The following is a 56095-nucleotide window of genomic DNA, read 5'->3' on the forward strand; positions in this document are numbered from 1 at the left end:
CAGGGCTGGCAATTGCGGGGCCTGAGGCTGGATCAGGGCCTTGCCCAGGTAGAAGGCCAGGCCCGTGCCGAACAGCATCAGGGCGATGCCGGTGGCCACGTCGTTGACGCCGGGCAGGCTGCACAGGCCCGCGTGCAGGCTGGCCAGGGCGGCGCCTGCCAGGGCTCCGCACAGCACGCCCACCCAGGGCGAGCCGCTGAGGTAGGCGCCACCGAAAGAGGCCATGGCCGACAGCACCAGCACCCCTTCCAGGCCCAGGTTGATGCGACCTGATTTCTCGGTCAGGCACTCCCCCAGGCTGACGAACAGAAAAGGCGCGCCCACGCGCAAGGCCCCGCCTGCGATGGCCGCCAGCAGGGTGATCCATTGGTCGCTGCTCATGGTCTGGACTCCTTCAGCGCCGGGCTGGTCGGCCACAGGCGGCGCCACAGCGCCGCAGGGTCGCCCTGGCGCAAGGCCTCGCTGGCCAGGATGAACACAAAGGTCAGGCCCTGCAGCACCAGCACCGAGGCGTCCGGCAGGCCGAGCCGACGTTGCAGCAGGCTTCCGGCGGCGCCAAAGCCGCCGAACAGGATGGCCACCGGCACGATGGCCAGGGGCTGGTGACGGGCAATGAACGAGACCAGGATGCCCGCATAGCCGTAGGCCGCGATCAGCGAGGCGTTGGCGTTGGTGTGCACGGCGGCCACCTCGACCGCGCCGGCCAGGCCGGCACAGGCTCCGCCCAGGGCACAGGCCAGCAGCACCAGGCGGGTGGCGGGCAGGCCCATGAGCTGGGCCGTGCGCCGGTTGCCGCCGACCACCCGCAGGGCAAAGCCCGAAGCGGTCAGGTGCAGCCAGCCGCCCAGCAGCCCGCAGGCCAGCACACCCAGCACCAGGCCCCAGTGAACATCGGAGCCGGCGATGCCGCCGATGCGCAGGCCCTCGGACAGCGTGAGGGTGGATGGCTTGTTCAGGCTGCCTGGGTCGCGCAGCGGCCCTTCGACCAGGTGCTTGAACAGGCCGATCGCCACATAGGCCAGCAACAGGCTGCTGATGGTTTCATTGATGCCTCGGTACTGGCGCAGCGCCCCCGCCAACATCACCCACAGTGCGCCGGCCAAGGCGCCCGCCGCGCAGGCCAGCACGCTGCCGGCCAGGTTGGCCGGCAGGGGCCACTGGGTGGCCACCGTGGCACAGGCCAGACCGCCCAGCACCAGGGCCCCTTCGCCTCCGATCACCACCAGGCCGGCCTGGGCCGGCAGGGCCACGCACAGCGCGGTCAGCATCAGCGGGGCGGCGCGTTGCAGGGTGTTCTGCCACGAGAAGGCATCACCGAAGGCCCCTTTGAAAAGCAGCCAGGCCATGTCGAATGGATCCACACCGGCCAGCCAGACCAGTGCACCAAACACCAGCAGCGCCGCCGCAAGGGCGCCGATGGGCAGAGCGATTTCCCGCAGGGCGTTGCGCATGACGATGGGCCGTGCGGGTGTCAGATCGAACCGACCACGCCTTCGACAAGGTAGTTCATCTTCTCAAGCTCCAGGTCGGTCTGCTTGAGCACCTTGCCAGCGGCCAGGATGGTGTTGCCCTTGTTGTCCTTGAGCGGGCCCTTGAAGATGTCGAAGCTGCCCGCCAGCATCTTGGCCTTGACCTCGTCGGCGTTCTTCTTGGCCGCGTCGCTCACGCTGGCGCCGTAGGGCGACATCTTCACGTAGCCCTCTTTCAGGCCGCCCCGCAGGAAGTTGGGGTGGGGTTTGCCGGCCTGGGCGGCTTCGATGATGGTCTTGTAGGCGGTGAGCCAATTCCACTCGGCGCCCGTCAGGTAGGCGGCCGGGGCCAGCTTGGCCTGGCTGGCGTGGTAGCCACAGACCATCTTGCCGCGCTTGGCCGCGGTTTCGACCACCACCTTGGGGCCATCGACGTGCATGGTGAACACGTCCACGCCCTGGTCGGCCAGGCTGTTGGTGGCCTCGGCCTCCTTGACGGCCATGGACCAGTCGCCCGTGAAGATCACGCTGCAGGTGATGTCCGGGTGCACCGAGCGTGCGCCCATCAAAAAGGCGTTGATGTTGCGCAGCACCTGTGGAATCGGCTTGGCAGCCACGAAGCCGATCTTGCGGCTTTTGCTCATGTGGCCAGCCACCACGCCATTGAGGTACTGGCACTCGTCGATGTAGCCGAAGAAGCTGCCCACGTTCTTGGGGTGCTTGCCTTCGGTCCACAGGCCGCCGCAGTGCGAGAAGCGCACATCGGGGTATTTGGGGGCCAGGGCCAGGATGTGCGGGTCGAAGTAGCCGAACGAGGTGGGGAACAGCAGGCTGGCGCCGTCCTGGGCGATCATGCCGGTCATGGTCTTTTGCACGGCCGCCGTCTCGGGCACGTTCTCCTCTTCGACCACCTTGATGCCGGGCAGCTTCTTGAGCTCGGCGGCGGCCTGGGCATGGGCCTGGTTGTAGCCGTAGTCATCGCGGGGGCCGACGTAGACCACCCCCACGGTGAGTGGTTTCTGGGCATGGGCCAGCAGGCTCAGCGGGCCGAACGAGGCCACGGCGCCAGTGCTGGCGAGGGTTTGCAGGGCGAGACGGCGATTCAGCTTGCGGTTCATGTTTCAGGCTCCATGGGTTCAGGTCGGGGGCACTTGCAAAAGGTGACAGCGGGAACCCCGGTCCACGCTGCCCAAGAGAAAAAGCGGGGTCAGCCGAGCAGGCTCACATGGGCGGCCACCACGCGCCAGCCTTCGGGCGTGCGCATCCAGGTCTGGCTCTGCCGGCCCAGGCGCGGGCTGCCGGTGCGGCGGAACTCGGTGTTGGCGGTGGCGAAGTTCTGGCCGTAGGTGGTGATCACGGTGTTGTGCAGGCTGCGCGCCAGGCCCTGTGGCGATCGCCCGGCGCGAAAGGCCTGGATCGCCTCGTAGCCCAGCAGGTTTTCGGTGGCGCCATAGCGCAGGGTGTGCGGGCTGTTCCAGAACAGCTCGTCGAGCACCTCGACGCGGTTGTTGACCAGGGCGTCTTCGTAGCGCGCAAAGACGGCCTGTACTTCGCTGAGCACGTCGGGAAGATTGATGGGCATGGGCATGGGCATGGGCATGGGCATGGGCATGGGCTTTCAATGGGGCTGGAATGCCGACGCGATCGGGGCCCGGGTCACGCCCAGGGCCTCCAGTGCGGCGGCGGCGCGCAAGGCCAGGTCTTCCCGCCAGGGGGCGGCGATCAGTTGCACACCGATCGGCAGGTGGGGCAGGGCCGGGTCGCATGCCCACACCGGCACGCTGCACACCGGCAGGCCGATGCACGAGATGGGTTGGGTGAGCAGGCCCATGCTGGGGCGCAGGGGCCACTGGCGCTCGTCGATCTGGAGGGTTTCGGCACCGATCGGCGTGGCGGCACAGGGGGTGGCTGGCGCCAGCAGCAGGTCCACCTGCTGGAACACCGCCGCCACGGCCTGGGCATAGCGCAGGCGCACGCGTTGGGCGCGGCTCACCCAGGCGGCCGGGATCAGCGCGCCGGCCAGAAAGCGGTCGCGTGACAGGGGTTCGAAGTCGTCGGCGCGCTGGCGCAGGTCGTTCAGGTGGCCGCTGGCGGCCTCGGCATTGGTGATCACAAAGGCGGCGGCACGCCCGGCCTCGACCAGGGGCAGCTCGTGGCGGGTGCTGGCCCCCAGGGCCTGGGCCACCTGCTGCACCGCGCGGCGGGCCGGGGCACTGGCCTGCTCTTCGAACCACCCCCCCAGGATGCCGATGCGCAGGCCGCCCACGCCTTGGGCCAGCCAGGGGCTGCAGGCCTGCACCGGTCGCTGGGCGCAGCCCGGGTCGCGGGCCTGACGGTCGTCCTCGGGGCCTTGCATCAGGTCGTAGCTCAGGGCCAGGTCGCGCACCGAGCGGGCAAACGGGCCCAGGTGGTCCAGGCTGGAGACAAAGGGGTAGCTGCCCGTGCGCGGCAGGCGGCCAAAGGTGGGCTTGAGGCCGAACACACCGCACAGCGAGGCCGGCACGCGGATCGAGCCGTTGGTGTCGGAGCCCAGGCTCAGCGGCACCTGCCCACCGGCCACGGCGGCCCCAGAGCCGCCCGACGAGCCGCCCGCGATGCGTGCCGGGTCGTGCGGATTGCGGCAGGGGCCCTCGTGGCTGTTCTCGGTGGTGAAGCCGTAAGCGTATTCGTCCATGTTGAGCGCGCCCACCAGCACCGCGCCCGCGGCCTCCAGGCGGCGCACCAGCAACGCATCGGCCGTGGCGCCCGGGCTGTCACGCTCGATGCGCGATCCGGCCAGGGTGGGCAGTCCGGCGATGTCGAACAGATTTTTCACGGCAAAGGGCACGCCGGCCAGGGGGCCGTGGCGCAGCAGCGGGTCGGCGTCGAGCTGGCGGGCGCGTTGGCGGGCCCGTTCGGCCAGCACCGAGGTAAAGGCGTTCAGCTGTGGGTTGTGCCGTTCGATGTGCTGCAGGCTGGCCTCGATCAGGCTGCTGGCACTGAGCTGGCCGGTGCGCACGGCCTGGGCCATGGCGCAGGCGTCCTGGCCCAGCCAGGGGCTGGCTTCATGGGGCATGGTCGTCTCCGGTGGGCGTGGCCAGTGGGTCGACTGGAGCGGGGGGCGGGGGGGGTGCGGGTACCGGCTCGAAGCGCAGGGCCGATTCGTCGTGTGGCAGCAGTTCGGTGGCTTCGAGCACGGCGGCAAAGCGCGCCGCCATGCCGAAGTAGGCCAGCACGCCCGGTCGTTGCTCGGCTGTCAGCGGCAGGCCCAGGACCAGGGCTGCGGCATCCACGTAGCGCGCCAGGGCTTCAGGAGAGGTGTCTCGGCTCATCGGCGCACCTCGCGTTGGAAGATCTCCAGGCTGCGGCGCCGGGTGCTCACAAAATCGGGCTCGCTGAGGGTGTCGACGGTGCGCGGGCGAGGGGCGTCATAGCGCAGGATCTCGGCCACCCGGGTGGGGCGCTTGGTCAGCAGCAGCACCTCGTCGGCCAGGTACACCGCCTCTTCGAGGTCGTGCGAGACCAGCAGCATGGTGGTGCCGGTCTGCATGAACACCTCTTGCAGCTTCTCGCGGATGAACAAGGTCATCTCGAAGTCGAGCGCCGAGAAAGGCTCGTCCAGAAACAGCACTTCGGGGCGGGGTGCCAGCGCCCGCATGATGGAGGCGGTCTGCTGTTGGCCACCCGACAGCTCGTAGGGGTAGCGCCGCAGGTCGAACTTGACATCGAACGAGGCCACCAGCTCCTCCATGCGGCGATCCACCTCGGCCTTGCTGCAGCCTTGCAGCTTGAGCGGGTAGGCGATGTTGTCCAGGGTGCGCATCCAGGGGAACAGCGCCTCGCGGTAGTTCTGGAACACGTAGCCGATCTGGGTGTCCTTGAGCGACTTGCCGTCGAACAGCACCTCGCCCGAATCGATGGGCACCAGGCCGGCGATCATGTTGATCAGGGTGCTCTTGCCGCAGCCGTTGGGCCCGAACACCGAAACGATCTTGCCTTTGGGGATGTCGAGGTCGAAGTTCTCATACAGCGGCCAGCCGGCAAAGTACTTGGTCAGGCCGCGGAGGGTGATATGGGTTCCGGCCGGGCCGGGGCGAAAGGCCGGCGTGGGCAGGTCGGCGAAGACGGGGGCGTTGGCGACCACACTCATGGCTTATCTCCCGCTCCAGTGGACGATGCGGCGTTCGGCCAGCAGAAAACTGATGTTCAGCACATAGCCCAGGGCCCCGGCGGCCAGGATCGAGGCGTACATGTCGCGCACGTTCATCACCTGTTGTGAATTGATGATGCGGTGACCCAGGCCGCTGTCGGCGCCGATGAACATCTCGGCCACGATGACGATGACCAAGGCCATGGACACGGCCGAGCGAAGGCCGACGAAGCTGGGCTGCAGGCTCTCCCAGATCAACACGTCGCGGAAGGTCTGCCAGCGGCTGGCCCCCATGACCTGGGCCGCCATCACCCGTTGCTTGCGCGCGTTGATCACGCCATAGGCGCTGTTGAAGACCACGATCAGCCAGGCGCCGAAGGCCGCGATGGCGATCTTGTTGACGTCGGACACGCCAAAGATCATCAGAAACAGCGGGATCAGGGCCGACGAGGGCGTGGAGCGGAAGAAGTCGATCAGAAACTCGACGCTGCGGTAGGCGCGCTCCTGGCTGCCCAGCAGCACGCCCAGGGGCACGCCGAGCACGGCGGCCAGCACAAAGGCCTGCACGGTGCGCCAGACAGTGGTCAGAAAGTCGCCCAGCAGGGCGCCCCCGGCCAGCCCGGTGATCAGGGTGGCCAGGGTGTCGGCCGGCGCCGGCAGCAGGATGGGTTTGACCCAGCCAACGCGCACAACCAGATCCCAGGCGATGAAAAGCAGCAGGGGGCCGGCCAGGGGCAAGGCGGCCGAAGCCGACGCCGAGAAGCGGCGCGGGGCGGGCATCTGCTGGGCCGAGGGGGCCTGCCAGGGCTGCGGGGTGTCGGGCGTGAGGGCAGGCGTCTGGCCTGGCGCTGCGATGGGGGAGGGAAGGGGGCTGCCCATGGCGCTCAAGCCTTGTAGAGCATGCTGTCCACCAGCAGGCGAGAAGCAAAGATGCCCTTGTCCGAGAACAGGTCGAAGAACTTCTGGAAATGCGCGATGTCAGCGGCCGTGAACTCGTTGTACAGCGTATAGGCCGCCAGAGGCACCTCGCCGGTGAGGGGGCCTTCAATCGCGGTGTAGCCCTTGAGGTATTGACGTGCATCGGCCGGTTTGCTGCGCACATGGGCCACGCCCTTGGCGTAGGCGGCAATGAACTTGTGGGCCTCAGCCGGGTACTTCTTGATGAAGGCCGCGGTCAGTGAGGCCGAGCCACCGAACCAGGGCGCCATGGGATCGCCCAGCACGTAGCGGGAGATCACGCCGGCCTCCAGCACGCGGGTGCTGCTGTTCAGGCGCCCGATGGTGCCCGTGGGCTCCAGGGTGTAGCAGCCATCGACCTGGCCGGCCGCGAGAGCCGCCACATGCTGGCCGATGGGCAGCTCGACGACGGTGGCGCCGGTGGCCCCGCCGCGCTCCAGCACGGTCTTGGCCAGGGTCACGTTCTGGATGCCAGGGCCCGACGCGACACGCTTGCCCTTCAGGTCGGCCATCACCTTGGCCGGGCTGGCACTGGGCACCAGCACTTCGTCGAGCACGTATTTGGCGTTGCTGGGGTTGGAGCAGAAGATCTTGAAGGTGCCCGGGGCCGCCAGCTCGCCGATGGCGATGTTGGCCGAACCGGTGCCATTGGCACTGCCGTCGCAGCGGTCGGACAGCATGGCCTCCATGATCTGCTGGGCGCCAGCGTGGCGCTGCACCTCCACATTGAGGCCGGCCTCCTTGAAGAAGCCCATCTCCACCGCCGCGTAGAAGGGCAGGCCGGCGGCGATGGGCCAGTAACCGATGCGGATCTTGGGACCCGTCTGGGCGTGGAGAACGGTCGGGGCGGCCAGGCTGGCCAGGGCGACGGCGCTGCCGGCTTGCAGCACCTGGCGCCGGTTCAGGGCTTGGCGGGAACGGGAGGCTGGGCTCATGGGTGGGCTCCTGGTCTGGGGTGGTCGGTGGGTGGGGGTCAGCGGCGGGCCTGGCTGGCGGCCATGTAGGCCCGCCAGCCACCGTGTGATGTGATGTCGGTGGCGCCGTCCAGGGCATGGCCTTCGCAGATGAAGCCATGCACCCAGCGCCCGTCGACAAGTTCGAGGCTGCCCAGGCCCAGCGGCGCCGGCACCCCGGCCAGAAAGCTGCCAACCTGGGGCATGGGCAGGCTCCAGACCTCGACCGCGATGGGCGCGCCTTGGCCGGGCCGGCGTTGCAGGCCAGGTTTGGGCGGGGTGGTGCCCGGCAGCGCCAACAGCCGGTAGTGGGCCGACGTGGTGGTGGCTTCCAGCAGGGTCGCGCCCCGCTCGGTGAGCTGGTGGTTGAGCGGCATGCCTGACAGGTGGGCGCCGACCACGGCCAGTTTCAGGTGGGCGGGGGCGCTGGCTCGGTGCAGGCCGGGCAGGGGTTTGGGGGCGGGCAAGGCCTGGCCGGTGGCGCCCAGAGGCAGACCGGCGGCCTGCTGGTAGCGCTGGCCCAGCTCGGCCAGTTGCAGATCGCTGCCGCAGGGGCCGATCAAGGTGATCCCGAAGGGCAGGCCGTCGGGGCGCAGGCTGCTGGGCACCGACAAGGCGGCGTAGTCGAGCAGATTGACGAAGTTGGTGTACTGGCCCAGGTTGCGGTTCAGTGTCACCGGGTCGGCCAGCATGGCCTGGATGCTGTAGTGGGTTGGCGCGGTGGGCACCAGCAGCACGTCGATCTGCTGCCACAGGTCGACCACGCGTTGGGCGCAGGCCTTGAGGCGGACCTGGGCCTGCACCAGATCGGCGGCGCTGTAGCGGCGGCCAGCCCCCAGGATGCTGCGCACGGGCTCGATGACCTCGGTCTCGTGGGCGTCAAAGAAGTCGCGCACGGCGGCATATCGCTCAGCCACCAGGGCACTTTCGTAAAGCAGGGCTGCGGCTTCGGCCAGTGGGGCGTAGTCGATGGTGCGCGCTGTGCCGCCCAACGAGGCCAGGCGCGCCTGGGCCTGGTCAAAGGCGCTGCGGGCCAGGTCATCACCGAAGAACTCGAGGCGGTCGGGCACGCCGAACACAAAGCTGGCAGGCAGCGGCTGGTCGAGCAGGGGCAGATGGCGCGAGAAAGGGTCGGCCGGGTCATGGGCGGCCAGGGTGTGCAGCACCTGCACGGCCACTTCGACGGTGCGGGCGAAGATGGACACGCAGTCCACGCTTTGGGCCGCGGGCAGCACACCGTGGGCGCTGATCAGGCCCTTGGAGGGCTTCAGCCCGACGATGTTGTTCAGTCCGGCCGGCACCCGGCCCGAGCCGGCCGTGTCGGTGCCCAGCGCGAAATCCACTTGGCCGGTGGCCACCACCCAGGCCGAACCCGAGCTGGAGCCGCCGCTGACCAGGTTGGGATCGAACGCGTTCGGTACCGGCCCGTAGGGCGAACGGGTGCCGTTCAGGCCGCAGGCAAACTGGTCCATATTGGTTTTGCCGTGCAGGCTGGCGCCCGCGGCCAGCAGCCGCTGCACCACGGTCGCATGGGACGCGGCGGTCAGGCTGAAGGCGGGGCAGGCCGCCGTGGTGGGCAGGCCTGCCACGTCGATGTTGTCCTTGACCGCAAACGTCAAGCCCGCCAGGGGGCCGTCGAGGCTGGTTTGAAGGGGCGAATGCAGCCGATGAAGCCATGCCGGTTCGGTGGCGGGCTGGGCCTGGGGCTGGGCGGTCGGCTGGGAAATCGGGTGGTGCACCATGTCAATGCATTCAAGCTTGGATACAAGAAGGAATGCAAAGGCTGTGCCAACCCCACCGGTCGCAGGGTCGATCACAGGGCCGTGTGTGGCCCACGCCATCGTTCAAGGGCCTGCGTACAGAGGGAAAAGTGTGGAAAGCACTGGGTGCCCAGGCCTGGGCATGAACCGAACCTGCGGCTTCAGGCAGGTTGGAAAATGGTGCGTCACCCGCTTGGGCCAGGCCTCAGACTGGGGCGTGACAGGGGCAGAAAGGGTGCCGGCACCTGCATGAGGCCCTTGGCAGGCAGGGACCGAGGTCGGCACAGGGAGGCTGGCGCCGGCAGAGCCGGGCGCCCGCCGGCGGGCAGGGGGCCGGCGCTTCGGCGCCCGGGAGCGAGGTCAGTGCAGCACCAGCACCGGCAGCTTGCTGCGGGCGATGATCTTCTTGGTGTGCGAACCGAAGACAAACTCGCCCAGCGGGCCGCGTCCGTGGGTGATCATGACAATCATGTCGCAACCGGCCTTTTCGGCTTCTTCAAGGATGGCGTGGTCGACGGCATAGGCGGTCACGGTCAGGCCGGCAAAGGTCACGCCAGCGGCCTGGGCGCGCTCTTCAAACTGCGTCAACAAGGCATTGGCGTGGCTCAGGTTGCGGTCTTCATGCTCTTTCATGCGGGCGGTGGCCACCGTGGCGTCGCTGCTGATGGTGGACAGCGGCATGTCGGGTTCGACCACGAAGCCCGTGATCTTGGCGCCGAGCTGCAGCGCGAGTTCGATGCTGCCATCCATGGCACGGTGGGACAGTTCAGAGCCGTCGACGGGGACGAAAAGGTGTTTGTACATGCTGTCTTTCTCCTCAGATGGATTCATCAAGGCGCCAGGTGGCGCTCATAGGATGATGAGTTGGCTTGAATTTGTTTTTTGGGTGCGTAAGCGCCCAGCAAAGTGTCACCCAGGCCCGCCAGGGTGGGCGTGTGGATGCTACGTAGTGCCCGGGGGTGCTGAGCCCCGGCACACCGGGGCAGCGCCTGCAACCGGGGACGGGGGGACAGCGGTAAGGGCATGTCTGAATTGTTTCAGAAGCTTGATTCCGCCGCGTGGGGACGCTAGCGTAGAAATTTGACCATGGTCAAACAGCTGCAGGATTGGCCGACGCGCCGGGCGAGGTCGGCTGCTGGATCCTGAAGCCAACAGGGCGGCCACAGAGTTCGTACCCATTCTGTAACCAGGGCTGGGCCCAAAGCCCGGTCTTCGGCGTTACCATAGCGTTGTAATTTAGTTACATAAACCATGAAACTCCATCCCACCGTTGAAGCTGTCACGCGCCGCATCGTCGAGCGCAGTGCCCCGGGCCGCGAAGCCTACCTGGCCCGCATCGAGGCGGCCGCGCGCCAGCCCCGAGGCGCCGACCGCATGGGCTGCGCCAATGTGGCCCACGCCTTTGCCGGTGTGCCCGGTCACGACCGCTTTCGCATCGTGGCCGAAAAGGCCCCCAACATCGGCATCGTCACGGCCTACAACGACATGCTGTCGGCGCATTCGCCGTTGCAGCATTACCCGGACCTGATCAAGTCCGAAGCCCGGCTGCATGGGGCCACGGCCCAGGTGGCCGGCGGCGTGCCAGCCATGTGCGATGGCGTGACGCAGGGCACGGCGGGCATGGAACTCAGCCTGTTCAGCCGCGACGTGATCGCCATGAGCACGGCAGTGGCCCTGAGCCATGACGTGTTCGATGCCGCCTTGATGCTGGGTGTGTGCGACAAGATCGTGCCAGGGTTGCTGATCGGCGCCCTGCAGTTCGGCCACCTGCCCACGGTGTTTGTGCCGGCGGGGCCCATGACCTCAGGTCTGTCGAACAATGACAAGGCCAAGGTGCGCGAGCAGGCCGCCCAGGGCCTGGTCGGGCGCGAAGCCCTGCTGGAGGCCGAGATCAAGGCCTACCACGGCGAAGGCACCTGCACGTTCTACGGCACGGCCAACAGCAACCAGATGCTGCTGGAGGCCATGGGCCTGCACGTGCCGGGCACGGCCTTTGTGAACCCTGGCCAGGCGCTGCGCGCCGAGCTCACCCGCGAGGCGGCCCGCACCGTGCTGGGCATCACCCGGGCGCGCCGGTTTGCCCCGATCGGGCAGGTGGTGGACGAACGCTGCATCGTCAACGCCATGGTGGCCTTGCTGGCCACGGGCGGTTCGACCAACCACCTGATCCACTGGGTGGCCGTGGCCCGTGCGGCGGGCATCCTGATTGACTGGAACGATTTCTCCGAACTTTCCGAGGTGGTGCCGCTGCTGACGCGTGTCTACCCGAATGGCAGCGCGGATGTGAACCAGTTCCAGGCGGCGGGCGGCCCGGGCTTTGTGATCCGCGAACTGCTGGACGCCGGCCTGATGCATGAGGATGTGCTGACCGTGCGCTCCGGGGGGCTGCGTGAATACACCCGCATCCCTGAAGCAGGGGGGGCGGGCCAGGCCTTGCAATGGCGCGACATCGGTGCCAGCGGCGACGACAGCGTGGTGCGGCCGGCCAGCCAGCCGTTCAGCGCCACCGGGGGCTTGCGCTTGTTGCGGGGACGCCTGGGTCGCAGCGTGATCAAGGTGTCGGCGGTGCCCGAAGACCGCCATGTGATCGAGGCGCCGGCCCGGGTGTTCAACTCGCAGGACGAACTCCATGCCGCCTTCAAGGCCGGCGAACTCGACCGTGACCTGGTCTGCGTGGTGCGCTGGCAAGGGCCGCGGGCCAACGGCATGCCTGAACTGCACAAGCTGACGCCGCCGCTGGCCGTGTTGCAGGGCCGCGGCTTCAAGGTGGCGCTGGTGACCGATGGCCGCATGAGTGGTGCCTCGGGCAAGGTGCCGGCGGCCATCCACGTCTCTCCCGAGGCTTTGGCCGGCGGTCCGCTGGCCAAGGTTCAAGACGGCGATCTGATCCGACTGGATGCTGTGGCCGGTACCCTCGACGTTCTGGTCGATGAAACCACCTGGGCCGGCCGAGCGCTGGCCCAGATGCCTGCCGAGTTGCAGGCTGCGAATGCGCTCGGTTGCGGGCGCGAACTGTTCACGGGCATGCGCAGGCATGCCCTCACCGCTGAAGAAGGAGCCTGCACATGGCTGTGAAACCCCTTGCCCCCCCTCTCGCCACACCATTGACCGCCCTGGCGGTGATGCGCGATGCGCCGGTCATCCCGGTGATCGTGCTCAACGACGTGGCCCATGCCGTCCCGCTGGCCCGCGCCCTGGTGGCGGGCGGCATCCGCATGCTGGAGGTGACACTGCGCACCCCGCAGGCCCTGGCCTGCATCGAGGCGATTGCCCGCGAGGTGCCCGAGGCCGTGGCCGGTGCCGGCACGCTGCGCAGCGCGGCCGATGCCCAGGCTGCGGTCAACGCAGGCGCACGCTTCGGGGTCAGCCCGGGCTACAGCTCGGCGCTGGGCCAGGCCTGCCGTGACCTGGCGCTGCCCCTGCTGCCCGGCGTGGCCACCGGCAGCGAGATCATGGCCGCCATGGAAGACGGCTTGACTGAGTTGAAGTTTTTCCCGGCCATGCAAGCCGGCGGCCCGGCCATGCTGAAAGCCTGGCATGGCCCCTTTGGCGACATCCGCTTCTGCCCCACGGGTGGCGTCAGCCCCACCAATGCGAATGAGTTTCTGGCCTTGCCGAATGTGGCTTGCGTGGGGGGCTCGTGGCTCACCCCGGCCGATGCGGTGGCCCAGGGCGATTGGGCCCGCATTGAATCGCTGGCCCGCCAGGCCAGCCAGTTGCCGCGGGCTGGATGACCGCTGGCCTTGGCGTGTGGCCTGCGCGGGCCACACGCCAGGCAGGCTGCCGGGCCCCTGCGTGAAGGGCCCGTCACGCCGAACCTGAAGCCGCCACCCCACGGGTGGGCGGCTCTCGCGCTCAAGCCTGCGGTTTGTAGGCGGTGACGTCGATTTCCACCTTGGCGTCGATCATCAGCCTTGATTCAACCGTCGACCGGGCGGGACGGTGCTCACCAAAGCACTCCATATAGACCCTGTTGAAGCTGCCGAAGTCACGGGCATCGGCCAGCCAGACGCTGACCTTGGCGACGTCCTGCAGCGTGGCACCGGCGAGTGCCAGGGCCTCCTCAACCCGCTTGAAGACCTGGCGGGTCTGGTCTTCAATGCCGCCCACGATCACCTGGCCCTTGTCATCGGTAGGCACCTGGCCCGATACAAAAACAAAGTCACCGGCGCGGGTGGCGGGTGAAAGAGGGCGGGCCAGACGATCTGACGCCAAGGGTGCCTGACCCAACATTTCGACACGTGAAGAGGTAATCATCCGTTAGCCTTTGTAAGAAATTTACATGAACAAAGCGAAGTAGGTGGAAATACTGGGTGTTATTTTCGCTTGGTTCGTTAATATTGTAATAACTTTACTTGGAGGCGCCATGACTCAGTGTCCAGACTCAGCCAGCATTCATGTTTCTCACGGGCTCCCGGGTCCGTTGCTCGACCGGCGAACCTGCCTGGGCCTGGCAGGCGCTGCCGTGCTCGGGGGGCTGTCCTCCACGATGGGCGTGGCGCAGGCCCAGGGCATCAGTGCGGTCAACCTGGCCATGGTGGCCGAGCCTCAGAGCCTGGATCCGATGCTCAGCTCGTCGGACCTGGTGGCGACCCTCATGCAGCACGTGTATGAGCCGCTTTACACCTTCGATTCGCGCTGGAACGTGGCGCCCATGCTGGCGCAAGCCTTGCCCAAGGTCTCGCGCGATGGGCTGACCTACACCATCGCCTTGCGCAAAGGCGTTCGCTTTCACAACGACCGCGAGATGAACTCGGGCGATGTGGTGGCGTCGCTGCAGCGCTGGATGGAGCTGGCCGCCCGGGGCAAGGCGGTGGCCAAAGAGGTGGCGTCGCTCACGGCCACCGGGCCTTTGACGGTGGAGATTCGACTGAAGGCCCCCTATGCCCCCTTGCTGGCCCAATTGGCCTTGCCTGGGGCCATGGCAGCCGTCATGCCCAAGGAGAGCCTGGCCCCTCAACTCAAGGAGTTCATTGGCACCGGCCCCTACCGCTTCAAGGAGCGCCGACCCGATCAGTTCACGGTGCTGGTGAAGTTCGCGGCCTATGCCGCGCGCAGTGAGGCGGCCGACGGCTATGCCGGCCGTCGTCAGGCCCTGATCGATGAGCTGCGCTTTGTGCCTGTGCCCAACGCCAACACGCGCGTCGAGGGGGCCTTGTCCGGGCAATTCCATTTTTCCGATCTGTTGCCGGTCGAGGCCATGGGGCGCCTGGAGAAGGGGGCGCCCGCCGTGCAGGCCATTCTCACGCCCAACTTCGGCTTTCCGTACGTGGTGTTCAACACCCGCGAGGGTGTGCTGGCCTCGCAGGCCTTGCGCCGGGCGGTGCAAACGGCCTCTGGCAGCGGCGAGATGCTGGCGGCGGGCTTTGGTGATGGGCGATTTTTTGCGGTTGAGCCCAATTTCTTTCCCAAGGGCACACCGTATTTCTCGACCGCAGGCGCGACGCTGTACAACGAACGCAATCCGCAACTGGCGCGCGATCAGGCGGCCAAGGCCGGCTACAGCGGGCAGCCGATCCGCATCATGGCCAGCCGGCAGTACGAGTTTCACTACAACATGGCGCTGGTGCTGGCCGAACAGCTCAAGAAGGCGGGTTTCAAGACCGAGCTGCAGGTGGTGGACTGGGCGACGCTGGTGCAGCGTCGCAACGATCCCAAACTCTGGGACGTGTATTTCACGCACTCGGGGCTGTTCCCGGAGCCCATGGTCTCGCCGCCGCAGATGGGCGACGATGCCCCAGGCTGGTGGGACAGCCCGGCCAAAAAACAACACCTGGCGGCCTTCAACCAGGAAGCCGACCTGGGCAAGCGCGCGGCGCTCTGGGGGCGCGTGCAGCAGCTGGTCTATGACGAGGTGCCGTTCATGGAGTTGGGCAAGTTCAATGCCCTGTCGGCGCGGTCGAGCAAGCTGCAAGGCTATGTGCCACTGGTCTGGCCGTTCTTCTGCAACGTGCGACTGGGCTGAACAGGGGCCGCAAGATGCTTCGCTTTCTGATCCGGCGTCTGGCCGGTGCCTTGATGGTGCTCGCCCTGGTGGCGGTGCTGGTCTTCCTGCTGACCCGGCTCGCCTCGGGCGACCCGGTGGCCCTGTTGCTCGGTGATCAGGCCACGGCGGCCGACATCGCCCGCGTGCGCACCGAGTATGGGCTGGATCGCCCCTTGGGCACCCAGTTTCTGCTGTGGCTGGCCCAGGTCGCCCAGGGCAACCTGGGTGAGTCGCTGTTTCTGCAACGCCCGGTGACCCAGGCCTTGCTGGAACGTGCCGAGCCCACCTTGTTCCTGGCCGGTTTTGCCGTGCTGGTGGCGGCCCTGATCGGCATCCCCTGCGGCACGGTGGCCGCCGTCTGGCGCGGGCATTGGGCCGACCAGCTGCTCAGTGGTGTGGCCATGTTGGGGGCGAGCGTGCCCAGCTTCTGGCTGGGGCTGTTGTTCATGCAGTTCTTTGCCGTCAAGCTCGGGTGGTTTCCGGCCTCGGGCTATGGCGACCCCGACACGCCCCTGCTGGAGCGACTGCACCACCTGGTGCTGCCAGCCCTGGTGCTGGGGCTGTTGAACTCGGCCTTGATCATCCGCTTCACGCGGGCCTCGGTGCTCGACATCCTCGGCGAGGACTATGTGCGCACGGCGCGGGCCAAGGGCCTGCCCGAACACCACATTCTGTGGCACCACGTGCTGCGAAACGCCCTGGTGCCCATCGTCACCGTGCTGGGTTTGACGCTGGCGCTGATGATTGGCGGGGCGGTGGTGACCGAGACGGTTTTCAACCTGCCGGGCGTGGGCAATCTGGTGGTGCGTGCGGTGCTGCGTCGCGATTACCCCGTGATTCAGGGCACCTTGCTGGTGATCGCTGCGGTGTATGTCTTGATCAACCTGGGGGTCGACCTGTTGTACACCGTGGTCGACCCGCGCATTCGCCTGGAGGCCAAATGACGACCTTGCAAGCCATGGGGAGCCCGGCCTCGGCCTGGCGTCAGGTGTTGGGGCGCCTGTTTCGCAGGCGCGTGGTGCTGCTGGCGGCCGTGTTGCTGGGCGTGGTGGTGGCGGTGGCCTCGGTTTGGCCGGTCCTGTCGAGCGCCGACCCCGGTGCCATTGAGATCAGCGCGCGCCTTCAAGCCCCGTCAGCCGTGCATTGGGCAGGCACCGACGAACTGGGCCGTGATGTGTGGCTGCGCATCGTGCATGGGGCCCGGTTCTCGCTGTTGATCGGCTCGGTGACGGCGGCAGGGGCGGTGGTGCTGGGCACCTTGCTGGGCCTGTTGGCCGGCTACTTCAAGCGGCTTGATGCGCCTCTGATGCGACTGGTGGACGCGATGATGTCGTTCCCGGACATCCTGCTGGGCATTGCGCTGGTGGCGATTCTGGGGCCTTCGCTGTGGAACGTGGTGTTGGCCCTGGTCATCGTCTACACCCCGCGGGTCGCCCGCGTGGTGCGGGCCGCCACCCTGGTGCTGCGGGAGCTGCTGTTCATCGACGCGGCCCGGGCCCTGGGGGTGCGCACACCCTGGATTCTGTGGCGCCACATCCTGCCCAATCTGGCCTCGCCGATCCTGGTGCAACTGACTTTCATCTTTGCCTATGCCATTTTGTGCGAGGCCGGGTTGTCGTTTCTGGGGGTGGGTGTGCCGCCCGAGATCCCGACCTGGGGCACGATGATCGCCGGCAGCATCGACTATGCCGACCGTGCCCTCTGGGTGATTCTTTATCCGGGTCTGGCCATTGTCTTCACGGCCTTGTCGCTGCAGGTGCTGGGTGACGGCGTGCGCGATCTGCTGGACCCCAAACTGAGGAAGGCCGCATGAACAAGCCGCTTGAGAGTTGCCAGCCACGTCTGGAGGTGCTGGGTCTGTCCACCTCGTTCGGGACGCCCGAGGGGCGCATCCAGAGCGTGGCCGACGTGTCTTTTCAGATTCCGGCCGGCCAGACCCTGGCCCTGGTGGGCGAGTCGGGCTCTGGCAAATCGGTGACCAGTCTGTCGCTGATGGGGCTGCATGCACGCAGCGCTCGTCCCGAAGTGGCCGGCGAAGCCTGGTTTGTGCGTCGTGATGGACAGCGTGTCAATCTGCTGGCCCTGCCCGAGGCCGAGATGCGGCGCTTGCGGGGCAACGAGGTGGCCATGGTCTTTCAGGAGCCCATGACCAGCCTGAACCCGGTGCTGACGGTGGGTGAGCAGATCGCCGAATCGGTGCGCCTGCACAAGGGGCTGGATCGGCGGGCCGCTTTGGCCAGAGCGCGTGAAATGCTGGATTGGGTCGAGATCCCAGCCGCTGCGCAACGTTTGGGCGAGTACCCGCATCAACTGTCTGGCGGCATGCGTCAGCGCGTGATGATCGCTTTGGCCATGGCCTGTGAACCCAGCCTGCTGATTGCCGATGAGCCGACAACAGCACTGGACGTGACCATTCAGGCCCAGATCCTGGCCTTGATGGGGCGACTGCAACAGCAGACCGGCATGACGATGCTGTTCGTGACGCACAACCTGGGCGTGGTGGCGCAGTACGCCGATCACGTGGCCGTGATGTATGCCGGGCGCATTGTGGAGTCGGCCCCCGTGCAGGCCCTGTTTGGTGCCCCGACCCACCCCTACACCCAGGGGCTGCTGGCCTGCCTGCCCGGCATGGCGCGGCGCCAGGCCGAACGGGCGGGCACGGCGTTGGCGGGCCAGGCAGGCGGGCGGCAACGCCTGGTGGCCATCCCGGGCCAGGTGTCCAGCCCCTTGGCGCCGCCGCCGGGCTGTGCCTTCGGGCCGCGCTGCAGCCAGCGCGAGGCCGCGTGCGAGTTGCAGGTGCCCGAGTTGCGGGCCTTGAGCGGGCAGCGGCAGTCCCGGTGCATCCTTTCCAACCGCGAGGTCACGGCATGAGCACGATCTTGAATCCCCACGCAGCGCCGCCCTTGCTTGACATCCGGGGCCTGAGCAAGCATTTTGGCGCCGGGCCGCATCCGGTCCGGGCCGTCAGCGATGTGAGCTTTTCAATCGCTCGGGGCGAGACCCTGGGCCTGGTCGGCGAGTCGGGCTCGGGCAAGAGCACGATCGGGCGCCTGATCACGCGCCTGCTCGACCCGAACGCCGGACAAATGCTTTACCAGGACAGCCAGCAGGGTCCAACCGACCTGGCCGCCTTGAGTGCGGCGGCCTATCGCCCCCTGCGCGCCCGGCTGCAGATCATCTTCCAGGATCCCTATGCCAGCCTGAACCCGCGCATGCGCATTCGCCAGGTGCTGGGCGAGGCCCTGGACACCCATGGGCTGGCCCGCGGTGCGGCCCGCGAGCCGCGCATCCAGGAGCTGCTGCAGCAGGTGGGCTTGCGCCCCGAACATGCCGATCGCCTGCCCCACGAGTTTTCGGGGGGCCAGCGTCAGCGCATCGGGATTGCCCGTGCGCTGGCGGTGCAGCCGGAGTTCATCGTGGCCGACGAGCCCCTGTCGGCCCTGGATGTGTCCATCCAGGCCCAGGTGGTCAACCTGCTGGGCGACCTGAAAGAGCAGCTGGGCCTGACGCTGCTGTTCATTTCACACGACCTGGATGTGGTCGAATATCTCTGCGACCGGGTGGTGGTGCTGTACCTGGGGCGGGTGATGGAGATGGCCCCCACGGCCACGCTGTACAGTCGCCCCCGGCACCCGTACACGCAGGCCTTGTTGGCGGCGGCCCCGGTGCTGGATCCGACGCAGCGCCGCACGATCACCCCCTTGAAGGGTGATCTGCCCAGCCCCGCCCATCCCCCCTCGGGTTGCGTGTTCCGTACCCGGTGTCCGCAGGCTGAGGCCCGTTGTGCCGAATCTGCAACCCCCTTGCGCGAAGTGTCCGCAGGCCATTGGACGGCTTGCTGGAGAGATGAATGAGCTCTTTGATTCCCGACACCCTGTTGGCTGGCTTCACCCTGACAGGGGGCTACAAAAACTTTCCCCAGGCCGCACCGGCCACACCGGCTGCAGCGCTGGGCCAGCTGAACTGGCAATTGCTGAACGACGACCTGCCTTACCCGATGGCCGTGTTGAGCGAGGCCGCCTTGCGCCACAACCTGGCCTGGATGCAGCGCTACGCCAACGACCGCGGGGTGCATCTGGCGCCGCATGGCAAGACCAGTTTGTCACCCGAACTGTTCGCCCTGCAACTGCAGGCGGGTGCCTGGGGCCTGACCTTTGCCACCGTCTATCAGGCGGCCGTGGGCGTGGCGGCAGGGGCCCGACGGGTGATCATTGCCAACCAGGTTCTGGCCGATGCCGATCTCGATGGCTTGCAGGCCCTGCGGGGGCAGCACCCCGATCTGCGGGTCTGGTTTCTGGTCGACTCGATCGCCCAACTTGCCTTGATCGAAGACTGGGCTGCCCGCCGCAGCGCGGTGCAGCCTTTCGATGTGCTGCTGGAGGTGGGCATTGCCGGTAAACGCACCGGCTGCCGTAGCCTGGAAGAAGCGCTGACCCTGGCGCGCGCCCTGGCGGCTTCGAAGGCCGTGCACCTGGGGGGCATCGAGTGCTACGAGGGCGGCGCGGCCATCGGTGACAACGCCCACGACAGCCGTGAGGTCACCGATCTGGTGCGCCGGGTGCTGGCCATCGCACGGGCCTGCGATTCGGAGGGGCTGCTGGCGGGCGACCAGATCCTGCTGACGGCAGGGGGCTCGGCGGTGTTTGATCTGGTCTTGCCTCTGTTGCAGGCGCAAGGGCTGTCGCGCCCGGTGTGGGGTGTTCTGCGCTCGGGCTGTTACATCACCCATGACCATGGCAACTACCAGCGCTTTTTGAAGCTGCTGGAGCAGCGTGAGGGCCTGGCGGATTCGCTGCAGCCCGCCCTGACCGTGTGGGCCTTGGTGCAGTCGGTGCCTGAGCCAGGCCTGGCCTTGCTGTCGTGTGGCCGCCGGGATCTGTCCTACGACCTGGAGATGCCCGTGCCCTTGCGCATCGCCGCTCGTGGTGTGCGCAACCTGCTGCAGGCACAGGCGGTACCGGCCGATTGGCGCATCGACTCCCTCAACGACCACCACGCCTACCTGCGTTTCGATCCCGCTGGCCCTTGCCCGGTGGTGGGTGATCGGGTGGCCCTGGGGATCTCACATCCCTGCACCACGTTCGACAAATGGCGCTGGATGCCCGTGCTCGACGAGCAGGGGCGCGTTGTTTCTGCCATCAGCACCCATTTTTGAGGCCACCGGCGAATGTCTGAATTTACCCACCCCAGCCTGCTGCGGCAGATGCGTGATCGGCAGGCTGACCTGCCTGAGGCCCAACGCCGTGTGGTGCAACTGGTTTTGTCTGACCCCCGCGCTGCGGTGGCCGCCACGGTCGAGCAGCTGGCCCAGCAGGCGGGTGTGTCCATGCCCACCATCGTGCGCACGGCGCGCAGTTTTGGGCACGACTCGGTGCGCGAGTTCATGGTCAGCCTGGCTCAAGACCTGGCGGTCACGGGGTCGCACCTGCATCGCTCGGTGTTGAACGAGGACTCGGGCTCGGACGTGGCCAGCAAGATCATCCATGCGGCGGTGTCGTCGTTGACCGATCTGGGGCGCCGCATCAACCCCGACCGGATGGACCAGGTGGTGGAAAAACTGGCTGCGGCCTCACGCATCGATTGCTACTCGGTGGGGGCAGCTTCGACCTTCATGGCCAGCGAGTTGCAAAGCCGGCTGTTCCGCCTGGGGCGGCCGGCCCATGCCATTTTCGATGCGCATCAGCAACTGGTGTCGGCGCACACCCTGGGGCCGCAAGGCGTGGCCTTTGTCGTGTCCCATGTGGGGCGCATGCCCTACACCCTGGAGGCCGCCCGCTTTGCCCAGTCGCGCGGTGCCACCGTGGTGGCACTGACCCAGCCCGGAACTCCTTTGGCGGACATGGCCGACCTGCTGCTCGATGTGTCGGTACCGCCGGACGCTGTCATGCGGGTGGGCACGGAGGCCTACCTGGCTCACCTCGTCATGATCGAAATCCTGACCGTGCGCCTGGCCCAGAAAATGGGCCCTGTGGCCACCCAGGGCCTGCAGCAGTTCCGGCAACTGCTGGAGCAGCATGGCTTTGACAGTGCCGAATTCGTCGGCATGAACCCCGATGAGCGCCGCCATGCCGACTGATCGAGCCGATGCCACCTTGTTGCGCCAGGGCCTGATCGTCGACGGCACGGGCCGCGCGGGCTATGTGGGCGACCTGTTGATCGTGGGCGATCGGCTGGTGGCTGTGGGCCAGGTCCCGCCCGCCCTGCTGGCCGACCATCCGGCTTGCCGCGAGGTGGATTGCCGGGGCAGGGTGCTCGCCCCCGGGTTCATCGATGTCCACACCCATGACGATGCGGCGGTGCTGGATCACCCGGCCATGCTGCCCAAATTGTCCCAGGGCGTGAGCACGGTGATCGTGGGCAACTGCGGGATTTCACTGGTGCCGGTGCTCAGCCAGGAGCCGCCGGGCCTGCTCAAGCTGCTCGGCCCGCATCAGTTTCGGCATCCGCGCATGAGCGACTATGCGGCGGCCGTGGGGCAGGCGCAGCCCGCCGTCAATGTGGCCGCCCTGGTGGGGCACAGCGCGCTGCGCATTCGCCACATGGATGATCTGAGCCGGCCCGCCAATGCGTCAGAACGCGCTGCCATGCAGGCCGATCTGCAAGACGCCATGGCCGCGGGGGCACTGGGGCTTTCGTCCGGGGTGTTCTACCAGGAAGCCTATGCCGCTGATCAGGACGAACTGGTGGCCTTGGCCAGCGTGGCGGCCCGGGCTGGTGGCGTGTATGCCACCCACATCCGGGATGAGCTCGACGCCATCCTGCCCGCCCTGCTGGAGGCCGCGGGCACGGCACGTCAGGCCGGTTTGCCCCTGGTGATCTCGCACCACAAATGCGCCGGCCCGGCCAATTGGGGCCGCACCCGTGAAACCCTGCCCCTGCTGGAGTCCTTGGCCCGCGAGCAGGAACTGGGTCTGGACGTCTACCCTTACACCGCCGGTTCGACCGTGCTGCGCAGCGATCTGGTGGATGGTGTCATTGACATTCTCATCACCGGCAGCGTCCCGCACCCCGAGATGGCGGGCCGGCACCTGGCAGACATTGCCCGCGAATGGGGCCTGAGCCAAGTGCAGGCCTGCGAGCGCCTCATGCCCGGCGGCGCCTGCTATTTTCAAATGCATCAGGACGACGTGGATCGGGTGGTGACCCACCCGCTGTCCATGATCGGTTCAGACGGCTTGCCCCACGACGAACGTCCGCACCCGCGGCTATGGGGGGCTTTTCCCCGCGTGCTGAGCCGCTATTGGCGCGACACCGGGATGCTGAGCCTGGAGTTGGCGATCCACAAGATGACTGGCCTGTCGGCACGCCGTTTCCGCATGGCCGATCGGGGAGAACTGCGCCCAGGTGCCCATGCCGATGTGGTGCTGCTTGACCCGGCCCGGGTGCGTGACCGGGCCACCTTCGAGCAGCCCCAGCAGTTCAGCGAGGGCATTGAGCAGGTGTGGGTCAATGGCGTGCTGAGTTTTGTGGGTGGAGAGGCTCAGGAACGGGCCCGTGCCGGCCGCTTTTTGCCGCGCAGGGCTGAATGAGGGGCAATTGATCGGCCTCGGAGGGCTGCGTCGGGAAAAGGGGCTTCCCTTGGAGCTGGCAAGCCCGATCGGCCGCCGGCCTGTTGGTGCTGCTCCCATCCCTTGGATGTGTAAATATTTTGGCGATTTTTGAGCCATTACGGCAAAATAACTTCACCATGGCTAAAAAGACTGCCCCGCTCCTCCCGTCTGTTGACGAGCTGCTTCGGCAGTTTGGGGAGCGCCTGCGGCTTGCACGGCTGAGAAGGCAGCTTTCGGCAAAGCAAGTGGCTGAGCGTGCCGGGATGTCTCCGATGACTTTGCGCAGCCTTGAACGCGGTGGCGCCGGCGTGACCATGGGGGCCTACCTTGCGGTCATGCAGGTGCTTGGGATTGAAGGCGATTTCGATCTTTTGGCAAGGGCCGATCCCCTTGGGCGAGCGCTGCAGGACGCACGGCTACACCCCGCAGTCAGTGCCACACGGCGGATTGCCGGACCGCTGACGAGGCGATTGTCCAACTCCTCAGCAAGCGATGGAGGTCGGTCCCAGTTGGGCCCGCCGATTCCCTCAGCTCAGACAGAACCCGGTCAGCCTGCTGGGCCCACGCCGGCTGTCGAGGCAGACCTTGAGGTCTGGATCGAGCACGGCGACTTCGCCAGTGCCGATGCGCTGTCCAGCCTCATCGCCAAGGCTGTCACGCCTGCTAAGGCAGGCTGCTGATCCCATGAGCACCCCCATGGCCGTCTACGCGGATTGGGTGGGGCTCGATGGGCCGACGCGGCTTGGATGGCTGTACGCCCGACGTGGCGCGGGGCGTGAAGTGTTCGAGTACGCCTTTGAGCCGTCCGCATTGGCTGACCGCGGTTTTCAGGGCTTGCACCTGGATCCACGGCTGGGGCTGTTCGAAGGACCTCAGCACCCACCGCAAGGGCATGAGATTTTTGGTGTCTTCGCCGATTCGAGCCCCGATCGATGGGGGCGGGTGCTGATGCGGCGGCGTCTTGAGAGAGCTCAGCGCGCCGGCACCGTCGACAAGACAGTGCGTTTGTACGAGTCGGACTACCTGCTGGGCGTGCACGACACCTACCGCTCAGGGGCGCTGCGTTTCAAGCTGGACGGTGAAGGCGAATTTCTGGACAACCAGCACGGAAGCGCCGCACCACCCTTCGTCAAACTGCGCGAATTGGAGGCGGCCAGCCTGGCATTGGAGCGTGACGAGGACAACACAGCCGCTGCGGCTGACGACTGGCTGCGCCTGTTGATCGCACCCGGCGGTTCTCTGGGCGGTGCGCGTCCCAAGGCCAGTGTGGTCGATCCGCAAGGCCAGCTATGGATTGCGAAATTTCCCAGCGTTCGAGACGAGCACGACGTCGGGGCCTGGGAATTGGTGCTTCAGACCCTGGCCAAGGCGTGCGGCCTGCGCGTTGCCACCAGCCTGGGGCGCAGGTTTGCGAGTGCGCATCACACCTTTTTGGTGAAGCGCTTTGATCGCACGCCACAAGGGAGGCTGCACTTTGCCTCTGCGATGACGCTGACAGGGCACCTCGATGGTGAAGACGCGTCGACGGGGGTGAGCTATTTGGAGATCGCACGGGTGCTGATCGAGCAGGGTTGCCAGCCAGCCGCTGACTTGCGCGAGTTGTGGAGCCGGATCGTGTTCAACATGCTGGTGTCCAACACCGACGATCACCTGCGCAACCACGGATTCATCTGGGTTCCAGGCAAGGGCTGGCGGCTGTCCGAGGTCTACGACATGAACCCTGTCCCGGACTCGTTGGGCTTGAAGCTCAATGTGGGGCCAACCGACAACTCGCTTGATCTTGAGCTGGCCCGATCGGTTGCTGGCTACTTTCGAGTCTCACTGAAACAGGCGGACGAGATCATCTTGCGGTGCAAAAACGTCGTGAGCCAGTGGCCGGCGATCGCCCAGGGTTTGAAAATTCCTGATCGCGAGCAGCTGCGGATGGCCGGTGCGTTCAAACTCGCGCTGTCGCCTTGATGGCTCAGGCAGGCGTAGCCTGCCTGCCTGCTAGGCGCTGCGCAGCGGATCGGTCTCTTGGGCCTGCGGGCGCTGGCCCTTGGCGTCAGGTGTTGGTGGTCTTTGGATCAACTCGATCTTGTACCCATCCGGATCCGTCACAAAGGCGATCACGGTGCTGCCGCCCTTGACCGGGCCGGCCTCGCGCGTGACGTTGCCACCGGCGGCCTTGATCTTGTCGCAGGCGGCGTAGGCGTCGGGCACGCCCAGGGCAATGTGGCCGTAGGCCGTGCCCAGCTCATAGCTTTCCACGCCCCAGTTGTAGGTCAACTCCAGTTCGGCGTGTTCGGGGTTGCGGCCGTAGCCCAGGAAGGCCAGGGAGTACTTGTACTCGGGGTTTTCCGAGGTGCGCAGCAATTGCATGCCCAGCACCTGGGTGTAGAAGTCAATCGAGCGCTGGAGGTTGCCAACGCGAAGCATGGTGTGCAGAAACCGCATTCGGGGGTCCATCAAAAGGCAAAGACAAGGTGCTTATTCTGCGGCTTTCTGCCTTGTTCAGCGTGGGGGCAGGTCGAACACCAGGCAGGTTGTGGTGGCATGGGCGTACAAGGTGCCATCAGGCCCCACCAGACGCGCCTCGGCCGTGGCCAGTTGGCGCCCGCAGTGGATGACGCGGCCCTCGGCGCGCACCCGGCTGATCTTGGGGGTGATGGCCTTGACCAGATTCACCCCCAGTTCGGCCGTGGTGTAGCCCCGGCCAGGCAGCATGCAGGTGTGCACCGCGCAACCCAGAGCCGAGTCGAGCAGGGTGGCAAACCAGCCCCCATGCACCGTGCCCATGGGGTTCAGGTGCTGCTGTCGGGGCGTGCCCTGGAACACGGCGCGGCCCTGGGTGGCCTCGATGATGAGAAAATCCAGCGTGCTTGCGATTTCGGCATAGGGCAGGGTGCCTTCCAGCATGGCCTGCATCTGCTGCAGGCCTGTCTTGCCGGCGATCTGCTCGGGGCGGGCCACGCCGGGGCCGGCACCTTGGTCCAGTTGGGCGCGGATGGCGGCTTCTTCTTGCAGCCAGCGCTGCAGCGTGGCTTCAGCAGAGTCTGCCGTAGGATGGGCGTCGGCGTGGCTGCTGGGTGGGTTGGCAGTGCGCATGGTCGAACTCCGTTAAATATTGCAGATGCAATTATTGCAAATACAATTAACTCATGAACAAGCGCACCCCCTCCGAAACTGTCAAGGACGCGACAGCCCGTCCGCAGGGCTGCACGAATTTCAAGCTGCGCCGCCTGATGCGACAGGTAGCCCAGCATTACGACGCGCAGATGAGTTCTTGCGGCTTGAAGACCACCCAATATTCCCTGTTGAGCACGGTGGATCGGCTGGGACCCATCCAGCCTTCCGAGCTGGCGCGCAGCATGGCCATGGATGCCTCAACGCTCACACGCAATCTGCGCCCGCTCATGGACGCGGGCTGGCTGCTGCTGGGCCCGGGTCAGAATGCCCGCAGTCGCTTGGTGCACATCACCGAGGCCGGGCGGGAAAAACGACGTGAAGCCCAGGCACTCTGGAAGGTGGCCCAACTCGGTCTGAACGAGATGCTGGGCGAGGCCACCGTGGTGGCACTGCACGGGTTGATCGACGACTGCATGGAACTTCTGGTCGAGCCGGCCGCCGAGCCGGTGGCGGCTGAGCAGGCAGCCGGGGCTTGAGCGTCAGGCCCGGGGTTCAGGCAGCGACGGTGTAGTTGAGCGTCATGCGGCCCCCGTCGGCCACGACGATCTCGCCGGTCACATAGCTGGAGGCATCGCTGGCCAGCCAGGCCACCACGTCGGCCATCTCTTCAGGCGTGCCCAGGCGTTTCAATGGGGTGCGGCTCATGATGCGGCGCCGGGCCTCGTCACTGGTCAGCACCGATTGGGCGGCCAGTTCGGTGGCGATGGTGCCCGGGGCCACGGCATTGACGCGGATGCCCTGATCGGCCAGGGCCAGGGCCATCACCCGGGTGAGCTGGTTGATGCCCCCCTTGCTCACGTTGTAGCTGGCAATGGTCGGAATGGTCAGTACGCCATTGACCGAGCTCATGTTGATGATCGACCCGGGGGCCCGTTCGGGGGTGGTGCTGGCCTGCTGCACCATGGCACGCGCGACCGCCTGGCCGACCAGGAATGCGCCCTTGAGGTTGACGTCGAGCACGGCATCGAAGTCGGCTTCGGTGATGTCCAGAAAATCGGCGGCCTTGAAGATGCCGGCGTTGTTGACCAGGATGTCAATGCGGCCATGGGCCTGCAGTGTGGCCGCCACCAGGGCCTCAACGTCGGCCTTGCGGCTGACGTCGCAGTGCACATACAGGGCGCCGGTCTCGGCCGCCAGGGCCTGACCGCGGGCATCGGCCACGTCGGCGATGACGACCTGGGCCTGTTCACGAACAAAGCGGCGCACACAGGCCTCGCCGATGCCTTGCGAGCCACCGGTGACGATGGCCACACGGCCTTGCAGGCCGAACGAGATGGAAGCGTTGTGAGAAGTCATCGGGGCATGCTAACAGCTTGTCCTTTTGCGCTGGACCGGGCCCGCAGGCGCTATGCTCGGCGCTCATTTCAGCCTCCGGGCTCCCTTTCAGATGTCACCCTTGATCCAAACCGATGCCGCCAGCGGCCAGTCCAGTTTCACCCGCGTGGTGTTGGCCACCGGCGCCGATGGCCGTGCCTATTTTCACGAAGAGTCGCTGCCGTTGAGCGAAGGCAAGCCGGCCTCGCAACTCAGCCCCTTCATGAGTGCCCAGGGTTACCAGTTGCGCCACAGCCCGGTGGGGTTCCGCAGTGATTTCCATTGCACCGGTGAGCCACAGTGGGTGTTCATTCTGCAGGGGCAGATGGAAATCGGCCTGCAGGGCGGGGTCTCGCGGGTGTTCGGGCCCGGGCAGCACTTCTACTCGGCCGACACCTTGCCGGCAGGCGCGGTGTTTGACCCTGTCGTGCACGGCCATTGGAGCCGGCAGGTGGGCCCGGATCCTCTGGTGACCCTGTTCCTGCGCGACTGAGCTTGGGGGCCCGAAGGCCCTGGCCTCAGGGCCGGTAATCCTCGGGCAGGCGCAGGCGCAGCAGCGCGCGCACAAAGCCGTGGTCGGACCGGGTACGGCTGTGCCCCTCGTTGAGGTGGTCGGTGAAGTACTGGATGCGGCGCACATCGCCCAGGCTGAAACGGCCTTCGGCCAGAAAGCCCTCGCTGACCAGGATCTGGTCCAGCACCTCGGGGCGGCCCTGGTGGATGTGGGAATAGGCCACGTCCTTGCGCAGTGCCATCTCGCTTTGCACGTCGTAGGCATTGAACAAGGCCAAGCGGCGTGCCGACTTGTCGTAGGCCACCTCGGAGGTGGCCGCCACCAATTGAGTGGTGACGCTGGTCGGGCTGTCGTTGAAGTCGCCCACCATCACCAGCGGGGCGTTGTCGGTGTTCAGCAGGTCCACCACCAGGCCGCGCAAGGCGGCGGCCTCGGCCCCTCGCATCATCAGCGAGCGCAAGGTGGCCAAGGCCATGATCTTGGGGTCGTCACGGTCTTCCAGCGACCGGCCTTGCTCGTCAAGCAGGAAGCGCGGGCGTTTGGATTTGAGGTGCACATTGAGCAGGCGGATGCGCTGCCCATGCTTCATGCGCAACACGGCCAGCAGAGGCGGGCGCTCGAATTGCCCGTGCACGCCGCAGCCCGGGATGTCCAGGGCCTGGGGCAGGGCATAGTCGGTGAGCGAACGGATCTCTTCCACCCCCAGGCGCGTGGCCAGGCCCAGCCGGGGTGTGCCGCTGGCCCCCTGCTGGTGAGCGTTGTTCTCGGCACCGGGAACGCGGATCTCGTTGTAGTGCAGCTTGCTGCGGTGAATCGCCCCTTTGAAGGCGGCCTCGTCCCACACCTCTTGCACCGCCAGGATGTCGGCGTTCAGCGTGGCAAAGCGCTCACCCAGCCAGGCGAGTTTGTGTTCAAACTCGTGCTGGGTATAGGGGTCTTGGTTGGGGTAGTAAACCCGGCCAGGGTTGGCCAGGTTGAGCACATTGCAGGTCGCCACCGAGAGGGTGGCGTACCGGGTGCTGCCGGAGGAGCCGGAAGGGGGGGCCAGGTCTTTCGACATGGCGCCGATCAACGACCGAACGAACGACCACCGCCGGAGCGGTTGCCACCGAAGCCACCGCCACCGCCGGAGCGGCCACCGCCACCACCGCCACCACCGCCACCACCGAAGCCGCCGCGACCACCGCGGCCGCCCCGGCCGCGATCGGCCATGCTGTCGACGCTGGTGCGCATCGGGTCGGGCTGGCCCGCAGGCGTGCTGCGCTGCGCGGGCACGGCACGGCCGGTCAGGCTGGCCAGTGCGGCCGAGGCGTCATGACGAACGCCGGCCTGGCTTTCAAATCGGTCAGCGCCACCCCCCCCGCCTTGGCGGGGGCCACGTGGGCCTTGGCCGTGGCCCGGGGCACGTGGCGGACGCGGCGCCTGGGCGCGTTGTTGAGCACCGCCTTCACCCTGGCCGTCGCGGGCCGGGCGGCCACCACGGGGGCCTTGACCTTGGCCGTTGCCGTTGCGCTGGCCGCCACCGGCAGCACCGCCGCCTTGGCCACGACCACCGCCGCCATTGCCATTGCCATTGCCTTGGGCGGCACCGTTGCCGCCACCTTGGCCGGCTTTGTTCTCGCGGATGCGCTGCATCATTTCGGCGCGCGCGGCCTTGGCCGCAGCGGCCATGACTTCACGGCTCGGCGGCTTGCCAGCCCCGCCCCAGATGGTCTGGCGGCCCATGGCGATGGGCTCGGCCCGCTCGCCGGGTTCGGGCCCGAAGCCGTCGATGATCTTGACGTCGATGTTCTGCTTGGTGAAGCGCTCGATGTCCTGCATGAAGCCTTCTTCGTCCAGGCAGACCAGGCTCACGGCCTCGCCGCTGGCGCCGGCGCGGCCGGTGCGGCCGATGCGGTGCACATAGTCTTCGCTGACGTTGGGGATTTCGTAGTTCACCACGTGCGGCAGTTCATCGATGTCGATGCCGCGGGCCGCGATGTCGGTGGCCACCAGGGCGCGGATGTCGCCGCTCTTGAAGCCCTGCAGGGCCTGGGTGCGGGCGCTCTGGCTCTTGTTGCCGTGCAGCGCCATGGCCTTGATGCCATTCTTGGTCAGGTATTCGGCCACGTTGTTGGCGCCGAACTTGGTGCGGGTGAACACCAGCACCTGGCTCCAGTTGTGTTCCTGGATGATGTGGGTCAACAGGGCTTTCTTTTTGCCGCGGCCCACCGGGTGGATCACCTGGGTGATGCGTTGCACGGTGGTGTTGCGCGGGGTCACCTGGATGCTTTGCGGGTTGCGCAGCAAGGTGGCGGCCAGGTCGCGGATCTCGTCGCTGAAGGTGGCCGAGAACAGCAGGCTCTGCTTTTCCTTGGGCACCAGGGCCAGCACCTTCTTCACGTCGTGGATGAAGCCCATGTCGAGCATGCGGTCGGCTTCGTCCAGGATCAGGATCTGCACGTTGGACAGGTCCAGGTGACCTTGCTGTTGCAAGTCGAGCAGGCGACCCGGCGTGGCCACCAGGATGTCGACGCCGCGCTTGAGGGTGCTGATCTGCGGGTTCATGCCCACGCCGCCGAAGATGACGGCCGAGCTCAGTTGCAGGTACTTGCCGTAGTCGCGCACCGACTCTTCCACCTGGGCCGCGAGTTCGCGGGTGGGGGTGAGCACCAGGGCGCGGATGCCGACGCCGCCGGTGCGATTGGTGGCACGGTTGCCCAGGCTCAGCTTGTGCAGCACGGGCAGGGTGAAAGCGGCGGTCTTGCCGGTGCCAGTCTGGGCACCTGCCAGCAGATCCTGGCCTTCAAGCACGGCGGGAATGGCCTGTGCCTGAATCGGGGTTGGGTTTTCGTAGCCTTGTTCGCTAACGGCTTTGAGAATCGCCGGAGCGAGGTTCAGATCGTCAAAAGTCATGGTGTGGTGCCCTTGCCGGGCACTGGGGAATCGGCCTGTCCAGGCGCTTGGCAGCGCTGGGCCAGTCTAGGCAGATGAACTTCAGGGTGGGTCAGGCAAGGGCTTGGTTCAGGCCCTTCTGGCCCGCAGCAGATCGCTGATGTTGCGTTTACTGGTGAGCGCAACGAGGGGGATTGTCGCATGAGTCGATAATCACGGATTGAATCGTCACTTTTTCCATCAAAGCAGAACATGGCCCAATACGTTTTTTCCATGAACCGAGTCGGCAAGATCGTGCCGCCCAAGCGTCAGATCCTGAAGGACATTTCGCTGAGCTTCTTCCCGGGCGCCAAGATCGGCGTGCTGGGCTTGAACGGCTCGGGCAAGTCGACCCTGCTGAAGATCATGGCCGGCATCGACAAGGAGATCGAGGGCGAAGCCATCCCCATGGCCGGGCTGAAGATCGGCTACCTGCCCCAAGAGCCCCAACTCGATCCCGAACAAACCGTGCGCGAGTCGGTTGAAAGCGGCATGGGTGAGATCAAGGCCGCCCAGCAGCGCCTCGAAGAGGTGTATGCCGCCTACGCCGAGGAAGACGCTGATTTCGATGCCCTGGCCGCCGAACAGGCCAAGCTGGAGGCCATCATCGCCACCGCGGGCGACGCCTCCGACCACCAGCTTGAAATCGCGGCCGACGCGCTGCGCCTGCCGGCCTGGGATGCCGTGATCGGCAAGCTCTCGGGGGGTGAAAAGCGCCGCGTGGCGCTGTGCCGCCTGCTGCTGTCCAAGCCCGACATGCTGCTGCTCGACGAACCCACCAACCACTTGGACGCCGAATCGGTCGACTGGCTGGAGCAGTTCCTGGCCCGCTTCTCGGGCACCGTGGTGGCCATCACCCACGATCGCTACTTCCTGGACAACGCCGCCGAGTGGATTCTGGAACTCGACCGGGGCCACGGCATTCCCTACAAGGGCAACTACAGCACCTGGCTGGACCAGAAGCAGTCTCGCCTGGAGTCCGAGCAAAAGGGCGAAGAAGCCCGTGCCAAGGCGCTCAAGAAAGAACTGGAATGGGTGCGCCAGAACGCCAAGGGCCGTCAGGCCAAGAGCAAGGCCCGCATTGCCCGCTTCGAAGAACTGAGCGATTACGAATACCAGAAGCGCAACGAAACTCAGGAAATCTTCATTCCTGTGGCCGACCGCCTGGGCAGCCAGGTCATCGAGTTCAAGAACGTCAGCAAGTCCTTCGGTGACCGCGTGCTGATCGACAACCTCACTTTCAACATCCCGGCGGGTGCCATCGTCGGCATCATCGGCCCGAACGGCGCCGGTAAATCGACCCTGTTCAAGATGATCGCCGGCCGCGAGCAACCCGATTCGGGCGAAGTGGTGGTGGGTCAGACTGTCAAGATGGCCTATGTGGACCAGAACCGCGACGAACTGGCCAACGACAAGACCGTCTGGGAAGACGTGTCCGGTGGGCTGGACATCCTCACCGTGGGCAAGTTCCAGATGGCCAGCCGCGCCTACTGCGGTCGCTTCAACTTCAACGGTGGCGACCAGCAGAAAAAGGTGGGTCTGCTGTCGGGTGGTGAGCGCGGCCGTCTGCACCTGGCCAAAACCCTGATTGCCGGCGGCAACGTGCTGTTGCTGGACGAACCCTCGAACGACCTGGACGTGGAAACCCTGCGCGCCCTGGAAGATGCCTTGCTCGAATTCGCGGGCACCATCCTGGTCATCAGCCACGATCGCTGGTTCCTGGACCGCATCGCCACCCACATCCTGGCGGCCGAAGGCGACAGCCAGTGGAACTTCTTCGACGGCAACTACCAGGAGTACGAAGCCGACAAGAAGAAGCGTCTGGGTGAGGAAGGCGCCAAACCCAAGCGTGTCCGATTCAAGGCACTGAAATAAGCGTAAAAAACTGAAACAATGACGGGGCCCCATGGCCCCGTTTTTGTGTCGGGCCGGGCTGCACCCTAGGAGCCTACCCATGTCCGCCCAGCCGCCCAGCAGCCCGCCCTCTGCCGTGCTTCAGGAGTGTCTGGAAGATGCGCGTCGTGAGGCGCGCCTGTTGATCGAGAAGCTGGTCGATTTCACCCGCCACAACCTGCGTCAGCGCGAGAGTACCGGGCGCAGCTTCACCGACCGCAACGCAGTCACCGCGGCCATCGATGAATTGGGGCGCCATCAGCGGGTCCTGGTCGACGGCTTTGTGACCCGCGTCAACCAGGGGCTGTTGGAGTCGCCGCAGGCGACAACGGAAAAATCCCAGAGCCAGTCGCTGATGCAACTCAAGTTCGATCAGCTGGAGCTGATGGACGAGGATCAGGTGCAAAGCCGGGTGGAGTTGGCGCGGGCCTTGCAGATGACCCTGCACGCCGTGGACCCCACCTTGCCCGAGCTGAACACCTTGAGCTGCGCCTTGCAGGGCCTGCCGGTGGTGATTCCCGAGCGCAATCCCTTCCGGCCAGAAATGTATTTGCGTGCCCTTCAGCACTCGCTGGAGAGCGTGCCCGTGTCGGCGGCCGTGCGCATGGTCTGGACCCAGCAGATGTGCAGTCTGCTGGGCAAAGAGCTCAACGATTTCTACCGCTTTCTCAATCACAAGCTGCACCAGCGTGGCATCAAACCGGCGCTTTACACGGTTGCCCAGCAGGAGGGCAGCAACCGGCCGGTCTATGTGCCGGAGGTGCTGCCCGCTGCGGCCCCGCCCTCAGCGGGTGTTGGCAGCGCTGCTCGAGGCCCGGGGGCCGGCACCGGCGTGGGCCGGGGCCAGGGCGGGCCGGCGGTGCGGGCGGGTTCGTCCGTTGATCGCTCTGCCACCGCAGGCGGATCGGTGCCGCCACGCCGCAGTGGCGCGGGGGCTCCGCCGCTCTACCTGGATGCCTTGCCACAGTCTCTGCCGGGCCCCCTGGGGCCGCGTGACGCGGACGAGGCCAGTGCGCTGACGGTTGATCAGTTGCGCCGCCTGCTGGCCAGCGATGGCAACAGCCGGGGAGCGGCGGGCCGTGGCGCCGGGCCGGATGCCTCGCGGCTGGAAAGCTTCGCCCAGCAATTCGAGCGGCAGTTTGAGGGCGAGCCGGATGAGGTGAACCACACTGACTTCGACAGCACGCTGCCGGCAGCCTTCGATGCCTTGAGCAACGAACGTGAGGTGAGCCAGGTTCTGCAGCGCCTGGCCCAGCGCCAGGGGGCGGTGGCTCCGGCAGGGCGCACGATCAGCGTGCGTGAACTGCGTGAACAACTGCGCCGACAAGGTCAGGAGGTGGGGCCGCTGGTGGCGCTGGAGGTGGTCGCCCTGATGATTGACAACATCACCCGCGACACACGGCTGCCACAGGTCGTGCGCCAGACCGTGCGTGAGTTGGAGACGCCACTGGCCCAGTTGGTGGTGGTGGATCAGCGTTTTTTCAGCGACAAGGCCCATCCGGCGCGCCGCCTGCTCGACGAACTGACCCAGCGCAGCCTGGCTTTCGAGAACGAGAACGCACCGGGTTTTGAGGCTTTCATGGCCCCGGTGCACCAGGTGGTGGCGATGCTGGGCAAGGCCGCCATGGATGGCCCGGGTCCGTTCGAGGTGGCGTTTAAGGAGTTGGAGCGTGCCTGGAACGAGCACCATGAGGCTGAGCGCCGCAAGCGTGATCTGGCGGTGAAGGCCTTGCTGCATGCCGAGCAGCGCAATCTGCTGGCGATCCGCATGCGCCAGGAGATCAAGGGCCTGCCGGACCTGGCTCAGGTTCCTGCCGAGGTCAGTGAGTTCCTGCTGGGCCCGTGGGCACAGGTGATGGCGCAGGCCCGGTTGGGCGAGCGGGCTTCTGAGGGCGACCCTGGGCATTACCTCGCGCTGGTTGACGAACTGCTGTGGAGTGCTCAGCCCGTGCTCACGCGACGCAACCCGGGGCGTCTGACGCGGCTGATTCCCAGCCTGCTGGGCCGCCTGCGTGAGGGGCTGAAGACCATCGACTACCCGCCGGTGCAGACCAGCGCCTTTCTGGAAAAGCTGATCGTGCTGCACCAGGCGGGCTACCGCACGGGTGTGCTGCCGCCGCCGCCGGCCCCCACTGAACTGCCGTCCACTGCGCCCAAGGCCCCCTCAGAGCCGCCACCGGGCAGGCCCGAAGCCATTGAACTGGATGACAACCCGGCCTGGCTGGCGCCGCAAGAGGCGCGGGACTCCGGGTTCCTGACATTGCCGTCCGAGCCACCTGCCCAGGACGATGCGCCGCCCCTGTTGCCGCCCCTGATCAACGAAGCGATGCCGGCCCTGGAGCTGGGCAACTGGGTCGAGATGAACACGGGCAAAGGTTGGCAACGCACCCAGCTGACCTGGGCCAGCCCGCATGGCACCTTGTTTTTGTTCACCCGCCCCGATGGCAGTACCCAGTCGATGACCCGGCGCATGCGCGAACGCATGATGCGCGAGGGCCTGATGCGCGTGCTCAGCACCCAGCCTGTGGTGGCTGGGGCCCTGGACGAAGTGGCCCGCACCGCCTTGCGCAACACTGTCTCCACACCCGGGGCCGACGCGGCCTCAGATCCCCGGCCTGACAAAGGCTGAGGGGGGCCTGTGGTGCTTTTCCTGTTTCGTGCTCAGGCGGTGGTGCTGGGCACGGGCTCGCCGCTCAGGCGGCGGCGCACCCACAGCAGGTGGCTGCGCAGCGCGTACAACTCGTCGGTGTAGGACAGGGGCAGGTGGATGTGGCTGAGTTGCTGTTCCACCTCGTCAAGCTCGGCCAACAGGCTGGGCGCATCGGCTTCCTGGCGGTCGAAGCGGCCTTCGATGTCGCGCAGGCGCCCGTACCAGCGGAACACCCGTGAGCGCACCCGGAAGGTATACAGCGGTGGCACCACCCGGCTCAAGGGCAGCACGATGGCCACGATCACGCCCAGGGCCAGGGCCATGCGCTGCACCAGGTTGGCCAGCCAGAAGGGCAGGTGCCGCTGCAGGATCGACGGGCCCTCGGTGTAGGCGCGCTCGGCTTCACGGCTCAGCGGCAGTTCGCTGTGGTTGAGGTTGGGAAACTCGCGCGCCCGGTTGAACCAGCCCGCCCCGCCATGCAGGCGCAAGGCCTGTTGGGCAAACAGCTGCTGCAGGGCCGGGTGGGTGTCTTCGTGGGCGAGCAGCGAAGTGGTCGAGGCCACCAGGCGCAGGTCCCGCCCCGGCAAGTCACGTGCCAGATCCACCATGCCACGCGGCAGGGTCACCGGGCTCAGGTAGGGAAAGCGCCGTGCATAGGCCTCGCTTTGCACAAAATTCATCAACTGCACGCCGGGGGTCTGAAGCAGCATGCGCACAAAGGCCGATTCGGGGGCCGAGGCAAACACCACCGCATCCAGTTCACCCGCCAGAAACGCCACCGTGGCCTCGGTCTGGGCCAGGTGCGACAGCTTGAGTTTGGCCGGGTCCAGGCCATTGGCCTGCAGCATCTGGTTCATCAAGGCCGGCACACCGGTACCGGGGGCCCCCACGTTGACGCGCAGGCCACGCAACTGAACCAGGCTGTTGAGTGGGCGGCTGCTGCTGGCCTGCTCTGCGGCTGTCGCGCTGGGCCGGTAAAACACCCAGATCGGTTCGACAAACAGGCTGCCCAGCGACACCAGGGCCTGGTCGTCGTCGGCGGTCTCGGCCGAGGCTGTGCCGCCCTGTACAAAACCCAGGTCGGCGCGACCTTCAGCCAGCAACTGCAGGTTGGCGGCCGAGCCCTCGGAAGGTAGCAAGTGCACGGTGATGCCTTCGCGGGCCAAGGCCTCGGCATAGGCCTTGCCAAAGCGTTCGTAAGCGCTCTGGGCTGGGCCGGTGGCCAGGGTCACCTCGCGTGGCGGGTTGGGGTTGAGCCACCAGTAGGCCAGCCCGAGCAACAGCACGGGCAACAGAGCGATGGGCCCCGCAGACACCAGCAGGTCGCGCAGGGTGAGCAGGTAATAACGCAGGGTGCGTGACAGGCTGGACATGGCGACTCCTCAGCGTGCTCGGCGTGGCCGGTACACATCGGCGGCCGCAGGCAGGTGCAGGCCCTCCGCCGTGGTCAGGCCACGGGCTGCCAGCACGGCGTTCAAGGTGGCGCGGGCCGTCACTTCGGCAGCCAGGGTGGCCAGTACCATCATGCCCGGCGAACTGGCGGCACGCCCGGTCGCCAATGCGAACACGGTGTCGCCGTCCGAGGGGGTGTGCACCGGGTTGATGGCCCGGGCCAGGCCGTCATGCCCTGAGACGGCCAGCCGGTGTGTCTGGGTCTTGCTCAGGGGGGCATCGGTGGCCACCACGGCCAGGGTGGTGTTGGTGCCAGGCAGCAAAGGTTTGGGTGGCTCGCCGCGCAGCAGGGCGCGTCGGCTGTCCAGCAGATTTTTTCCGTTCAGGGTGCGGGCGCCGGCGACGACGGCGCCGGTGTCGGGGTCGATCACATCCCCCAGCGCGTTACAGGCGACCAAAGCGCCCACGGTGACCCCGGCCACGGTCAACGAAGCGGTGCCCACGCCCCCTTTCATGGCCCGGTCGATGCCGAAGATCTTGCCCACGGCGGCGCCCGTGCCGGCGCCGGCGTTGCCTTCGGCAGGTCGTCGGGTGCCGGCCGCCGCGCAGGCCGCGTAACCCGCAGCCGCGTCCGGGCGGATGCGCATGTCGCCGACCAGCAGATCGAACAGCACGGCCGAGGGCACGATGGGCAGGCGACCCACGCCCACGTTGAAGCCGACGCCTTGCTCCTCCAGCCAGCGCACGGCACCCGTGGCGGCCTCCAGCCCCCAGGCGCTGCCACCGGCCAGCACGATGGCATGCACCTGCTGAACCAGGTTGGAGGGGTCGAGCAAGTCGGTCTCGCGCGTGCCAGGGGCCGCGCCGCGCACGTCCACACCGGCTACCGCACCTTCGCGGGCCAGGATGGCGGTGCAGCCGGTGGGTCGGCGCGGGTCGGTGAAATGTCCCACCTCGATGCCGGGCACGTCGGTGATGCTGCCAGGGTGGCGGCGGCGCAAGGTGGCCGGGGTGGGGAGGGGGGAGCGGACGGCTTGGGTCATTCGGTGTGGCTGGGGGGCGAGGGCGATGAAAGGCAGCGCCCGATTATGGGCGCAGGCGGCTGGCAAGCCCTGCGTGCCTCAGGCGCCCACGACTTGCCCAAGGCGCCCGACCGGCCGCCCATTTTCGCGAACCGGGCTGGCCGGCGCATTGGGCCAGCTCAGGCCAGGCGGCTGCGCGCCTTGTCGATCCAGACCTGCAGGTGGTCGATCAGGCCCTGTTGGCTGAACGAGCAGCTCTCTTCCGAGAACAGGGCCGAAGACTCCAGCCGGTCCAGCAACTGCCCCAGAACCTCGCCAAATGCGGGGGGCAGCGCGGCCAGCAAGATCTCGAAAAGGCGGGCCTGGTGACTGAACTCGTGGGGTGACAGGCTGCCGCTGCGCAAACTGTCGAACAAGGAGGTCAGGGCGTCAAGTTGATGGGATGGCGTCATGGGGGCTGGGCGGGGCTGCCTTTGGCAGCGGTGGACTTTGTTCGTTGGGCGGAGGAAATGCGAAATTTCTGATCGCATTCGCATTTGTCTTGCGGCATTTTCCTTGAATTCGCTGATTTTTTGATCGGCCCCCTCGGACTGGGCTTGTCACTTCCTAGAATAGAAACATGTTGAAACTCATAAATGCCAAGCAATTGAGGCTCGGCATGTATGTGCACAAGTTCGAAGGGTCCTGGTTGCACCACCCTTTCTGGCGCAGTGCCTTTTTGCTGGAAGATCAAAAAGACCTCGACTTGATCATGGCCAGCGGGGTCACCGAGCTGTGGATCGATCTCTCTCGCGGCTGTGGTTTGCCCGAACCTGCGCCTGTGCCTGTGCCCACTGTCGAGGTGGTGTCGGCCCCCCCCGCTGCGCCGGTTGCTGCGCCCGCGCCTGCCGCCCCGGTACGCCAGCCGGCCACCAGCATGAGCCAGGAGTTGGTGCAGGCCAAGCGCATCCTGCTGCAAAGCCGCGATGCCGTCACTTCTTTGTTCAATGATGTGCGCCTTGGCAAGGCCATCGACGTCAACGGGGCCCTGCCGCTGGTAGAAGAGGTCACTTCTTCGGTGATGCGCAATCCCGGCGCCCTGGTCAGCATCGTGCGGCTGAAGAACCGAGACGACTACACCTACATGCACTCAGTGGCGGTGTGCGCCCTGATGGTGGCGCTGGCCCGCCAACTGGGGCTGGATGAGGCCCAAAGCCGTGATGCGGCCATGGGCGGCCTTATGCACGACTTGGGCAAGGCCTTGATGCCGCTTGAGGTGCTCAACAAGCCCGGCAGTCTGACCGAAGGCGAGTACGGCATCATGAAACGCCACCCTGAGGCCGGCTGGACGCTGCTCAAGGAGGGCGGTGGTGCCACGGAGGCCACGTTGGACATCGCACTTCATCACCATGAGAAGGTGGATGGCTCCGGCTACCCGCACCGCCTCAAGAGCACCGACATCACGCTGATGGCCCGCATGGGTGCGGTTTGCGACGTGTATGACGCCGTCACGTCCAACCGGCCCTACAAGGCCGGCTGGGATCCGGGCACATCGATCCGGCGCATGAACTCGTGGGCCGGCCATTTCGACCCTGTGATCCTGAAGGCCTTCATCCGCAGCATCGGCATCTACCCTGTGGGCTCGCTGGTCCGGCTGGAGTCCGGGCGCCTGGCGGTGGTGACCGAGCAGAACGACAGCTCGCTGCTCACCCCCAAGGTCACGGTGTTCTTCTCGCTCAAGTCGAACGAGCCCATTTCGCGCCAGGTGCTGGACCTGGCGGGACGTCACAGCCACGAGAAGATCGTGGCCGTGGAAGACAAGGAAAAGTGGGGCTTCAAGTACCTGGACGAGATCTGGTCAGAGGCCTGAGGACCTTGGTGGTGGCCCGCCCAGGAATGGGCCGGGCGGTGGGCCCGATGCCAGCACGGGCCCCGTGGCCCGCTTACAACTTGGCCAGCCGGTCGAGCGCTGCCTGCAAGGTTTCATCCTTCTTGGCAAAGCAGAAACGCACCACCCGCTGATCAAAGCCATTGCCATAAAAGGCTGACAGCGGGATGGCGGCGACGCCGATCTCGCGGGTGAGCCACTGGGCAAAGTCGGCCTCGCCCAGATCGCTGACCTCGGAAATGTCCACGCACTGGAAGTAACTGCCCTCGCTGGGCAGCAGCTTGAAGCGGGTGCGCTCCAGGCCGGCACGGAACAGATCCCGCTTGCGCTGGTAGAAGGCTGGCAGTTCCAGGTAGGGGCTGGGGTCGGCCATGTAGCGGGCCAGTGCATGCTGCACCGGGGTGTTGACCGTGAACACGTTGAACTGGTGCACCTTGCGGAACTCGGCCGTCAAAGGGGCTGGTGCGGCCACATAGCCCACTTTCCAGCCGGTCACGTGGTAGGTCTTGCCAAAGCTCGAGACGATGAAGGCACGCGCTGCCAGGCCGGCAAAGCGCGCGGCGCTCTGGTGGGTCTGGCCGTCGAACACCATGTGCTCGTAAACCTCGTCGCTGATCAGGAAGATATCCGTCGGGGCCAGCAGGTCTTGCAGGCGCAGCATGTCAGCTTCGCTCCACACGGTGGCACTGGGGTTGTGTGGCGAGTTGATCAGGATGGCGCGGGTGCGCGGCGTGATGGCGGCCGCAATCAGGTCGAAATCGGGGCGGAAGGTACCAGGTGTGAGTGGCACGCGCACCACCACGCCGCCGGCCAATTCGATGTTGGGCACGTAGCTGTCGTAGCAAGGCTCCAGGACGATCACTTCGTCACCAGCCCGCACGATGGCCAGGATGGCGGTGATGATGGCTTGCGTGGCGCCGGCCGTGACGGTGATCTCGTCGGCGGCGCTGTAGTGGCGGCCATGGAGGGCTTCGATCTTGCGAGAGATGGCTTCGCGCAGCGCTGGCACGCCGGCCATCGGGGGGTACTGATTCAGACCCTGCTGCATCGCCTGGGTGACGTCGTCCACCAGGCGCGGGTCGCAGTTGAAGTCGGGGAAGCCCTGGCCCAGGTTGACGGCGCCCGTCTCGGTGGCCAGGGCCGACATCACCGTGAAAATCGTGGTGCCCACGGCAGGCAGCTTGGTTTGCAGCGGAGGGGTGCGGCCGATGGCCGGGCTGGCGGTGGTGCTCATGGCTGGAGGCGAATGGGTGAGGTGGATCAGAGTTCGTAGTCGTTCACGTGGCCGCTCAGGGCCTTGGCGATCAGGTCTCGGCTGAGGCGGTCGCTCAGCAACTCGGCAAATTTGAACACGAAATTGCGCAGGTAGGCGCTGCGCTTGAAGGCCACGCGGGCCACGTTCTGGCCAAACAGATGCCCCATGGGGCGCACGGCCAGGTCGCCAATGGGGTCGTCGCGCACCGCCATCTCGGCCACGATGCCCACGCCCAGACCCAGGCGCACATAGGTCTTGATCACGTCGGAGTCGATGGCTTCCAGCGCGATGCGCGGTTGCAGCTTCTTGGCCGCAAAGGCCTGATCGATGCGGGTGCGCCCTGTGAACGAGGGGTGATAGGTGATCAACGGCTCGTGGGCAATGTCTTCGAGGCTGAGGCGCTCTTTCTGCGCCAAGGGGTGCTCAGGCGGAAGCACCAGTACGTGCTGCCATTCGTAACAGGGCAGGGTGACCAGGTCGGCATAGTCGGCCAGGGATTCGGTGGCAATGCCGATTTCGGCGATCTCGTCGAGCACCATGCGCGCCACCTGGTCGGGGGCACCCTGGTGCAGGCTGACGTTGACCTTGGGGTAGGCCTCGCGCAGTCGCGCCACCGGTACGGGCAGCACATAGCGGGCCTGGGTGTGGGTGGTGGCAATCGACAGCGTGCCGCTGTCCTGGGCGCTGAACTGTTCGCCGATGCGGCGCAGGTTGCCCACTTCGCGCATGATCAACTCGATGCTTTTGAGCACGTGCTGGCCCGGCTCGGTGATGCGTTTGAGGCGCTTGCCGTGCCGGGCAAAGATTTCAACCCCCAATTCCTCTTCGAGTTCGATGATCGCCTTGGACACACCGGGTTGCGAGGTGTGGAGCGCCTTGGCGGCTTCGGTCAGGTTCAGATTGCGCCGAGCGGCCTCCTGGACGAAGCGGAATTGGTGCAGGTTCATATCGAATATCGGCTAAAGATTCCGGGCATTATGCTGCAGAAGTCTATTGAAACTGGCCGCCCCTGGCTCCCTTCACGGTGCCAGGGCGACCACGGCCAGGGCGTCCAGGATGTCGGGGTGTTCACCCACTGCATCGCTTTGATCGAACACCACCGCCGGGTGCTGGCGGGCCAGCTCGGCCATCAGCACCGGCAGGTCTTCGCGGGCATGGCGGCCCACCCCCAGGAACATGGGCACCACGCGCACCTGGGTGGCGCCCTCGGCGACCAGTGCGGCTGCGGCCTCGGGCAGGCTGGGGGCGGTGAGTTCGAGGTAGGCGCAGCACACGCGGGTGCCCGGCGAGCGTTCGCGCACGCGCTGGGCCACGGCTTCGATGGGGCGTGCCCAGGCCGGATCGCGGGAGCCGTGGGCAAACAAGATGATGGCGGTCATGGTTCGGGTCTCGTTTCTCGGACGGCAGGCGGTCGGGGTCAGCGTCGCAACACCAGCCAGCCAAAAGCGGCCAGCGACATCAATGAATAAATCAGGCCAGGCGCGGCAGCCACCACCCAGGGCACCCAGTTCTGCAGGTTGCCGATGTAGCCGAACACGTTGTTGAGCAGGAAGAAGCTGATGCCCGCCATCACGCCGCCAAACACATAGGTGGCAATGCCACCCGAACGGAAGTGCAGGTAGGCAAAGGGCAGGGCCAGCACCACCATCACCAGGCAACTCAGCGGGTAAAAGACCTTGCGCCAGAACTCGATCTCATAGCTCTGTGCACTTTGTCCGTTGGCATCCAGGTGCTGGATGTATTCGAACAGGTCGATCGTGCGCATGCGGTCGGGCTTGAGCAAGGCGGCCGAGGCCATTTCGGCGGTGATCTGGGTCGGCCAGCGCAGATGAGGCACCTTGCTCTGGTCGATGCGCGCGCTGGATCGCTCTTCGTTGGGGAACTCGCTGCGCTGCACGTCCTCCAGCTGCCACGAATCGTCCTTGTTGAAGTGTCCGGTCTCTGCACGCGTCATCGACACGAGGCGCCCCTGCGGGTCGAACTCGAAGATGCGGATCTTTTGCATGCCGCCATCCGGCCGCATTCGCGCAATGTTCACGGCATACGAACTGTAGGCCTGGCGCTCCTTCATCCAGGCACCGGTCTGCCCCGTGGTCAGGCGGCCCTGGTAGCGGGCCTTCATCAACTGGCCTGCTCGCTCGGCTGCCGGCGCCAGGTAGTCGCCCACGGCAAAGGTGGTCAGCACAAAGGCCAGGCCCAGCACCAGCAGGGTGCCCAGCGCCCGCCATGGCCCCAGGCCGCTGGTGCGCAGAATGGTGAACTCGGAGCTCTGAGCCAGGTTGGCCATCACGAAGATGGTGCCGATCAGCACAGTGATCGGAAACAGCTCATACAGGTGGCTCGGAATGGCCAGGCCCACATACATCAGGGCCTGGGTGATGTGGTAGCCGCCCTGGTTCACCCAGCGCAATTCATCCACCAGATCGAAAAAGAAGAACAGCGCCAGAAAGCCCAGGGTCACAAAGGACACCGCGCTCAGGATCTGCCCATACAGGTATCGGCGGATCGTGTTCATGTCGACTCCCTTGCGCTCAACCGGCGAAGCAGCAGGTGGCGCCAACTCCAGTTGTAATGGCGCTTGGCCAGCAAGGCCAGGCCCACGATGCCGGCACCCCCATGCAGCAACAGCATGAACTGCCCCGCCTGAATGCTGCTGTTGGCCACCCAGTTCTGCCCCAGGTTGATGAAGTTGTAATACACCACAAAGGCAAACAGGGCGAACACCAGGCTGCCCGCGCGCCCGGCCCGTGGGTTGACCACCGACACTGCCAGGGCCAGCACCACAAAGTTGAGGCCCGCCAGGGCCAGGCCCAGGCGCCAGGTCAGTTCGCCCAGGTTGGGGGGGGTGGGCTCGCGCAACAGGCGCAAGGTCGACATGGCCTTGGTCGGGCCGTCATCGGCATCGCCCAGGCTGTTGCTGCCGATCAGGGTGCCGTATTCGCTGAAATCGCTGACTTTGATGCTGCCATCGCTCATCAATTGTTCCATGCGCTGCCCCTGGCTGAGCAGCACGTAGCGCCCGTGTTGAAGGGTTTCGATGCGCGCCGTGCGGGCCGAGGTGACCGCCTCCTTGCCGTGCTCCTGGGCCGCGATGAACACGTTGTTGCCGGTGGTGTTGTCGTTGGACTGCTTGTCCACAAAAAACACCCGCGCCCCATTGGCTGATTCCTGGAACTGCCCTGGGGCCACCCGCTCCACGTCGCCGCGCTTTTCATAGTGGTCACGCATGTCCTGCACCTGCTGGTTGGACCAGGGCCAGCCCACCAGGGCCAGCAAGGCAATCACCAGCAGCACGGGCCAGGCAAAGCGGAACAGGGGGGAGACAAAGCTGGCCAAGCCCCGTCCGCTGGCAAACCAGATCACCATCTCGCTGTCACGGTACATGCGTGACAAGGTGCCGACAATCGAAACAAACAGGCTCAGCGCCAGGATGGTGGGCAGGTGGCCCAGCACCGTGTAGCCCATGACCATCATCACGTCGGACGGGCTGACGGCACCCCGAGAGGCCTGCCCCAGCGTGCGGATCAGCATCATGGTCATGACCACCGTGGCCAGCACCACCAGCGTGGCGCCGAAACTGCGGGCCAGTTCCTTGCGCAGAGTTGAATGGAATAACATAGAACGAGATAAAAGGGTGATTATGAACTTTGAACTGAAACCCCTCAGCCTGTCTGCGGCCGCTGCCGAGAAGGCTGATCTTCTGGTGATCCTGGTGCCTGAGGGCTTCAAGCCCGGCCAGGACACCTTGTCCGCCGTGCTCGCGCAAGCCCTCAAGGCCGAAGATTTCGGTACCAAGGCGGCTCGTTTGTTGTCGGCCTACCGGCTGGCCGGCGTCAGCAGTGCCCGGGTCGTGTTTGCCGGTGTGGGCGATGGCAGCGCCAAGCCTGTGCGCCAGGCCGTGCAGGCCGCGGTGGCCACGGTACGTGCCGAGTCCGTCAAGCGCCTGTCGGTGGTGTTTGCCGGCGCCGAGGTCTCCGCCTCGGCCGTGCGCTCGGCTGTTCAGGCCTTGGCTGATGGCAGTTACGTCTACACCGCCACCAAATCACGGGCCGAAGGCCGTGTGTTGCAAAAAGTGACGCTGGGCCTCGCGACCACCCCCAACGCCGAGCAGCGTGCCGCCCTGGCCCAGGCCAGCGCTGCCGTGACGGGGATCGAACTGGCCAAAGAGTGGGGCAATCGCCCAGCCAACCATGCCACCCCCACCGATCTGGCGGCCGCCGCCAAGGCCCTGGCCAGCCGGGGCTCGGGGGTGCAATGCGAGGTTCTGCTGCCGCGTGATGTGGCCAAGCTGGGCATGGGTTCGTTCATGGCGGTGGCCCGTGGCTCCGAGCAGGAACTGCGTTTCATCGTGCTGCGCTACCAGGGCGCCGCCCGCACCCAGGCGCCGGTGGTGCTGGTGGGCAAGGGCATCACCTTCGACACCGGCGGCATTTCGATCAAGCCGGCGGGCGAGATGGACGAGATGAAGTTCGACATGTGTGGCGCCGCCAGCGTGTTGGGCACCTTCCGTGCGCTGGCTGAACTCAAACCCAAGATCAATGTGGTGGGCCTGATCCCGGCCTGCGAGAACATGCCCGACGGCCGTGCCCTCAAACCCGGTGATGTCGTGACCAGCCTCAGCGGACAGACCATCGAGGTCCTGAACACCGATGCCGAAGGCCGCCTGATCCTGTGCGACGCGCTGACCTACGCCGAGCGCTTCAAGCCGCGTGCGGTGGTCGACATCGCCACCCTCACCGGGGCCTGTGTGGTGGCCCTGGGTGCGGTGCGCTCCGGCCTGTTTGCCACCGATGACACGCTGGCCAATGCCCTGCAGGCGGCGGGCGACCGGGCCCAGGACCTGTGCTGGCGCCTGCCCCTGGACGACGACTACGCCGAGGGCCTCAAGAGCAATTTTGCCGATGTGGCCAACGTGGCCGGCCGCGCGGGTGGCGCCATCACGGCGGCCAAGTTCTTGCAGCGCTTTGCGGGCAAGTTCCCCTGGGCCCACCTCGACATCGCGGGCACGGCCTGGAAGAGCGGCAGTGCCAAGGGCGCCACGGGGCGGCCGGTGGGCTTGTTGCTGGAGTACCTGCTGAGCCAGGCCAGCCACGATGCGAATCAGCCCGCCGTCAAGGCGCCGGTGAAGACCGCTGCCGCCAACAAGCCGACCAAGCCGCCCGTCAAGGCGGCTGTCAAAGCCGGTACGGCGCGTGCCAAGCCCTCTGCCGCCAAGAAGGCATGACCGAAATCGCCTTTCACTTCAACATGCCGCAGAAGCTGCCCTATGTGCTGCGGCTGATCCGCAAGGCGGTGGCAGCAGGGGCGCGCGTGACGGTGACCGGGGCTGAGACCCAGTTGCGCACGGTGGATACCCGCCTGTGGGAGCTGGCTCCGCATGAGTTCATCCCTCACTGTGCGGCAGGCGCCGAAGCCCATGTGCTGCAGCATTCCCCCGTGCTGCTCACCGCCGATCTTTCTTTGCAAAGCCAGCCCCAGGTCTTGGTCAACGTCGGCGCCGAGGTGCCGGCCGGTTTTGAGCGTTTTGAGCGAGTGATCGAAATGGTCAGTCTGGAAGACGCAGACCGCCAGGCCGGGCGGGCCCGCTGGCGTCACTATGCCGATCGTGGTTACGCCATTCAGCGCCACGACATCCAGGTCAAAGGAGGCGCATGATGAACCAACCCCCCCGAGTCCCTCCGCGCTTCGTGCCCACCTTGACCGAGGTGGTGCAGGTGGCTTCGCCGCCCGTGGCGGCCCCGGCCCTGGATGCGCTGGCCTTTGAAGAGCAACTGGTGCACCGTGTCATGCAGCGCGTGGACGCTTTGCTGGAGCAGCGGGTGCGGCAGGCCGTGGCCCACGTGATCGAGGAGCAGACACGCAGCCTGCTGCCCCGGCTGCGGGAAGAGCTGGATTCCGTGGTGCGAGGCTCGGTCACCGAGGCGCTCGCGCAGGAACTCGCATCGCCGCGCTGAGCACGCGTGAAGCCTGTTTGACCCACCTCATGCCGGGGCTGTTGTTTTTGATGACTTATCGTGTTCCCTGATGTTTCTGTTGTGAGGATTGCGCTATCGTGCTTTTCACTGAGTCAAGATCAACCTCAGCACTTATCTCGGAGTCTTTTATGCAAATGAAGTTGAAAATCACCGCTGTTGCTGCCCTGGCAGTTCTGGCAGGCGCTGCCTCGGCACAAGACGTTCAGGTCGTGAAGATCGGCCACGTCGCCCCGATGTCGGGAGCCCAGGCCCACTACGGCAAGGACAACGAGAACGGCGCGCGCATGGCCGTTGAAGACCTGAACACGCAAAACATCGTGATCGGGGGCAAGAAGATCAAGTGGGAACTGGCCGCTGAAGACGATGCAGCCGATCCCAAGCAAGGCACGGCCGCTGCACAGAAGCTGTGCGACGCCAAGGTCGCTGGCGTGGTTGGTCACCTGAACTCGGGCACCACCATCCCGGCTGCCAAGGTGTACAACGACTGCGGCATCCCGCACATCACCGGTGCTGCCACCAACCCCAACCTGACCAAGCCCGGTTACAAGACCACCTACCGCATCATTTCGAACGACAACGCGCTGGGCGCTGGTCTGGCCTTCTATGCGGCTGACACCTTGAAGCTCAAGCGCGTGGCCGTGATCGACGACCGCACGGCTTATGGCCAGGGCGTGGCCGATGTGTTCAAGAAGATTGCCGCCAGCAAGGGCATCACCGTGGTGGACGAGCAGTTCACGACCGACAAGGCGACCGACTTCATGGCCATCTTGACCTCGATCAAGGCCAAGAACCCGGACGGCATCTTCTTCGGTGGCATGGACCCGCAAGGCGGCCCGATGCTGCGCCAGATGGAGCAACTGGGTCTGGGCAACGTGAAGTACTTTGGTGGTGACGGCATCTGCACGTCCGAGCTGGCCAAGCTGGCTGCGGGCGCCAAGACGCTGGAGAACGTGGTGTGCGCCGAGGGCGGTGCCTCGCTGGGCAAGATGCCTGGTGGCGAAGCCTGGAAGAAGCGCTACGACGCGAAGTACCCCAACCAGTTCCAGGTGTACAGCCCGTACACCTACGACGCGACCTTTGTGCTGGTGGACGCGATGAAGCGGGCCAACTCGGTGGATCCGAAGGTCTACACCCCGAAGCTGATCGAAACCAACTTCCAGGGCGTGACCGCGAAGATTGCGTTCGAGCCCAATGGCGAGCTGAAGAACCCGGCCATCACCCTGTACACCTACAAGGATGGCAAGAAGACGCCTCTGAACTGATCGGCTGCGATCTTCAAGCGATTTTGAGCGGTGCCTGCCGCTCTCAAAAGGCCACCTTCGGGTGGCTTTTTTCATGACCGGGGCGGTCTTCAGCGCTGCGGTGGCGGCCCCGAGGGGCGGGCCGGACGGCAGGCCAAGGCCCCCGATGTGCTGGAGCTGCTGGCATTGCTGCTGCCCGGCGGGCCCTCAGGCGGGCTGTCGCAGGTGCCGCTCAGGGTCTCGTTCTGGCGACCGGTGAAGCTGCAACTGGCGCCTGAGGTCTTGCCTTTGCAGGCGGCAACGGCCTCGGCAGGGGGGCCGCCACGCGGGGGGCCGCCCGCGCCGTCCGAGGGTTGTGCCTGCACAGTGCTGATGCAGGCCAGGCTGAGTGCCATGGGGAGCCAGATGGGGATGAGTTTCAAGGTGCATGTCCTCCGTGTTGAAGGCCTCATGCTGCCGGTGTCATGTGGCGCCTTGTTGGCTTGTGGATGGCTGGACGGTAAAGCGCAGGCGGTTTGAAAATCAGGCTGCGCAAGTCGGTTTTGATCGTTTGCTGGGACAGTGTGTGGTTATCATATGAATCAAATAAATTGATTCAAAAAATACAAAAAAACACGATAAATGAAATTCCATGTCGCGACCCACACAGGGAGGCCATTGACCCCCCGCACGGGGGCAAGACCGCGATGAAATAGGCGTGCACGTCCTGGCCGTGCAAGGCATTTTTCTTTGTTCTTATGGTTACAGTTGATGTTGGCCGGCTCGCTTCGCGACCGTGCGGTACCGGCCCTGAATTGCGAGGAGTTGGCAGATGCGTGTACAGCAGGTGATCCTGACGACAACCCAAGATTGGGCCTCCTTGGAGGCTTTGCGCGCGCTGGACCCGGACGCCCTGCTGGTGTTCGGTGCAGTGTCCTGGTTTGAGCAAAGCGGCCTGTACCCGGCCCTGCGCGAGCGCTTCCCGCAGGCCCGCTTGCTCGGCTGTTCGACCGCCGGTGAAATTTCGCGCGATGGGGTCTCCTCGGGGGCCTGTGTGGTCACGGCCCTGAAGTTCGATCGCACCCGGCTGCGATGCATCACATTGCCGGTGCCCCGCATGGAGGACTCCTTCCCGACGGGCCAGGGCCTGGGCCAGGCGCTGGCGGCACCCGATCTGCAGGCCGTGCTGGTCTATGGCCCGGGCGTGGCCATCAACGGCAGTGCACTGGTGGCCGGTTTGACCCAGGGCCTGGGACGGCCGGTGCCGATCACGGGTGGCTTGGCCGGGGACGACGGTGCTTTCGAGCGCACCTGGGTGATGGGCGACGAAGGCGTGTCCGATCGCAATGCCGTGGCGCTGGGCCTGTATGGCAGCAGCCTGCTGTTGGGGCATGGTTCCTACGGCGGCTGGCTGCCTTTCGGGCCGGCCCGGCGGGTGACACGCGTGCAAGGCAACGTCTTGCAAGAGCTGGATGGCGAACCTGCTCTCACCATCTACAAACGCTATCTCGGTGACCATGCCAGGGGTTTGCCCGCCTCGGGCCTGCTGTTTCCATTTCTGATGGAAGACACCAGCTCCAGCGCGGGCGGTTTGATCCGGACCATCCTGGGGGTGGACGAGGTCACGGGCAGCTTGATTCTGGCCGGCGAAGTGCCGTTGGGGGCGCAGCTCAAGTTGATGCAGGCCAGTACCGATCGCCTGATCGATGGGGCTGAACACGCGGCCGAGGCCGCGCTGGCCCTGACGCCGCCGGCCGATGAGCTGGCCATTCTGGTGAGTTGTGTGGGACGCAAGCTGGTCATGGGCAGCCGCGTTGATGATGAAGTGGAGGCGGTGGGCGATGTGCTGGGGCCGCGGCCCGTGCTGACAGGTTTCTATTCCAATGGCGAAATCTGTCCCGTGGGCGAAACAGGGCCCTGCCAACTGCACAACCAGACCATGACCATCACCACGATGGCTGAAGCATTGGAGATTTGATGCACCGCGGACTCCGGCGCCAACTGAAGCGCCAACTTGGAATCGATGACGAGCCGTCGTGGGAGGCCTGTCTGGCCCAGTTGCAGGGCTTGGCGACCGGCTTGCCTGCGCCGCTGGCACAGGTATTGAAGGGGCTGGGGCCTTTGATTCAGCAGGTAGACGAGGCCTATGATCAATACGAGCGGGATCTTGAGCTGCGCACCCGCAGCCTGATGCTGAGTTCTGACGAAATGGACGCCGCCAACCTGCGTCTGCGCCAAGAGCTTGCCAGCCGTGACCGGGCCATTGAATCGTTGCACACCACCGTGCGCAATCTGCTGCCCGACGTGGCGGATCAGGTCAATGTGGACATGAGCCTGGAGTCGCTGTCCTCGCTGCTGCTGGACCTGGTCTCTCAGCGGGAGGCCAGTCGGCGTGAGCGCGACAACCAGCAATTTGCGGTGGACCAGCATGCCATCGTCAGTGTCACCGACCTGAAAGGCGTGATCCTGCATGCCAACGACAAGTTCTGCGAGATCAGCGGCTATCGCCGTGACGAGTTGGTGGGGCGCAATCACCGCATCGTGAAATCGGGGCTGCACCCGGCATCGCTCTATGAGTCTTTGTGGCACACCATCTCGGGCGGCCAGGTCTGGAAGGGCGAGCTGTGCAATCGGGCCAAAGATGGCTCCATCTACTGGGTGTCGGCCACCATTGTTCCGTCACTCGATGCCGATGGAATGCCCTACCAGTACGTGGCGATCCGCACCGACATCACGCGCCGCAAGCAGATCGAAGCCTCGCTGGCCGAGGCTGCCAGCCGCCTGGAACTGGCCACCAGTTCGGCAGGCGTCGGGGTCTGGGGTTGGGACATCAACACCCACAAACTGTGGCTTGACCAGCAGATGGCCCGCCTGTTCCAGATTGATCTGGACCATTTCAGCGGCGACTACAAAGACCTGGCCCGTCGCCTGCATCCCGACGACCGTGAGGCGGTGGCCGAGGCCTTTGCCCAGGCCCTGCGCAATGGCAAGGGCATGCGCATCGAGTTCCGTGTGATCTGGGCCGATGGCAGCGAGCGTTACCTGCGCTGTGCCGCCACCCTCACACGCGACAGCGACGGGCGATTGGCCCAGATGGTCGGCGTCGACTTTGACATCACCAGTCTGCGGCTGGCCGAACTGGAGATGCGTGCGGCCAAAGAGCAGGCGGAGGCGGCGAACCGCTCGAAGAGCGAGTTCTTGGCGAACATGAGCCATGAGATCCGAACGCCGATGAACGCGGTGCTGGGGATGTCGCACCTGCTGCTGCAGACGCCGCTGGACCGCAAGCAGACGGACTACGTGAGCAAGATCCAGCACTCGGGGCAGCACCTGCTGGGGATCATCAACGACATTCTTGATTTTTCGAAGGTGGAAGCGGGCAAGCTCGATGTGGAGCACATCGAGATGGACCTGGAGAAGGTGCTGGAGAACGTGGCCAACCTGGTGGGGGAGAAGGCACAGGCCAAGGATCTGGAGTTGCTGTTTGATGTGGCGCCGGATGTGCCCACGCTGCTGGTGGGCGACCCGCTGCGGCTGGGGCAGGTGCTGATCAACTATGCCAACAACGCGGTGAAGTTCACGGAGCGTGGCGAGGTGACGATCCAGGTGAGAAAGCGCGAGGAGAGCGAAGGCGAGGTGTTGCTGTACCTGGCGGTGCGGGACACGGGCATCGGGCTGAGCGAGGAGCAGAAGGACAGGTTGTTCGAGAGCTTCCAGCAGGCGGATTCGTCGACGACGCGCAAGTACGGTGGCACGGGGCTGGGGCTGGCGATCAGCAAGCGGCTGGCGGCGCTGATGGGGGGCGAGGTGGGCGTGGAGAGCGAGCTGGGCCAAGGGTCCACCTTCTGGGTCACCGCCCGCCTGCGCAAATCCACGCAGTTGCCGGTGCTGCATGAGCCGCTGCCCGACGTGCGTGGCAAGCGGGTGCTGGTGGTGGACGACAACCCCCGCGCCCGCGCGCTGCTCAGTCAGCAGCTCACCACATTGAGCTTTCAGGTGCTTCAGGCGGGCACGGCCACCGAGGCCCTGGCCTTGTTGGGCCAGAGTAGCCCGGACAGCAACATCGATCTGGCCTTTCTCGACTGGAAAATGCCGGACGTGGCCGGTCTTGACCTGGCGCGCCAGATCCGGGCACAGGGCCGTGCCGGTACGCCCCGCCTGGTGCTGGTGGGTGGGCATGGGCGTGAAGATCTGCGGCCCGCTGCGCGCGAGGCCGGCATTGATGCCCTCATCGTCAAGCCCATCAATCCGTCCCTGTTGTTTGACACCCTGATCAGCCTGCTCGGCTCACCGGGTGGCGCGCGTCGGCGCCAGCGCCGGGCCCAGGCCCATTGGGCCGGCACCAGCCAGGACCTGTTGCCGGTGCGCGGTGCTCGCGTCCTGCTGGTCGAGGACAACGACCTCAACCAGGAGGTGGCGGCGGGCATTCTGCGGCTCGCGGGCCTGATGGTCGACATCGCTGGCAACGGGCAGATCGCCCTCGACAAGGTGGCCCAGAACCCCTATGACCTGGTGCTCATGGACATGCAGATGCCGGTCATGGATGGCATCACCGCCACCCAGGCCATTCGCCAGCGCGAAGAGTGGCAGCACATTCCGATCGTGGCCATGACGGCCAATGCGCGAGACAGCGACCGCGAACGCTGCCTGCAGGCCGGCATGGTCGATTTCGTGACCAAACCCATTGAGCCCGAAGAACTGGGGCGCGTGCTGCTGCGCTGGATTCCAGACAAATCGGGGGCGGGTGAGGGCGCAGACACTGACGATCGGGCCTCGACCGCTGCCCCCACCTCGGCGGGGGGCAGCGGTGCCACCGAAGCCCCTTCGCTGCTGGATCGGGCGGTGCTGCAGATCCCGGGCCTCGATGTGGGGCAGGGCCTGCGCCGCGTGATCGGAAGCATCCCGCTTTACCTGTCGCTGCTGCGCAAGTTTGTCAGTGGTCAGCGCGATGTGCCCGATCAGATCCTGCAGGCCCTGGATCAGCGCGACTGGGAGCGGGCCGAAATCCTGGCCCACACCCTCAAGGGCGTGGCCGGCAACATTGGCGCGACCGGGTTGCAACAACTGGCCACCGAACTCGACGAGCTTGTGAGCGAACGTTTGGATCCCGACGCCGCCCTCGAACTGACCGGGCGACTCAAGTCGCAGTTGACCGTGGTGGTGCACGGGATCGAATCGCAGCTGTCGCCAGCGGCGCCAGCGGCGCCGGCTGCCGCACCCGTACCAGCATCGGCACCGGTCGCTGACGAAGCGGCCCGTCAGCAGCGCCTTCAACTCCTGCAGCAACTCGACGCGCTGCTGGCCGACGACGATCCCGACGCGGCCGAGCTGCTGGCGCAGCACACCGAAGTGTTCAAGCGCGAGCTTGGCAGCGCTTACCGTGCCCTGGAGGCGGGCATCCGTGGCTTTGATTTTCCGGCGGCCTTGCAGGCCTTGCGCGGCGCGGCGGAATCATGATGCTGTCCTGCGCCCCGGCTTCGACGCCTTTTCAACGCGACCTGGTGGCCAGGTGCGCGCGTCCCGACATGACTGGTTGTTTCCATGCAAGCTCCTGCCTTACCCCCTGACGAGACCTTGCGGCTGGCTGCCCTGCGCGACACGGGCCTGCTCGACACGCCCCGCGAAGAGCGTTTTGACCGGCTCACCCGCCTGGCGCGCCTGTTGCTGGGCGTGAAGATCGCCGTGGTGTCGCTGGTCGACAGTGACCGCCAATGGTTCAAATCCTGCGATGGGCTGGATGCCAGCGCCACGTCGCGTGACGTGTCCTTCTGCGGGCACACCATTTTGCAGTCTGACATCTTTGAAGTGCCCGACGCCTTGCTGGACCCGCGTTTCGCCGACAACCCCCTGGTGCTGGGGCCGCCGCACATCCGCTTCTATGCGGGGGCTCCCCTGCATTCGCCCGAGGGCCTGCGCCTGGGCTCGCTGTGCGTGATCCACGATGAGCCTCGCCTGCTCAACCCCGAGCAGCGGCGCACCCTGCGCGATCTGGCCGACCTGGTGGAGCAAGAGGTCAATCAGCAGGTCTTGCGCGAACGCACCGAGGCCTTGCAGCGCGCGCGCTATCTGGGCGAGGTCCTGGTTGACACCCAGGCCTTGTTCATCCGCGATGCCGACCGCTCTTCGGTGTTTGAGAACCTGCTGAGCCAGTTGCTGGAACTCACCGAAAGCGATGTCGGCTTTCTGGGCGAGGTCTACAAGCTGGGCGATGACTTCCCGAGCCTGCAGATCCAGGCCATCCATGGCCTTCAAAGCCACGCGCCGTCCACTCAGTCCATGGACATCGCCCTGGAGGCCGACCCCTTCAGTGAAGACCTGAAGAGCCTGCAGCGGGTGTTTGCCAGCGTGCTGTCGGACGGTCAACCCCTGCTGCAGGAGCAAGGGACCACAGCCGCGGATGAACTGGTCTGGGGCGACGCCCGGCTCAGTGCTTTTCTGGCCGTGCCCATCCACCATGGCGGAGACCTGGTGGCGCTGCTGGGGGTGGGCAAGCTTCGCAGCACCTACGAGGCAGGTCTGACGGATTTTCTGCGGCCCTTGCTGGTGACCATCGGCCAGCTCATCGAAGCGGCTCGCATCCAGGCCGAGAACACGCGCATCCAGCGCGAACTGACCCGCTTGTCCCGGGTCGCGAGTGAAACCACCAATGGCGTGATCATCACCAACGCCCGGGGCGAGATCGACTGGGTCAACGATGGCTTCACCCGCATCACCGGCTACCGCCTGGAGGAAGTGCGCGGCCTGCGACCGGGGCATTTCCTGCAAGGGGCTGACACCGACCTGGGCACGGTGGCCCACATGCGCCGCTCGCTGCGGGCCGGGCATGGCTTTCGGGTCGATCTGCTCAACTATGCGAAATCGGGCGCGCCCTACTGGATCGACATCAGTTGCAACGATCTGCGCGACAGTGCCGGGGTCTTGCAGGGCTTCATGGCCATTGAGACCGACATCACCGAGAGCAAGCGCGACGAGCAGGCCCTGATCCAGGCCCGCACCGAGGCGGAGGCGGCGAACCGCTCGAAGAGCGAGTTCTTGGCGAACATGAGCCACGAGATCCGAACGCCGATGAACGCGGTGCTGGGGATGTCGCACCTGCTGCTGCAGACGCCGCTGGACCGCAAGCAGACGGACTACGTGAGCAAGATCCAGCACTCGGGGCAGCACCTGCTGGGGATCATCAACGACATTCTTGATTTTTCGAAGGTGGAAGCGGGCAAGCTCGATGTGGAGCACATTGAGATGGACCTGGAGAAGGTGCTGGAGAACGTGGCCAACCTGGTGGGGGAGAAGGCACAGGCCAAGGATCTGGAGTTGCTGTTTGATGTGGCGCCGGATGTGCCCACGCTGCTGGTGGGCGACCCGCTGCGGCTGGGGCAGGTGCTGATCAACTATGCCAACAACGCGGTGAAGTTCACGGAGCGTGGCGAGGTGACGATCCAGGTGAGAAAGCGCGAGGAGAGTGAAGGCGAGGTGTTGCTGTACCTGGCGGTGCGGGACACGGGCATCGGGCTGAGCGAGGAGCAGAAGGACAGGTTGTTTGAGAGCTTCCAGCAGGCGGATTCGTCGACGACGCGCAAGTACGGTGGTACGGGTCTGGGGCTGGCGATCAGCAAGCGGCTGGCGGCGCTGATGGGAGGCGAGGTGGGGGTGGAGAGCGAGCTGGGCCAGGGCGCCACGTTCTGGTTCACCGCCCGCCTGGGCAAGAGCAGCGAGCAACGCAGCCTGCCTCAGCCAGAGCCCGATCTGCGCGGCAAGAAGATGCTGGTGGTGGACGACAACGCCCGTGCCCGCGAAATCCTGTGCCAGATGCTGCGCCAGCAGACCTTTGTGGTGCACGAGGCCGCCTCGGGCGAAGTGGCACTGCAGCTCATTCAGGAGCACGACGACAACACGACTCCCTTCGAGCTGGTCTTTCTCGACTGGAAGATGCCCGGTCTCAATGGCCTGGCAGTCGCCGACCAGTTGCGCCGTCAGGCGCTGCGCAAGGTACCGCCTTGCGTGCTGGTGGCAGCCGACAACAGCGATGACATCCGCATGGAGGCTTTCGGTGCAGGTGTGAACGCCGTGATGCTCAAGCCCGTCAACCCTTCGGTGCTGTTTGATACGGT

Annotated in this window: 50 protein-coding genes (2 of these 50 only partly in view); 24 read left to right on the top strand and 26 right to left on the bottom strand. The window is 66.0% G+C overall.

The window, feature by feature from the left end:
- The 11 genes from AC3WUT_RS01725 to AC3WUT_RS01775 all read right to left on the bottom strand — a co-directional run.
- Positions 1–381, bottom strand: partial view of an ABC transporter permease gene (locus AC3WUT_RS01725; RefSeq protein WP_492345327.1) — the beginning only. The gene continues 537 nt to the left of window position 1, outside the view; the window shows 381 of its 918 coding nt (coding positions 1–381); its start codon is at positions 379–381; its stop codon lies off the left edge, out of view.
- Positions 378–1451 (bottom strand): ABC transporter permease, encoded by a 1074-nt coding sequence (locus AC3WUT_RS01730; RefSeq protein WP_492345328.1) that lies wholly within the window; start codon positions 1449–1451, stop codon positions 378–380. Before AC3WUT_RS01730 ends, AC3WUT_RS01725 begins: the two co-directional genes overlap by 4 nt.
- Positions 1452–1471: 20 nt before the next feature.
- On the bottom strand, positions 1472–2587 hold the full coding sequence (locus AC3WUT_RS01735) for a BMP family ABC transporter substrate-binding protein (RefSeq protein WP_492345329.1): 1116 nt from the start codon (positions 2585–2587) through the stop codon (positions 1472–1474).
- 89 nt (positions 2588–2676) lie between these two features.
- A complete protein-coding gene (hpxZ, locus tag AC3WUT_RS01740; RefSeq protein ID WP_492345600.1) occupies positions 2677–3051 on the bottom strand; it encodes an oxalurate catabolism protein HpxZ in 375 nt (124 codons plus the stop codon).
- A 36-nt stretch (positions 3052–3087) separates the two neighbouring features.
- Positions 3088–4524 carry an AtzE family amidohydrolase gene (locus AC3WUT_RS01745; RefSeq protein WP_492345330.1) on the bottom strand — a complete coding sequence of 479 codons (1437 nt, stop codon included), beginning with the start codon at positions 4522–4524 and terminating at the stop codon, positions 3088–3090.
- Positions 4514–4780: a DUF4089 domain-containing protein gene (locus AC3WUT_RS01750; RefSeq protein WP_492345331.1), complete on the bottom strand. Its 267-nt coding sequence runs from the start codon at positions 4778–4780 to the stop codon at positions 4514–4516. The genes AC3WUT_RS01745 and AC3WUT_RS01750 overlap by 11 nt, the downstream gene beginning before the upstream one ends.
- Positions 4777–5598 carry an ABC transporter ATP-binding protein gene (locus AC3WUT_RS01755; RefSeq protein ID WP_492345332.1) on the bottom strand — a complete coding sequence of 274 codons (822 nt, stop codon included), beginning with the start codon at positions 5596–5598 and terminating at the stop codon, positions 4777–4779. The genes AC3WUT_RS01750 and AC3WUT_RS01755 overlap by 4 nt, the downstream gene beginning before the upstream one ends.
- A 3-nt stretch (positions 5599–5601) precedes the next feature.
- Positions 5602–6378, bottom strand: coding sequence for an ABC transporter permease (locus AC3WUT_RS01760; RefSeq protein WP_492345601.1), 777 nt, complete (start codon positions 6376–6378; stop codon positions 5602–5604).
- Positions 6379–6482: 104 nt separating this feature from the next.
- Positions 6483–7490, bottom strand: a complete 1008-nt coding sequence (locus AC3WUT_RS01765; RefSeq protein ID WP_492345333.1) for an ABC transporter substrate-binding protein — start codon at positions 7488–7490, stop codon at positions 6483–6485.
- A 38-nt stretch (positions 7491–7528) separates the two neighbouring features.
- On the bottom strand, positions 7529–9250 hold the full coding sequence (gene atzF, locus AC3WUT_RS01770) for an allophanate hydrolase (protein WP_492345334.1): 1722 nt from the start codon (positions 9248–9250) through the stop codon (positions 7529–7531).
- Between the two features lie 378 nt (positions 9251–9628).
- Positions 9629–10072, bottom strand: coding sequence for a universal stress protein (locus AC3WUT_RS01775; RefSeq protein ID WP_492345335.1), 444 nt, complete (start codon positions 10070–10072; stop codon positions 9629–9631).
- Positions 10073–10519: 447 nt separating this feature from the next.
- Between AC3WUT_RS01775 and edd the strand changes: the two genes are divergently transcribed.
- The gene (gene edd / locus AC3WUT_RS01780) at positions 10520–12343 is read left to right on the top strand and encodes a phosphogluconate dehydratase (RefSeq protein WP_492345336.1); all 1824 of its coding nucleotides are present in this window, start codon (positions 10520–10522) and stop codon (positions 12341–12343) included.
- Complete coding sequence (gene eda, locus AC3WUT_RS01785; RefSeq protein ID WP_492345337.1) at positions 12334–13002, top strand: bifunctional 4-hydroxy-2-oxoglutarate aldolase/2-dehydro-3-deoxy-phosphogluconate aldolase; 669 nt, start codon at positions 12334–12336, stop codon at positions 13000–13002. The genes edd and eda overlap by 10 nt, the downstream gene beginning before the upstream one ends.
- A 121-nt stretch (positions 13003–13123) precedes the next feature.
- On the opposite strand, the gene AC3WUT_RS01790 is transcribed toward eda, so the two are convergent.
- Positions 13124–13525 carry a RidA family protein gene (locus AC3WUT_RS01790; RefSeq protein ID WP_492345338.1) on the bottom strand — a complete coding sequence of 134 codons (402 nt, stop codon included), beginning with the start codon at positions 13523–13525 and terminating at the stop codon, positions 13124–13126.
- A 109-nt stretch (positions 13526–13634) separates the two neighbouring features.
- Between AC3WUT_RS01790 and AC3WUT_RS01795 the strand changes: the two genes are divergently transcribed.
- The 10 genes from AC3WUT_RS01795 (at position 13635) to AC3WUT_RS01840 (ending at position 24763) form a co-directional block, all read left to right on the top strand.
- Positions 13635–15233, top strand: coding sequence for an ABC transporter substrate-binding protein (locus AC3WUT_RS01795; protein ID WP_492345339.1), 1599 nt, complete (start codon positions 13635–13637; stop codon positions 15231–15233).
- A gap of 14 nt (positions 15234–15247) precedes the next feature.
- Positions 15248–16198 (top strand): ABC transporter permease, encoded by a 951-nt coding sequence (locus AC3WUT_RS01800; RefSeq protein ID WP_492345340.1) that lies wholly within the window; start codon positions 15248–15250, stop codon positions 16196–16198.
- Entirely contained in the window at positions 16195–17067 is an 873-nt protein-coding gene (locus tag AC3WUT_RS01805; protein WP_492345341.1) for an ABC transporter permease, read from the top strand. The genes AC3WUT_RS01800 and AC3WUT_RS01805 overlap by 4 nt, the downstream gene beginning before the upstream one ends.
- Positions 17064–18125, top strand: coding sequence for an ABC transporter ATP-binding protein (locus tag AC3WUT_RS01810; RefSeq protein WP_492345342.1), 1062 nt, complete (start codon positions 17064–17066; stop codon positions 18123–18125). The genes AC3WUT_RS01805 and AC3WUT_RS01810 overlap by 4 nt, the downstream gene beginning before the upstream one ends.
- Entirely contained in the window at positions 18122–19108 is a 987-nt protein-coding gene (locus AC3WUT_RS01815) for an ABC transporter ATP-binding protein (RefSeq protein WP_492345343.1), read from the top strand. Before AC3WUT_RS01810 ends, AC3WUT_RS01815 begins: the two co-directional genes overlap by 4 nt.
- Complete coding sequence (locus AC3WUT_RS01820) at positions 19105–20409, top strand: alanine racemase (RefSeq protein ID WP_492345344.1); 1305 nt, start codon at positions 19105–19107, stop codon at positions 20407–20409. Before AC3WUT_RS01815 ends, AC3WUT_RS01820 begins: the two co-directional genes overlap by 4 nt.
- A 12-nt stretch (positions 20410–20421) precedes the next feature.
- Positions 20422–21330, top strand: a complete 909-nt coding sequence (locus AC3WUT_RS01825; RefSeq protein WP_492345345.1) for a MurR/RpiR family transcriptional regulator — start codon at positions 20422–20424, stop codon at positions 21328–21330.
- The gene (locus AC3WUT_RS01830) at positions 21320–22783 is read left to right on the top strand and encodes an N-acyl-D-amino-acid deacylase family protein (RefSeq protein WP_492345346.1); all 1464 of its coding nucleotides are present in this window, start codon (positions 21320–21322) and stop codon (positions 22781–22783) included. Before AC3WUT_RS01825 ends, AC3WUT_RS01830 begins: the two co-directional genes overlap by 11 nt.
- A gap of 158 nt (positions 22784–22941) precedes the next feature.
- The gene (locus AC3WUT_RS01835; RefSeq protein WP_492345347.1) at positions 22942–23484 is read left to right on the top strand and encodes a helix-turn-helix domain-containing protein; all 543 of its coding nucleotides are present in this window, start codon (positions 22942–22944) and stop codon (positions 23482–23484) included.
- Between the two features lie 16 nt (positions 23485–23500).
- Entirely contained in the window at positions 23501–24763 is a 1263-nt protein-coding gene (locus AC3WUT_RS01840) for a type II toxin-antitoxin system HipA family toxin (protein WP_492345348.1), read from the top strand.
- Positions 24764–24793: 30 nt separating this feature from the next.
- Here the strand turns inward: AC3WUT_RS01840 and gloA are convergent, their stop codons facing one another.
- Entirely contained in the window at positions 24794–25240 is a 447-nt protein-coding gene (gene gloA, locus AC3WUT_RS01845) for a lactoylglutathione lyase (protein WP_492345349.1), read from the bottom strand.
- Positions 25241–25297: 57 nt separating this feature from the next.
- Positions 25298–25891: a PaaI family thioesterase gene (locus AC3WUT_RS01850; protein WP_492345350.1), complete on the bottom strand. Its 594-nt coding sequence runs from the start codon at positions 25889–25891 to the stop codon at positions 25298–25300.
- 53 nt (positions 25892–25944) lie between these two features.
- Between AC3WUT_RS01850 and AC3WUT_RS01855 the strand changes: the two genes are divergently transcribed.
- Positions 25945–26448: a MarR family winged helix-turn-helix transcriptional regulator gene (locus AC3WUT_RS01855; RefSeq protein WP_492345351.1), complete on the top strand. Its 504-nt coding sequence runs from the start codon at positions 25945–25947 to the stop codon at positions 26446–26448.
- A gap of 16 nt (positions 26449–26464) precedes the next feature.
- Here AC3WUT_RS01855 and AC3WUT_RS01860 read toward each other — a convergent pair whose 3' ends face one another.
- Positions 26465–27268 carry an SDR family NAD(P)-dependent oxidoreductase gene (locus AC3WUT_RS01860; protein WP_492345352.1) on the bottom strand — a complete coding sequence of 268 codons (804 nt, stop codon included), beginning with the start codon at positions 27266–27268 and terminating at the stop codon, positions 26465–26467.
- 91 nt (positions 27269–27359) lie between these two features.
- Here AC3WUT_RS01860 and AC3WUT_RS01865 point away from each other — a divergent pair, with 91 nt between their 5' ends.
- The gene (locus tag AC3WUT_RS01865; RefSeq protein WP_492345353.1) at positions 27360–27779 is read left to right on the top strand and encodes a cupin domain-containing protein; all 420 of its coding nucleotides are present in this window, start codon (positions 27360–27362) and stop codon (positions 27777–27779) included.
- Between the two features lie 25 nt (positions 27780–27804).
- Here the strand turns inward: AC3WUT_RS01865 and AC3WUT_RS01870 are convergent, their stop codons facing one another.
- Together AC3WUT_RS01870 and AC3WUT_RS01875 are read right to left on the bottom strand one after the other, a co-directional pair.
- Complete coding sequence (locus AC3WUT_RS01870) at positions 27805–28860, bottom strand: endonuclease/exonuclease/phosphatase family protein (RefSeq protein WP_492345354.1); 1056 nt, start codon at positions 28858–28860, stop codon at positions 27805–27807.
- 8 nt (positions 28861–28868) lie between these two features.
- The gene (locus AC3WUT_RS01875; RefSeq protein ID WP_492345355.1) at positions 28869–30695 is read right to left on the bottom strand and encodes a DEAD/DEAH box helicase; all 1827 of its coding nucleotides are present in this window, start codon (positions 30693–30695) and stop codon (positions 28869–28871) included.
- Positions 30696–30926: 231 nt separating this feature from the next.
- On the opposite strand from AC3WUT_RS01875, the gene ettA reads away from it, so the two are divergent.
- The gene (gene ettA / locus AC3WUT_RS01880) at positions 30927–32588 is read left to right on the top strand and encodes an energy-dependent translational throttle protein EttA (RefSeq protein ID WP_492345356.1); all 1662 of its coding nucleotides are present in this window, start codon (positions 30927–30929) and stop codon (positions 32586–32588) included.
- Between the two features lie 79 nt (positions 32589–32667).
- On the top strand, positions 32668–35235 hold the full coding sequence (locus AC3WUT_RS01885; protein WP_492345357.1) for a DUF1631 family protein: 2568 nt from the start codon (positions 32668–32670) through the stop codon (positions 35233–35235).
- A gap of 32 nt (positions 35236–35267) precedes the next feature.
- Here the strand turns inward: AC3WUT_RS01885 and AC3WUT_RS01890 are convergent, their stop codons facing one another.
- The 3 genes from AC3WUT_RS01890 to AC3WUT_RS01900 all read right to left on the bottom strand — a co-directional run bounded on the left by AC3WUT_RS01890 (position 35268) and on the right by AC3WUT_RS01900 (position 38122).
- Positions 35268–36629: a TAXI family TRAP transporter solute-binding subunit gene (locus AC3WUT_RS01890; RefSeq protein ID WP_492345358.1), complete on the bottom strand. Its 1362-nt coding sequence runs from the start codon at positions 36627–36629 to the stop codon at positions 35268–35270.
- 9 nt (positions 36630–36638) lie between these two features.
- On the bottom strand, positions 36639–37691 hold the full coding sequence (locus AC3WUT_RS01895) for a P1 family peptidase (RefSeq protein ID WP_492345359.1): 1053 nt from the start codon (positions 37689–37691) through the stop codon (positions 36639–36641).
- A 158-nt stretch (positions 37692–37849) separates the two neighbouring features.
- On the bottom strand, positions 37850–38122 hold the full coding sequence (locus tag AC3WUT_RS01900) for a hypothetical protein (RefSeq protein ID WP_492345360.1): 273 nt from the start codon (positions 38120–38122) through the stop codon (positions 37850–37852).
- A gap of 167 nt (positions 38123–38289) precedes the next feature.
- Between AC3WUT_RS01900 and AC3WUT_RS01905 the strand changes: the two genes are divergently transcribed.
- On the top strand, positions 38290–39519 hold the full coding sequence (locus tag AC3WUT_RS01905; RefSeq protein WP_492345361.1) for a cyclic di-GMP phosphodiesterase: 1230 nt from the start codon (positions 38290–38292) through the stop codon (positions 39517–39519).
- Between the two features lie 73 nt (positions 39520–39592).
- Here AC3WUT_RS01905 and AC3WUT_RS01910 read toward each other — a convergent pair whose 3' ends face one another.
- The 5 genes from AC3WUT_RS01910 to lptF form a co-directional block, all read right to left on the bottom strand.
- Positions 39593–40771 carry a pyridoxal phosphate-dependent aminotransferase gene (locus AC3WUT_RS01910; RefSeq protein ID WP_492345362.1) on the bottom strand — a complete coding sequence of 393 codons (1179 nt, stop codon included), beginning with the start codon at positions 40769–40771 and terminating at the stop codon, positions 39593–39595.
- 26 nt (positions 40772–40797) lie between these two features.
- A complete protein-coding gene (locus tag AC3WUT_RS01915) occupies positions 40798–41739 on the bottom strand; it encodes a CysB family HTH-type transcriptional regulator (RefSeq protein ID WP_492345363.1) in 942 nt (313 codons plus the stop codon).
- 72 nt (positions 41740–41811) lie between these two features.
- Positions 41812–42171 (bottom strand): sirohydrochlorin chelatase, encoded by a 360-nt coding sequence (locus AC3WUT_RS01920; protein ID WP_492345364.1) that lies wholly within the window; start codon positions 42169–42171, stop codon positions 41812–41814.
- Positions 42172–42209: 38 nt separating this feature from the next.
- Complete coding sequence (gene lptG / locus AC3WUT_RS01925) at positions 42210–43307, bottom strand: LPS export ABC transporter permease LptG (RefSeq protein ID WP_492345365.1); 1098 nt, start codon at positions 43305–43307, stop codon at positions 42210–42212.
- Positions 43304–44410: an LPS export ABC transporter permease LptF gene (gene lptF / locus AC3WUT_RS01930; RefSeq protein WP_492345366.1), complete on the bottom strand. Its 1107-nt coding sequence runs from the start codon at positions 44408–44410 to the stop codon at positions 43304–43306. Before lptF ends, lptG begins: the two co-directional genes overlap by 4 nt.
- A 22-nt stretch (positions 44411–44432) precedes the next feature.
- Between lptF and AC3WUT_RS01935 the strand changes: the two genes are divergently transcribed.
- The 4 genes from AC3WUT_RS01935 (at position 44433) to AC3WUT_RS01950 (ending at position 48029) form a co-directional block, all read left to right on the top strand.
- On the top strand, positions 44433–46016 hold the full coding sequence (locus tag AC3WUT_RS01935) for a leucyl aminopeptidase (RefSeq protein ID WP_492345367.1): 1584 nt from the start codon (positions 44433–44435) through the stop codon (positions 46014–46016).
- Positions 46013–46447, top strand: a complete 435-nt coding sequence (locus AC3WUT_RS01940) for a DNA polymerase III subunit chi (protein ID WP_492345368.1) — start codon at positions 46013–46015, stop codon at positions 46445–46447. The genes AC3WUT_RS01935 and AC3WUT_RS01940 overlap by 4 nt, the downstream gene beginning before the upstream one ends.
- Positions 46447–46746: a hypothetical protein gene (locus AC3WUT_RS01945; protein ID WP_492345369.1), complete on the top strand. Its 300-nt coding sequence runs from the start codon at positions 46447–46449 to the stop codon at positions 46744–46746. Before AC3WUT_RS01940 ends, AC3WUT_RS01945 begins: the two co-directional genes overlap by 1 nt.
- Positions 46747–46895: 149 nt before the next feature.
- Positions 46896–48029, top strand: a complete 1134-nt coding sequence (locus tag AC3WUT_RS01950; protein ID WP_492345370.1) for a branched-chain amino acid ABC transporter substrate-binding protein — start codon at positions 46896–46898, stop codon at positions 48027–48029.
- Between the two features lie 89 nt (positions 48030–48118).
- Here the strand turns inward: AC3WUT_RS01950 and AC3WUT_RS01955 are convergent, their stop codons facing one another.
- Positions 48119–48430: a hypothetical protein gene (locus AC3WUT_RS01955; RefSeq protein ID WP_492345371.1), complete on the bottom strand. Its 312-nt coding sequence runs from the start codon at positions 48428–48430 to the stop codon at positions 48119–48121.
- 389 nt (positions 48431–48819) lie between these two features.
- Here AC3WUT_RS01955 and AC3WUT_RS01960 point away from each other — a divergent pair, with 389 nt between their 5' ends.
- From AC3WUT_RS01960 to AC3WUT_RS01970, 3 genes are all read left to right on the top strand, one after another.
- The gene (locus AC3WUT_RS01960; RefSeq protein WP_492345372.1) at positions 48820–49965 is read left to right on the top strand and encodes an FIST signal transduction protein; all 1146 of its coding nucleotides are present in this window, start codon (positions 48820–48822) and stop codon (positions 49963–49965) included.
- Positions 49965–53444, top strand: coding sequence for a PAS domain-containing hybrid sensor histidine kinase/response regulator (locus AC3WUT_RS01965; protein WP_492345373.1), 3480 nt, complete (start codon positions 49965–49967; stop codon positions 53442–53444). Before AC3WUT_RS01960 ends, AC3WUT_RS01965 begins: the two co-directional genes overlap by 1 nt.
- Before the next feature lie 84 nt (positions 53445–53528).
- Positions 53529–56095, top strand: partial view of a response regulator gene (locus AC3WUT_RS01970; protein WP_492345374.1) — the 5' portion only. The gene runs 2089 nt beyond the window's last position; 2567 of the gene's 4656 nt are visible here — the first part of the coding sequence; the start codon lies at positions 53529–53531; its stop codon lies off the right edge, out of view.

Source organism: Curvibacter sp. EU05-FHT14A10 (assembly GCF_058791075.1).

Excerpts from the sequence above, each read along its gene's own strand:
- AC3WUT_RS01730 (WP_492345328.1), bottom strand. The coding sequence starts at position 1,451 with ATGCGCAACGCCCTGCGGGAAATCGCTCTGCCCATCGGCGCCCTTGCG.
- AC3WUT_RS01735 (WP_492345329.1), bottom strand. The coding sequence starts at position 2,587 with ATGAACCGCAAGCTGAATCGCCGTCTCGCCCTGCAAACCCTCGCCAGC.
- hpxZ (WP_492345600.1), bottom strand. The coding sequence starts at position 3,051 with ATGCCCATCAATCTTCCCGACGTGCTCAGCGAAGTACAGGCCGTCTTT.
- AC3WUT_RS01745 (WP_492345330.1), bottom strand. The coding sequence starts at position 4,524 with ATGCCCCATGAAGCCAGCCCCTGGCTGGGCCAGGACGCCTGCGCCATG.
- AC3WUT_RS01750 (WP_492345331.1), bottom strand. The coding sequence starts at position 4,780 with ATGAGCCGAGACACCTCTCCTGAAGCCCTGGCGCGCTACGTGGATGCC.
- AC3WUT_RS01755 (WP_492345332.1), bottom strand. The coding sequence starts at position 5,598 with ATGAGTGTGGTCGCCAACGCCCCCGTCTTCGCCGACCTGCCCACGCCG.
- AC3WUT_RS01760 (WP_492345601.1), bottom strand. The coding sequence starts at position 6,378 with ATGCCCGCCCCGCGCCGCTTCTCGGCGTCGGCTTCGGCCGCCTTGCCC.
- AC3WUT_RS01765 (WP_492345333.1), bottom strand. The coding sequence starts at position 7,490 with ATGAGCCCAGCCTCCCGTTCCCGCCAAGCCCTGAACCGGCGCCAGGTG.
- atzF (WP_492345334.1), bottom strand. The coding sequence starts at position 9,250 with ATGGTGCACCACCCGATTTCCCAGCCGACCGCCCAGCCCCAGGCCCAG.
- AC3WUT_RS01775 (WP_492345335.1), bottom strand. The coding sequence starts at position 10,072 with ATGTACAAACACCTTTTCGTCCCCGTCGACGGCTCTGAACTGTCCCAC.
- edd (WP_492345336.1), top strand. The coding sequence starts at position 10,520 with ATGAAACTCCATCCCACCGTTGAAGCTGTCACGCGCCGCATCGTCGAG.
- eda (WP_492345337.1), top strand. The coding sequence starts at position 12,334 with ATGGCTGTGAAACCCCTTGCCCCCCCTCTCGCCACACCATTGACCGCC.
- AC3WUT_RS01790 (WP_492345338.1), bottom strand. The coding sequence starts at position 13,525 with ATGATTACCTCTTCACGTGTCGAAATGTTGGGTCAGGCACCCTTGGCG.
- AC3WUT_RS01795 (WP_492345339.1), top strand. The coding sequence starts at position 13,635 with ATGACTCAGTGTCCAGACTCAGCCAGCATTCATGTTTCTCACGGGCTC.
- AC3WUT_RS01800 (WP_492345340.1), top strand. The coding sequence starts at position 15,248 with ATGCTTCGCTTTCTGATCCGGCGTCTGGCCGGTGCCTTGATGGTGCTC.
- AC3WUT_RS01805 (WP_492345341.1), top strand. The coding sequence starts at position 16,195 with ATGACGACCTTGCAAGCCATGGGGAGCCCGGCCTCGGCCTGGCGTCAG.
- AC3WUT_RS01810 (WP_492345342.1), top strand. The coding sequence starts at position 17,064 with ATGAACAAGCCGCTTGAGAGTTGCCAGCCACGTCTGGAGGTGCTGGGT.
- AC3WUT_RS01815 (WP_492345343.1), top strand. The coding sequence starts at position 18,122 with ATGAGCACGATCTTGAATCCCCACGCAGCGCCGCCCTTGCTTGACATC.
- AC3WUT_RS01820 (WP_492345344.1), top strand. The coding sequence starts at position 19,105 with ATGAGCTCTTTGATTCCCGACACCCTGTTGGCTGGCTTCACCCTGACA.
- AC3WUT_RS01825 (WP_492345345.1), top strand. The coding sequence starts at position 20,422 with ATGTCTGAATTTACCCACCCCAGCCTGCTGCGGCAGATGCGTGATCGG.
- AC3WUT_RS01830 (WP_492345346.1), top strand. The coding sequence starts at position 21,320 with ATGCCGACTGATCGAGCCGATGCCACCTTGTTGCGCCAGGGCCTGATC.
- AC3WUT_RS01835 (WP_492345347.1), top strand. The coding sequence starts at position 22,942 with ATGGCTAAAAAGACTGCCCCGCTCCTCCCGTCTGTTGACGAGCTGCTT.
- AC3WUT_RS01840 (WP_492345348.1), top strand. The coding sequence starts at position 23,501 with ATGGCCGTCTACGCGGATTGGGTGGGGCTCGATGGGCCGACGCGGCTT.
- gloA (WP_492345349.1), bottom strand. The coding sequence starts at position 25,240 with ATGCGGTTTCTGCACACCATGCTTCGCGTTGGCAACCTCCAGCGCTCG.
- AC3WUT_RS01850 (WP_492345350.1), bottom strand. The coding sequence starts at position 25,891 with ATGCGCACTGCCAACCCACCCAGCAGCCACGCCGACGCCCATCCTACG.
- AC3WUT_RS01855 (WP_492345351.1), top strand. The coding sequence starts at position 25,945 with ATGAACAAGCGCACCCCCTCCGAAACTGTCAAGGACGCGACAGCCCGT.
- AC3WUT_RS01860 (WP_492345352.1), bottom strand. The coding sequence starts at position 27,268 with ATGACTTCTCACAACGCTTCCATCTCGTTCGGCCTGCAAGGCCGTGTG.
- AC3WUT_RS01865 (WP_492345353.1), top strand. The coding sequence starts at position 27,360 with ATGTCACCCTTGATCCAAACCGATGCCGCCAGCGGCCAGTCCAGTTTC.
- AC3WUT_RS01870 (WP_492345354.1), bottom strand. The coding sequence starts at position 28,860 with ATGTCGAAAGACCTGGCCCCCCCTTCCGGCTCCTCCGGCAGCACCCGG.
- AC3WUT_RS01875 (WP_492345355.1), bottom strand. The coding sequence starts at position 30,695 with ATGACTTTTGACGATCTGAACCTCGCTCCGGCGATTCTCAAAGCCGTT.
- ettA (WP_492345356.1), top strand. The coding sequence starts at position 30,927 with ATGGCCCAATACGTTTTTTCCATGAACCGAGTCGGCAAGATCGTGCCG.
- AC3WUT_RS01885 (WP_492345357.1), top strand. The coding sequence starts at position 32,668 with ATGTCCGCCCAGCCGCCCAGCAGCCCGCCCTCTGCCGTGCTTCAGGAG.
- AC3WUT_RS01890 (WP_492345358.1), bottom strand. The coding sequence starts at position 36,629 with ATGTCCAGCCTGTCACGCACCCTGCGTTATTACCTGCTCACCCTGCGC.
- AC3WUT_RS01895 (WP_492345359.1), bottom strand. The coding sequence starts at position 37,691 with ATGACCCAAGCCGTCCGCTCCCCCCTCCCCACCCCGGCCACCTTGCGC.
- AC3WUT_RS01900 (WP_492345360.1), bottom strand. The coding sequence starts at position 38,122 with ATGACGCCATCCCATCAACTTGACGCCCTGACCTCCTTGTTCGACAGT.
- AC3WUT_RS01905 (WP_492345361.1), top strand. The coding sequence starts at position 38,290 with ATGTTGAAACTCATAAATGCCAAGCAATTGAGGCTCGGCATGTATGTG.
- AC3WUT_RS01910 (WP_492345362.1), bottom strand. The coding sequence starts at position 40,771 with ATGAGCACCACCGCCAGCCCGGCCATCGGCCGCACCCCTCCGCTGCAA.
- AC3WUT_RS01915 (WP_492345363.1), bottom strand. The coding sequence starts at position 41,739 with ATGAACCTGCACCAATTCCGCTTCGTCCAGGAGGCCGCTCGGCGCAAT.
- AC3WUT_RS01920 (WP_492345364.1), bottom strand. The coding sequence starts at position 42,171 with ATGACCGCCATCATCTTGTTTGCCCACGGCTCCCGCGATCCGGCCTGG.
- lptG (WP_492345365.1), bottom strand. The coding sequence starts at position 43,307 with ATGAACACGATCCGCCGATACCTGTATGGGCAGATCCTGAGCGCGGTG.
- lptF (WP_492345366.1), bottom strand. The coding sequence starts at position 44,410 with ATGTTATTCCATTCAACTCTGCGCAAGGAACTGGCCCGCAGTTTCGGC.
- AC3WUT_RS01935 (WP_492345367.1), top strand. The coding sequence starts at position 44,433 with ATGAACTTTGAACTGAAACCCCTCAGCCTGTCTGCGGCCGCTGCCGAG.
- AC3WUT_RS01940 (WP_492345368.1), top strand. The coding sequence starts at position 46,013 with ATGACCGAAATCGCCTTTCACTTCAACATGCCGCAGAAGCTGCCCTAT.
- AC3WUT_RS01945 (WP_492345369.1), top strand. The coding sequence starts at position 46,447 with ATGAACCAACCCCCCCGAGTCCCTCCGCGCTTCGTGCCCACCTTGACC.
- AC3WUT_RS01950 (WP_492345370.1), top strand. The coding sequence starts at position 46,896 with ATGCAAATGAAGTTGAAAATCACCGCTGTTGCTGCCCTGGCAGTTCTG.
- AC3WUT_RS01960 (WP_492345372.1), top strand. The coding sequence starts at position 48,820 with ATGCGTGTACAGCAGGTGATCCTGACGACAACCCAAGATTGGGCCTCC.
- AC3WUT_RS01965 (WP_492345373.1), top strand. The coding sequence starts at position 49,965 with ATGCACCGCGGACTCCGGCGCCAACTGAAGCGCCAACTTGGAATCGAT.